Genomic DNA, 55,980 nt, shown 5'->3' with positions numbered 1-55,980 from the left:
GCCGCCACGCCGAACCGTGCGAGGAGCCGGCGTTCGACCGCGGTGAAGGAATGGAAGGCGGCGGGCACCGTGTCCGCTCCTTCGGGGTGGGTGAGCCAGGCGGGGAAGTCCGGTGAGCGGCCGGCCAGTTGTTCCAGGCGCCGGCCGATGGCCCGCCCGGTGCGGAGCAGTTCGGAGCTGGGCACGGCGTCGAGGAGCGCGGTCTTGCTCTCCTCCGTGAAGTCGAAGATGCGGTGCTTCGCGGGCAGCGGCCCCGGCACGGGAGCCGGGTACGGGTGCATCAGACCCCCCAGGAAGACCTCGGCCAGCTGCGCGGCCGGGGCCCGCCAGGGCACGGCGGACTGCACGAGCCGCATGACGGGCACGGACAGCGGGGAGACGGCGGCCAGATGCGCGGCCAGGCGGTACGCCTCCGGGGATGCCGCGTCACGGAAGTGCTGGATGCCGCGGACCTCGCGCCCCGGGGTGATCGGCGCGAGCCGCTGCGGGCGGGCCAGGAGGGGCAGTTCGACGGTGGTGCCCGGCGAGGTGAGCAGCAGCGACCAGTCCCGCAGCGACTCCGCCACCGGTTCGAGCACGGGGATGGGCACGCCGGAGAAGTCGGCGACGCCCACGGGCAGCACCCGGTCGGTGATCTCCCACGACGTGTTGGCGCCGCCGGTCCTGCGGGTGGTGGCCTGCCAGCGGTCGGCCTGGATGCCGGAGCCGTCCCACAGTGCGGGCGGCAGGGTGTGGAGCACCGCCACCGGACCTCTGGTGGCCCACTCCAGCAGAGTGTCGTGCATGGTGCCGCGCCGCCAGGCGCTGCCGAGGCCGTCGCTGACGACGAGGACCAGTGTCTGCCCGGTCGGGTCGAGCAGGGTGCTGGGCGACATGGTGGAGCCGCCGCTGTCGAAGGGCCTGCCGTGCAGTACCGGGGTGTCGGCGCCGCGGGTGTCGAGACCGAGGACCCGGATGGAGCGGAAGGCGGCCAGGCGTTGCAGCGCGGTGCGCAGATCGGCGGCGAGCCGGTGCCACAGGAGCATCGAGAGGCCGCCGTCGACGACAAGGGCCAGATGCAGCCAGCGTTCACGCGCCGGACGCATGACCACATCGGGCAGCCGCGTCTCGGCCAGCGCCGCCGCGGTGGCTGCCTCGTCCAGTTCCTGACGCCACCTGCTGGGCCGCTTGCGCTTCAGCGGGCGCAGCGCGCGTCCGATGAGCAGCTCCTGCCGCAGCGCCTTGTCCTCGGGGACACGCAGGGGAAGGGCGGGCTGTTCCTCGTCCGCCGGCAGGGGCGCGGGGCGGTCGGGAACGAGAGGGGGCAGGGACGCGGCGTGCAGCTCGGGCGTGGTGAGGTCGGGCAGGTCGTCGTCGGGCGTGGCCGGTTCGGGGGGTCCACCGTCGTCCCCGGCCGGTTCGGGCGCCTCGCCGTGCGGGGACGGCTCCGGTCGGCTCCGCGCGCGGCGGCTCGCACGTTCCAGCGGCAGCTCTCCGGGGCCGTCGGTCAGGCGGTGGGCCAGCCACAGCACGTCCAGGACTTCTTGCGCGTCGAGGCTCTGCCCCGCCGCCTTGAGGACCCGCAGGGCGGTGCCCAGGGTGTCGTCCCGGCGGTCCACGGTCAGAGGGTTCCCGTCAGCTGGTGGAGCACGGCGTCCAGCAGCCCTTCGGCGTCCAGGTCCACTCCCCCTGCCCGCAGGAACACCGCGTTGAGCAGCTGGTCGGTGGCGAGTTCGCCGGGTGCCCGGCGGCGCAGGAACGCCTGCAGCAGGTCGTCGACCTCCAGGAGTGCTCCGTCCCCCAGGTGTGCCGAGACGATGGCGCGCAGCCGGTCCTCGTCCGGGATCGGAAGGTCGAGCCGGATGCAGCGGCGCAGGAAAGCGGGCGGGAAGTCGCGCTCGCCGTTGCTGGTGATGACGACGACGGGGAACTCGACGCACTGCACCCGGCCCTGCTCGACGGCGACCGAGCCGTGGTGGTCCGCCGTCAGGACGTCGACGGTCGCCATCTCCTCGGGCAGCCGGGCCAGTTCGGGTATCTCGAAGACGCCCTCCTCGAAGACGGTCAGCAGATCGTTCGGCAGGTCGACGTCGCCCTTGTCCATCTCGTCGACGAGCAGCGCCCGAGGTGTGCCGGTCGGGGCGAGGGCCGTGCCCAGAGCACCGAGCCGGATGAAGTTGCCGATGGAGGGCTCGCGGTCTCCGCGGTCACGGCTGAGGGTGGTCTCCCTCAGGCGTCCGATGGCGTCGTACTGGTAGAGGGCGTCCTGCACGCTGGAGCGGCTGTTGACCGGCCAGCGCAACAGCTCGCCGAGGCTGAGTTCGTGTGCGACGGCCCGCGCGAGCGAGGACTTGCCGGTGCCCGCGGGACCTGTCACCAGGAGCGGCCTGCGCAGATGCAGTGCCGCGTTGACCACGTCCGCGTGCTCCCGGGCGATCAGATAGGGCAGCGGCGCCGCCGATCCGTCCGGTGGGCCGAACCGGCGCCAGGGCGGAGCGGGCGGCATGGTGACGGGGCGCTGCATGCCGTCGCCGCGGAAGATCCGCCAGCTGCCGTTCGAGTCCGTGCTCATGTTCCCTCCTGGGGCTCGGACAGATGCAGTTGCGGAACCGTGCGGTCCGGGTCGGCCCAGGCGAGGACCGGACGTCCGGGAAAGGCGCGGGGCTGGTGCACCGTCTTGGCGCGGTACGACCGCACGCCTTCGGGGAGCTCACGGGTGGTCACGCCGCTCATCCGCTCCACTGCGTGGGACTCGCGCCCGAGGCCCCGGTCCCACACGACCACCGGGATCCCGACCACCAGGCATGCCTGCACGACCTCGTCGCGCAGACGCGGCGGGACGTCCACCGCGACGCGCACGGCGTCCGCGTGGTCCATCAACGCGCCGTAGATCTCGCGCCGTCCCAGCGATTCGTCGGCGAACAACAGGGAGACGCCCGTGTCGAGCTGGCGCCAGCGGCGGCGCCAGTCAGGGAGAAAACGTTCGTTGCGGCGCAGGAGTTCCGGACAGTTGACGACCAGTGGGTACTCCGCGCCGATGACCCCCGGCACCAGATCGTCGGGCCCGAAGCTCTCCCACTCGTCTATCGGCAGGTTCAGCCCCGCCCGGTCGACCAGCGCCTCCACGAGGGGTCTTCGGTCGCTCGGCGAGGCCTGGTGCAGCGACTCCAGGACCCGCAGCAGCTCCCGCGCGGCCAGCGCCGCGCTGAACGTGACATCGCCCTCCGTCGACACCTGACGGGGCCCGGAGCCCTCGTCGCACCAGACGCGCAGCCGGTAGCGGTCCTCACCGCTGCGGCTCACCTGCACCAACACCCGCAGTGGCACGTCCCGTTGACCCTGGGTCCTGGACCAGTCCACCGCGTCGGAACGGCGTTCGGCGAGGGCCGAGCGGGGGATGCCGAGCCGCTTGGCGACGCCGTCCGACCACATCCGCAGCCGTGCGCACTGCGCGGGCAGGCACAGGGCCGCCATGTACTCCATCACCCGCAGCAGGGCCGGAACCCGGAACCCCTCCCCGTCCGTGCGGCTGTCGCCCGGCAGGCATTCGAGGTGATCGAGGTAGGCGTCGGTGGAGTCCTCCCCGGGGAAGGCGGCCGCCAGGGGCAGTGCGGCGCGCACCGCTTCCGGCAGCCGGGCCAGGGTGGCCGCGGGGACCGCCTTCAGCGTCTGGTGGAGTCTGCGGTGCTCGTCGGGCGAGAGCAGCCGGGGCACCGGTGAGAACTGCCCGGCGTTCAACAGCGGGCGGACGGCGGCGGGTTCGGGGCGCCGCAGCACTTCGGTGAGCGCCGCGAGCGCGCGGGGTTCGGTGACCAGGAGCTGGGCGAACTCCGCGGGAGTGGGGGCGGATTCGCCGCCCGGGTGGCCATATCCGCACCGGCGCGCGACGGCTCTCGCGTGGTCCCCGCGCAGCACGGGTGAGGGCATGACGCCCTCGAGGAGTTCGGTGAGCACCGGCAACGCGGGATCGTCCGGGTCGGCCACGGCGACGTCGAGGAGGTCATCGGCGCCGACGGCCCGCAGTTCGGCCTCGATGCGCTGCCAGGGGATGCCCCAGCTGCGGCGCGAGAGGTGCTGGGAGCTGAAGGGCCTGGCCTCCCCGGTGACAGGGTCGGCGGGCGGCATGATGTGGGCGACCACCAGGCCCACGGCGGCATTGTCGGTGACCGACCAGAGCGGGCCGCCGCTGAACGCGGGGCCGATGGCCATCCCGGTGGGCTCTCCGTCCACGTACCCGAGCACGTCGTCACAGGTCTTGACCCGTACGTCGGCGAAGGAACTGCTCATGCCGCTGCCGTGCCAGGCCCGCAGCGACTGCCCCTGCGCCATGGGCTGCCACAACGGCGAGGGGACAGCTTCGTGGGGCATCGAGTCGAGGCGCAGCACCGCGAGGTCGCCGAGCCATTCGTGATCGCTCTTCTCCTGCACCTCCGCCGCGCCGTCGAGACGGCGTGGCGGCACCCAATGGGCCACTCTGGTCTCGTGGTTGACGGAGGCGGTCGGCCCGCGCAGGGTCACGTGCACCGTCTCGCGACCGGGATGCCGGGTCTCGAACGGCCTGCGCCCCAAGGCGTCGTTGACGACATGAGCACAGGTCAGCAGCCGGGTCGGGGTCAACAACACCCCGGCTCCCGCGGTCTTGACGTCACGGGTGCGCAGCACCGAGACGACGCAGTGCCGCGGGTCGGCCGAGGGAGACCCGGCCTCGGTCAGGAACCAGCCCATGTCAGCCGGCCGACGCAGGGCGCTGCCACGTCGCCGAGACGGTGAGGTGGGCCTGCGCGCTGGCGCCGACGATGCCGAGCTTGAGGTCCTGCCCGACCTGCACCCCGAACGTCACGCTCGCCTCCTGCGGGGGCCGTTCGGACCCCATCACCGCGTCATGGACCTCGCGGATGAGGGGGCCCAGCGGGCGCAGGGTGGTGCGCAGCGCCTCGACGGCGAACGCGGCCACCGCGTCGCCGCCCCGTGACACCGGAACGCTGTGGCCCATGCCGTCGGGCAGGTCCCCGTCCGACTCCGGTTCCGGCACGGGCGGCTGCCCCTGGGCGGGGAACACCTCGAAACGGATGGCGGTCCCGTCGGCGAGCTCGAGCTCAGTGAAGTTGGGCACCTTCACATTGTGCCGATCAGCGACGACGGCGTACCGGGTTCGGCGGAAGCAGAGCAGTCGCCGCGGTTCTCGGCTCCCGAGCGGGCGACGACTCGGTGGCTCAGCCCTCCTCGGGCGCCAGCGTCAGTGAGATCGAGTTGATGCAGTACCGCTGGTCCGTCGGTGTCGCGTAGCCCTCGCCCTCGAATACGTGACCGAGGTGCGAGCCGCAGCGCGCGCAGCGCACCTCCGTGCGCACCATGCCGTGCGAGGTGTCCTGGATGAGCTCGACCGCGTCCGTGTCCTTGGGGTCGAAGAAGCTCGGCCAGCCGCAGTGCGACTCGAACTTCTCCTCCGAGGTGAACAGCTCCGCGCCGCACGCACGACAGGAGTAGACGCCCTTGGTCTTGGTGTCGGTGTACTCACCCACGAACGCGGGCTCCGTGCCCGCCTGGCGCAGCACCGCGTACTCCGAGGGGCTCAGCTCCGCGCGCCACTGCTCGTCCGGCTTCTCGACGTCGTACGACATGAGACTGAACCCCTTACTTCGAGAACTTCGAGAACTTCGGCTACTTCGACAGCTCTGACAGGATCTGCGGGCCGAGGTCCGTGACGTCGCCCGCTCCCATGGTGAGAACGAGATCGCCGGGTCGCGTCATTCCCGCCACGACCGCCGCGGCCTCCGTCTTGTCGTGCACGGCGCGCACGTCGGCGCCCGCCGCCACGGCCGCGTCGATGATCAGGGCGCTGGTGATGCCGGGGATCGGGTCCTCGCGTGCGGGGTAGATGTCGAGGACCACGGAGGCGTCCGCGAGGGCCAGGGCCTGGCCCATCTCCTTGCCCAGCTCCTGCGTGCGGGAGAAGAGGTGCGGCTGGAAGAGGACGAGGAGGCGCGAGTCGCCCGCGGAGGAGCGCATCGCCTCCAGGTCCGCGGTCATCTCCGTGGGGTGGTGCGCGTACGAGTCGATGACCTGGACGCCCGCCGCCTCGCCCTTGAGCTGGAGGCGTCGCTTGACGCCGGTGTACGAGCCGATGGCGGAGGCGAGGTTGTGCGCCGGGATACCGAGCGCGATGCCCGCGGCCAGGGCGGCCACCGCGTTGTGGGCGTAGTGGCGGCCGGGGACGGAGACCGTGAAGGTCAGGAACTTGCCGTTCAGGATCACCGTGACCTCGCTGGTCAGGCCGCGCGGGGTGATCTTGTGGATGCGCAGGTCGGAGCCCTCGGACTCGCCGTAGGTCACCACCTTCAGCTCGCCCAGGCCGCGGACCCGCCTCGTCAGCTCCGCCGCGCCGTCCTGGTCCGCGGCGATCACCAGCGTGCCGCCGGGGACGATCTTGCCCGCGAAGGTCTCGAAGGACTCGTAGATCTCGTCCATCGACGCGTAGTTGGCGTGGTGGTCGAGCTCCACGTTCAGGACGATGGCGACCTCGGGCGCGTACTTGTGGAAGCTGCGGTCGCTCTCGTCCGCCTCGGCCACGAAGATGCCGCCCTCGCCGTGCAGGGCGTTCGAGCCCGGCGCGTCCAGGTCGCCGCCGATCGCGTACGAGGGGTCGAGGCCGAGGGTGGAGAGGGTGACGGCGAGCATCGACGTCGTCGTGGTCTTGCCGTGCGTGCCGGCCACCGCGATCGGACGCAGGCCCTCCATGAGGGAGGCGAGCGCGTCCGAGCGGTGGACGACCGGGATGCCGAGCTCGGTGGCGCGGGCCAGCTCGGGGTTGTCGGCGCGGATCGCGGAGGAGACGACCACGCAGGTCGCGTCGGGTGCGAGGTGCGCGGCGTCGTGGCCGATGTGGACCGTGGCGCCCAGGGTCCGCAGGGCCTCGGCGGTGGCGGACTCCCGCGCGTCGCTGCCCGCGACCTTGGCGCCACGCTGGGCCAGGATCTTGGCGATGCCCGACATTCCGGCGCCGCCGATGCCGATGAAGTGCGGTCGGTCCATGGCGGTGGGAAGGCCGGGTGCCATAGGTTTTTCTCCAGGTGTGACGGCGACTGAACGTACCGGGCCGTGCGGCCCGGCGGGGTCCAGCCTAGTAACTGGGCCGGCCCAGCCTAATTCCTAGTCCTCCGTGTGCGAGAACAGCTTCAGGACGGGAACGCCCACCTTGTGCCGGGCACGAGACGCCCAGTCCCGGTGGAAGAACTCCTCCACGTAGTGCGGGTCGGTCAGCACGATGACCTCGTCCGCGTCCGCCTCGTCGACCAGTTCCTTGAGCGCGTCGAGGGGGTGGTCCTCGATCAGCTGGCCGGTCGCCTCGCAGCCCGCCGCGCGCAGTGCCGTCAGCGAGACCGCGAGGGCCTTCTGCGCGGGGGCCGTGGCGTCCTGCCCCTCGGGTACGTCGCCTTCCTTCGCCGCCTCGTCGAGCTCCCCCAGAGCCACGTCGTCGATGGCCCGGAGGAGGCGGTCCGCCTGATCGCCGCGGGGCTGGAGCAGCACCCGGAAGCTGACCGTCTCGTCGCCGTGCAAGGTGGTGACGAACTCCACGTCGGCGGAGGTCAGGGCCTTCTCGATCATCAATACGCTTGTGAACACGACAGGCGCCCTTCTCATCCGTGGGCTGCCGAGAGTCTGTCTCGTCAAGCCCCTGCGGAAACCATCCTGCCCCGTGGCCGCACGGGGTCTGCGACTTTTAGTGTGCCCAACGGAAGCCAAACGGAACGGCTGATTCCGCTGATTGTCAGGTTCGACGGTATCGGGTGAAGAGGAACCCGGCCTCCTCCAGTACGGAAGCCAGCGCGAAGCGCGACGGCACCTCCACCGCGGACCCCCAGGCGATCCGCTGAGCGTCCCCCGCGGTGAGCATCGGGGACACCGTCAGACAGAGCTCGTCCAGGGCCCCCGCAGCCACGAACTGGCCGAGCAGCCGGGGCCCGCCCTCCGTGAGCAGCCGGGTCAGACCGCGCTCGGCCAGGGCGGGCGCGACCCGCTCGGGCTCGACCACCGCGCCCTCCCCCGCGATCACCACCACGGCGCCCGCCTTCTCGGCCGCCGCGACCCGGTCGGTGGGCGCCGCGGCGCCGGTCACCACCAGCGTGGGCACCAGGGGCGAGGTGAAGAGCGGAAGGGTGAAATCCAGGTCGAGGCTCGCGCTGACCACGGCGATCGCGGGCGCCACCGTCTGCCCGGCGGCCTCCCTGCGCTCGGCGAAGGCCTCACGCGCGCGTGCCGGTCTGTAACCCTCCTGGCGTACCGTCTCGGCGCCCACGACCACGGCATCGGCGACTGAGCGCAAGGTGCCGAAGATCCGCATGTCAGTGGCGTTCGAGATGGGGTGCGAACGGCCGTCGTGCTGGGCCGCCCCGTCCAGCGTGGACACCATGTTGGCGCGCAGCCAGGAGGTCTCGCCCGGAGGGTAGGCGTACGCGTCGGCCAGCTCCCCCAGCCCCCACTCTCGTACTGATGTTTCGTCTGTCTGGTCGGTCACAGGGAACAGGCGTCGCATGTCCAGCAGTCTTGCACGGCGCTTAGAGTTAGGGACCGTGTCGTCCTCCACCGCCGCCCCCGGGCAGAGCCCCATAGCCGAAGCGGCTCCCCTGTCGCTGTGCGCCCGCGAGCCCCATGTCCCCGCCGACCGTCTGGTCGCCGAGATGGTGCCGCCGCCGCGCTTCGACTCCGTCCGCTTCGATACGTACATCCCGGACCCGAACCAGCCGAGCCAGACCGAGGCCGTGCGGGTCCTGAGCGGCTTCGCGGCCGGGCTCGGCGGGGCGCACGCGTCCGGTGCGGGCAAGCGCCGCTGGTTCCAGAAGAAGCCCGCCGCCCCCACCGGACCCCGCGGTGTCTACCTCGACGGCGGCTACGGCGTGGGCAAGACCCACCTCCTCGCCTCCCTCTGGCACGCGACGCCCGCCGCGCCCGAGCAGAAGGCGTTCGGCACCTTCGTCGAGCTGACGAACCTGGTCGGGGCGCTCGGCTTCCAGCAGACCGTGCGCACCCTCAGCGGTCACCGGCTGCTCTGCATCGACGAGTTCGAGCTCGACGACCCGGGCGACACGGTGCTCGTCTCCTCGCTGCTCGCGCGGCTCGTCGAGGAGGGCGTCGCGCTCGCCGCGACCTCGAACACGCTGCCGGGCAAGCTCGGCGAGGGCCGGTTCGCCTCCGCCGACTTCCTGCGCGAGATCCAGGGTCTGGCCACCCACTTCAGGTCGCTGCGCATCGACGGCGATGACTACCGCCACCGGGGGCTTCCCCAGGCGCCCGCTCCGTACTCGGACGAGCAGGTCACCAAGGCCGCGTACGCGACCGACGGCGCGAGCCTCGACGACTTCCCGCAGCTGCTCGACCACCTCGCGCGCGTCCACCCCAGCCGGTACGGGGCGCTCACCGACGACCTCCGGGCCGTCTGCCTCACCGACGTCACGCCCGTACCCGACCAGTCGACCGCCCTGCGCCTCGTCGTGCTCGCCGACCGCCTGTACGACCGCGAGGTCCCCGTACTCGCCTCGGGTGTCCCCTTCGACCAGCTGTTCAGCGAGGACATGCTGAACGGCGGCTACCGGAAGAAGTACTTCCGGGCGATCTCGCGACTCACGGCGCTCGCGCGGGACGCGAAGGGACTCGTGCGTTCGTAGCGACTCACCTCTACGCGCGTGGTTCCCGCACGCCCGGGCGCGTGGTACACACATCCGGTCATGTTCCTGTCCGCCAGCAGGAGGTCGACCTTTTTATGTCCACGACACGACGTCAGGTGCTAGCCCGTACCGGTGCGGTGGGTGCGGGAATCGCCTTCACCGGCGCGCTCACGGAGCTGTTCGCCGGGAGCGCCGCCGCGCAGGGCAAGGCCGGGTACGGGCCGCTGGTGCCCGACCCCGCCGGTCTTCTCGATCTGCCGAAAGGTTTCCGCTACAAGGTGCTCTCGCGGGAGGGCGGCGCTCTGCCGTCCGGTGAGGGCAAGGTGCCGAGCAACTTCGACGGCATGGACGCGTTCCGCGGCAAGCGCGGCGGCGTCCACCTCGTCCGCAACCACGAGAACCGCCACAACGGAAGAACCCCCGTGCCCACGGTCAAGGGCCTCACCTACGACCCGATGGCCAAGGGCGGCTGTACGACGCTCGCGCTCGACCGCCACAACAACGTCCTGGGTGAGCGCGTCGCGATCGCCGGGACCGCGGTCAACTGCGCGGGCGGGCCCACCCCTTGGGGCACCTGGCTGACCTGCGAGGAGAACGAGGACAAGGCCGGCACGAACGGCTACACCAAGGACCACGGCTTCATCTTCGAGGTCGACCCCGTCGACCCGCACCGCACCGGAGCCGTGCCGCTCACCGCGATGGGCCGCTTCCAGCACGAGGCGATCGCCGTCGATCCACGACGTGGCGTCGTCTACGAGACCGAGGACGCCTTCCAGAAGCCCTTCGGCCTCTTCTACCGCTTCCTGCCCAAGAAGCCCGAGGGCGGCCGCGGTTCGCTCCGCGCGGGCGGCAAGCTGCAGGCCATGCGGGTGCCTGGTGTGCCCGACCTGTCCGCGATCCAGGAGACGGGCGCGTGCTTCGAGGGCATCGAATGGGCCGACGTACCGGACCCGCTCGCCGCCCAGACCCCCATCCGCCTCCAGGACTTCGGCCCCAAGGGCATCACGCACGCGCAGAAACTGGAGGGCTGCTACTGGGGCGGGAGCTCCGTCTACTTCGTGTCGTCCTTCGCGCACAGCGCGGAGGGCTCGGCGGCCGACCACTTCGGGCAGGTCTGGCGCTACGAACCGTCGAAGCGCCGCCTCACCCTGGTGATCGTCTTCGGCCCCAGCACCGACATCCAGCTGCCCGGCGAGTCCCCCGACAACATCTGCCTCGCGCCGAGCGGCGGCCTGATGGTGGCCGAGGACGGAGGAGGCGCCCAGCATGTGTACGGCCTGACGCGCCGGGGTGAGGTCTACGAGATGGCCCGCAACCGGCAGAACATCGGCACCCCCGAGGAGCCCGAGTGGGGCGAGTTCGCGGGCGTCTCGTTCTCACCGGACCGCGACACGATGTACGTCAACTGCTACACCCCCGGCACGACGTTCGCCGTGACGGGGCCCTGGCACCGGACCTGACCGGATGGGGTGCGCGGCTGCCCGCCGCGCACCCCGTGGGGCTAGGAGCCGATCACCGGATAGTGGTCGGACAGATTGGTGTATGTGTACTGCTTGCCCCAGCTGGAGACCGTCCAGGGCGCGCTCTGCTCCTTGACCACCTCGTTGCGCCAGGTGGCGGGGCGGGCGTGGCCCTTGCGGTGCAGGACGTAGTCGAGGTCCTCGCGGGGGTCGTCCGGGTAGCGCTCGGACGCGATGGAGTTGTCCTGGGTGTCGAAGGAGTACGGGTGGCCGCTGCGGCCGTCGGCGGGGGCGAAGCCTCCGTCGGCGAGCATCGAGGCGTACTCACCGCTGTGGGAGTCGACGTTGAAGTCGCCCGCCACGACGACCTGTTCGCCCGCCGGGATGTCCTTGGCGTCGAGGAAGGCGTCCATCTCCTTGAACTGCAGGGCGCGCGTCGCGGCCGCCTCGCCGGAGCCGCAGCCCGGGTCGGTGGACTGGGCGTGGGTGCCGACGACGTGCACCTTCGTGCCGTTGACGTTCAACTGGGCATAGACGAAGCCCTTGTTGGAGTACGAGTCGGCGCCACAGGCGTCCTTGTAGACGTACTGCTCCTTGCGCAGGATCGGCCACTTGCTCAGGACGGTCACTCCCCCGTCCTCCGGGGTCACCGACGAGTACGCGCCGCCGGTGGCGTCCCAGCCGTCCTTGCTCCGGCCCATGACGGGGGTCTGGTGCGGGTAGCGGTCCGCGGCGTTGGCCTTCAGCGCGTCGGACGAGGAGTTGTCGAAGGCCTCCTGGAGGACGACCACGTCCTTGCCCTGGAAGAAGTCCGCGGCCGGTATGGCCTTGGCGCGATGGTCCTGGCCCCAGTTCGGGTAGAGGTTCTTGCTGAACAGAAACGCGTTGTACGAGAGCACTTTGAGTGCGGGAGTGTCGACAGAGGCGGCAGGCGCGTCGGCGGCGGTCGCGGACGGGGCGACGGCGGCGAGCGTGGCCGCGGCGAGCACCGTGGTGATCGCGGCGGCGTGGGTCCTGCGCAGCGCTGGGTGCGGCACTGAGTCTCCTGAGAGTGGGGGGGTGGGCGTCGCATATCCAATCAGCCGCGATTACTTCTGGGGATACTTCACGTGAACAAAGATCCGCGACGGGGACGCGCCGATTTTGTGTGACCCGCCAGGACTCAAGTGGGCTGCGCTCAGGTGGCGTTGGGAGGCCGGGCGGTCACAGGTCGGCGAGCGCGCTCTCCACCGTGCCGAGCAGCGCCTGCCGGTCGTCCTGGACGCGGGCGAGGACGCGCAGGCCGTAGTACGTGCTCTGCACCCGGCGGGCGACGGTCCGCGCGTCGGCCGTGGAGCGGAGCTCGCCCGTGCGCCTGCCGTCCGTCACGACCGCGCGCAGTTCCTCCTCCACGCGGTCGAAGTTGCGCCGCACCGCGTCCTTGACCTCAGGGTCGAGCCCGGCGATCTCGACGGCCGCGTTGATCGCGAAGCAGCCGCGCCCGTCCGCCTCGTCGAGATCGGCGTCCACGGCATGGACCATCATGGCCCGCAGCCGCTCCTTCGCCGTGCCCTCTCCCCGCAGGATCTCGACCTGCTCGGCGGTGCTCGTCTCGTAGTAGCGCCGCAGTGCGCGCAGATACAGCTGACGCTTGCCGCCGAAGGTGTTGTAGAGGCTGGAGGGCCCGAGGCCGGTGCTGTCGCACAGCGCGCGCGTCGACGTGCCCTCGTAGCCGTGACGCCAGAAGGTGTCCATGGCCGCGCTGATGACGCGGTCCTCGTCGAACTCTCGTGGCCTGGCCATGGACCCCACAGTACGGGTTTTGGAATATACGTACAAAACACCGATGGTGCGTGACGCCGATGGTGCGTGGGCCTGTTCATGCGGCCACATGCGTACGTTCAAGGGGTTCCGTCACGACGTCCCGTTCCGCCCGCTGGAGCCGTGCCGCCCAGAGCACGGCCACCGCTCCGGCGGCGGCGAGTGCGGCGCCGACCCAGGCCACGGAGGCGTAGCCGAGTCCGGCGTCGATGGTCAGGCCGCCGAGGAGCGGGGCCAGGGTGTTGCCGACGTTGAACGCGGCCGTATTGGTGGCGCCGGCCAGCGTCGGGGCGGCCGGGGCGAGGGTGAACACCCGTGACTGGAGTGCGGGATTGGTGACGTACCCGACCAGCCCCAGGAGGAACACCAGCGCGATCACGACGCCCGTGGAACCTGCCGTCAGGGCGAGCAGCGCGGAGAAGAGCGCGAGCGCCCCGAGCCCAAGGCCGAGGGTCCGCAGGGGGTGCGTCTCGGCCGTGCGCCCGCCGATGAACAGGCCCACCATCCCGCCGACTCCGAACAGGGCCAGGACCGCCGGCACCCACCCCTCGGACACTCCGCTCACGTCGGTCAGGAGCGGCGCGAGATAGCTGAAGGTCACGATGACCGCGCCGAAGGTGAAGGCCGTGACGGCGTACGAGAGCCAGAGCTGAGGCCTCGCCATACCGCGCAGCTCCGCCTTCACCGACGTACGCCCGGCTTCGGACCGGCCGCCGGGGACGACGAGCAGCGTGCACAGGAGGCTGACCAGGGTGGCGGCGGCCACCGCCCAGAACGCGGCGCGCCAGCTGGAGTACTGGCTCAGCAGGGTGCCTGCCGGTACGCCGACGACCGTGGCCAGCGTCAGACCGCCCGCGACCACGGCGACCGCCTTCCCCTTGGCCGCGGGCGGCACGAGGGCGACCGCGGTGGCCACGGCCACGCCCCAGTACCCCGCGTACGCGAGGGCGCTGACCACGCGCGTGACGAAGAGGACCCCGTAGCCCGGCGCGAGCGCACCGATCACGTGGGCGACGACGAAGGCCGCCTGGAGGGAGACGAGGGCGGTCCGCCGGGGCCAGCTCAGGGTGGCCACCGCGAGCAGCGGGGCGCCGACGACCATGCCGATCGCGAAGGCCGAGATCAGCAGCCCCGCGTCCGGGATCGACACCCCCAGGTCGGCGGCCATGCCCGGCAGGAGGCCGGAGAGCATGAACTCCGAGGTCCCTTGGGTGAAGATGCCGAGCCCAACTATGTACACCGCAGGCGGCATTGATGCTCCTCCTGATCACTCGACCATATTTTGGAGCGAGCGCTCCAAAATCGACGATCAGGACGCTAGCACATTATGAATCGATCGCTTCAAAATGGGTGTGGCCAGTCGCTCCGATCAGTGCGGGGCGTGATCACAGCTCAGTGCGCGGCACGGTCACAAGGGCCCGCTTCGCCCGCCTCACGCTCGGCCGCACTGCGCAGCACGCAGAACTCGTTGCCCTCGGGGTCTCCCAACACTCCGTTCTAGCGGTTCTGGGGTGTGGCCATGGTGGCATCGGTGCTGGTCAAGGGCGAGACGAGCGGGAACGCGCTGGTCCCTACAGCGGACATGACGACTACCCGCAACCCCCTAGCCGGGACGGTGTACCAGACCGAGACCCTTCGGGGTGTGCGGTGTGTCCGGCTCTCCGTACTCACCGACGAGACCACCAGCCCCGAGCGGCAGCGCGAAGCCGATGACGCGATAGCCGCGGAACTCAACATCAGCTTTGGCGAGGGTGACGGGCTCCGCGAAGCCGTGGACCTTGATGTGTCCGCGAGCAAGGTTGCCCCGTTCGACTGTCCCGCGCTCGGCGGGTGGCTCTCCCGTCCGGACGAGTACGACGCCCTTGTGTGGTGGCGCTTTGACCGTGCCATCCGGTCCATGAGCGACATGCACGACCTTGCCAAGTGGGCTAAGGCGCACCGGAAGATGTTGGTTTTTGCCGAGGGCATCGGCGGGGGCAAGCTCGTCTTTGACTTCCGGAACCCCATGGACCCCATGGCGGAATTCCAAATGATGATGCTCGCCTTTGCCGCACAGGTGGAAGCGCAGAGCATCAAAGACCGCGTAACCGGCGCCATGGCAGCCATGCGCCGTATGCCGCTTCGGTGGCGGGGTGGTGGCCGTCCTCCGTACGGCTACATGCCCGCCCCCATGCCTAAAGAGCACGGCGGTATCGGCTGGACGCTCGTCCCGGACCCGGAAGCCGTGACGGTCATTGAGCGCATCGTCCGTGAGCTGTTGGAAGGCAAGACCGTTTCGGCAATCGCCGTGGGGCTCAACGCGGACAACATCCCGAGCCCGCGTGATCACTGGGCAGTGAAGATGCAGCGCGAAAAGGGCGGCAAGACCGGCGGGGCAAAGGGCTCACACACGGTGCGTGCTGTCTTCAAGTGGACCCCCGCCGTTATTACGCGGATGCTCCGCAACGAAACTTTGCTCGGCTGGAAGATGCACCGGGGCAAGCCCGTACGTGACCCCGAGGGCGACCCGGTCATGCAGACCGAACAGCCGATCATGACCCGTGAAGAGTTCGACCGGGTGGGGGCCGTGCTGGACTCCCGCAGCATCAATAACCGGGAACGGTCGGACACTGACGCACTGCTGTTGCGCGTGATCCACTGCGACTCTTGCGGGGGCCGCATGTACCTGTCCAAGCCGACCCGCAAGGGTGCGAGCGTCAGTGACTTCTACAAGTGCAACAGCCATGCGCGCGGAGACCTGTGCACGCTGCCCGCAAACATCAAGGCTGAGTGGGCGGACGAGCATGTGACCGCCGAGTTTCTGCGGGTGGTCGGCTCCGTCCAGACGACACACGTAGTCGAGATCCCCGGTTACGACCCGGAGCCCGAACTACTGGCCACGCTTGCCGAGTTCAACGACCACCAGGAACAGAAGGGGCGTCAGAAGTCCCGGCACGCTGCCGCTGCGTGGCAGGAACGGGCGGACGCGTTGGACGCGCGCATTGCCATGTTGGAGAACAGCGAGAAGCGCGAAGCACAGCGCATCGTGACCCCCACGGGGCGCACGTTCACGGACGAGTGGGCAGCCGCAGACACCGCGGGCCGACGAACCATGCTCATTGAAGCCGGGGTTCGGCTGGACGTACGACGCGGCACCCGTGGCGGGTGGCGGAAGCTCGACACGTCCCGCGTGGACTTCCACATGCGCGGAGAGCTGGACCCCGCCGCCGAAGCGGCTACGGCCAACGCTGCGGAGCAGGAAGCCGAGACCCGCAACGACGCACCCCCGGCACCGGGCAGCACGGTTCGGCTCGCCGAGCCCGCCCCCGAGCTGGTCCCCGTTGCCGAGCCCGTCCGCGAACTGGTGGCCGCGTAGCCCAGTACAGTTCGGCGCGCGGCTAGGTCATCCGTTATATGCGGTTGCAGTACAACTAGCCGCAAGAGCCCCGGTCGGTCCTCGGACTGGTCGGGGCTTTTTTGCGTTCTGGTGGCCGTGTGCCAAGTAGTCCCGCAAAGCTGATGCCTTTCCAGGTCAGCGCACAACGTAACTGTACAATTACGGAACGTCACTCACGCAGGGTGGCTGAGGCACCAGGAGGCACGTCGTGAGCGAAACTCAGTCCGACCGTAGCGCCGACGAGAGGCAGCACCTGCTCGACCTCTTCAAGCACATGGATGACGGGAGCGGCGTCGGCGAGAAAGATGTCGTGGAGCTGCTGAGAGGTGCGGGGCGAACCTCCTTCGCAGCGAATAGGGTGGTGATCCGGGCACCGAAGGGCGAGAACGGCAACTTCTCGCTTGAGAGCTTCACCCAAATGCTCGACGGCAAATACGACGCCTAAGAATCGCCCCGACCTAGCCCCGGTAGTCCACGTGACCGCCGGGGCCCTGCTGTGCCCACAGGCAGACGCACAGGCTCGCCGAGCGACAGCCGGGCCAGCGGGCGGAGCCATGGCGGTATGACGGTTAGAGGGGTTCTTTTGATTACGTCTAAAAAATAGAGAGAAAACCAAACAGCGCGTCCAACCATCACCCCGCCATGGTCGACCCCCCTCGGGAATCTGCTGGTCCCCACAACACAGTGAGAGCGGGATTACCGCGCACCCCACCAGCCCGGAAACGGCGGTCCGAGTGCCTGACTCTCACGAACAGCTCTGCCCGTGCAGCACGCACCCCGAGGGGTGGCCGCAGTGGTCGTGAGGCAGAGCGCGGGGAGATCACACCGCCCACCAGTAACCACCCCTTGGCCGGGGGTGCCGAACGGGGTTGCAAGCTCGTGTGATCTCCCCACAGTGTCCGGACCGGCCGAGCCGGCGAGGACGACCACCAGCCCACATGACCCAATGGCAGAGGTGCGCGGTACCGGCCCCCTCGGGGGGACCCGTACACAATCCGCAGAGTTCCCGGTTCGACTCCGGGTGTGGGCACGTCTCAGAGCTTGTCGTCGCGCTCGTATTCCATGTTTGCGTTGTCCGAGTCGTCTGTGTTGCTGTCCTTATCGTTCTGCTGCTCGTCCCGGTCCTCGCCGGTCACAACCTTCTTGGCCTGGTCGGCGGCCTCACCAATTCCGTCTTCGATGCCCATGGGGTTCTCCTCTGCTGGGACGTAAGCGTTCCCTTCCAAGCTGGTGCAGCCAACTGACGCACGCACGAGCACAGCACAGCGCTTAGCCCAAACGGGAGAACCGGCGCGGGCACTGTGCCTTTGACCAGCACATATGCCGTTCGCTCCGAGGGTGACAACGAGCACCAGGACGACGAGCTACAGGGGGTGCGGAACCGTGCGCTGTATCGACTGCACCGAGCCGGCGACGCACAGCGGACGCTGCGAGGAACACCACCAGGACTACGGCAAGCGGGCTTCGGTCCGTGCTCGGCGTGCTCGCCGTGCCGTGCTTGTTGCGGTGCACTCGGGGGCCGCTCGTCTCCGTGCTCTAGTCGGTGCCCATGGTGGTGCCCGCTGTGCACGGTGCGGGTTGCTCGTCCTCGCGGACGTGGTGGACGTGGACCACATGCAGCCGCTTGCACTCGGGGGCGAGGACACGGACGGCAACGTTCAACCGCTGTGTCGGGAGTGCCACCAGCTCAAGACCCGTACAGAGTTCGGCCCGTAAGGGCTGACTCAAGGGGCCAGACAGCCCGTTGCGGGGATCTCGGTGGGCACTCCCATGTTGGCGGGGTCAACGAGCGACGTGACGTCCTGGACAGCACAGTCCACGGTGGCTACGGGGTCGGGAACGGCACTGGCGGGAGACGCGAGGACTCCGAGGAGTGCGGTTCCGAGAGAGACAGCGGCAGCTACACGCTTGGTGTTGTTCATGCCCTGCCAACGATCTTGAACCTGTCGGGTTACGCCCCCGCACAGACACCGCCCTAGACCAGCCTTAACCCGGCTCGTCCTGGTGCGGAAGGGGTGTGGTGTAGGCGTGCACTCTGCCCCGAGTAAGCGCGGGTGGTTCCCGTGCTGAAACCGGGCGGTAGAGACGGTTCGATTCCGTCCACCCCGCGAACATGGCTCCGCCCCGGTGCAGAGTCGGCGCGCTGTACCGGGGCGGATTGGCCGTGAACGACTACTCGGCTTCCTTGTCAAACCCCGAGTTATGAGTACCTGGAAGGACCAGGCCGGGGAGAGCGCGACCGGCAGCCTTTGCGTCCTTGGTTGGCTTTGTGTCTTCAGGTTCCTCTGCGCCCTCGGGTTCCTCTGCACCCTCGGGTGACTTCAGAGCGTCTGACATGGCTCTCTCCAATCCTTCCGCCGGTTCGGTCCCTGTGATCATCCCATGACGGTCAGTCAATCTTCTACGCCCTTGACAGGAGGCGCCCCCCATGCCGCGCAAGCCCCGCCCCCCCGTGCTCTGTCCCCGGCTGCCCCGAACTCACCACGGGCGGACGCTGCCCGGCACATGCAAGGGGAGCCGAGCAACAGCGAGGGACGACCACGGCCAAGGGGTACGGCGTCCGATGGGAGCGCATCCGTAAGCGCTACCTGTATGCGCATCCGTGGTGCGTGCTCTGCTCTCGCACTGCGACGGTTGCCGACCACTTCCCCGAGTCACGGCGTGCGCTGGTCGCTCGGGGTGTCAGTGATCCGGACGCATGGTCTCGTCTGCGTCCGCTGTGCACGAAGTGCCATAACCGCGAGACCGCGAAACACCAGCCCGGCGGATGGGCAGCCGAGCGCGTCAAGCCTCGCCGCTCATGACGCCGACCAGGGGGTGACCCCCGCTCCCTCCCGCAAAAGAACGGCAGGGAGGCAAAAAACTCGCGTGGTTCATTTGAGCGTTTCTGTGAAAGGAGAGCGGCCGTGGCAGTGCCCGGACAGAAGCCGAAACCTCATATCCAAGCGGTCCGAGAGGGCACATTCCGCCAAGACCGCAATGCCGAGGGGGCCCGATGCAACCCCGCCGAGCCAATCGAACCCGGCTGGTCCGAGTTGCTTCCGGGCGACTCGTCCGAGGACGTGCGCGGTAAGACTGCCGATGTTTGGCGAGGACGATACCCGCCCTGGTGGTGGCAGCCGGACTATCCGACTCGCAGCGGGAAACGGCCATTGAGTATTGCCTGACTGTCGCTCGTCTGTGGCAGGCAGAGCGGGAGCTATCTCGTAACGGATTGGTAGTCGAGACGGAGCGCGGGAACGTCAAGAGTCCGTGGGTGACGATTGCCCACCAGTACCGGAGTCACTTCCGCTCGCTGGTGGGTGAGTTGGGGCTTAGCCCTGCATCGGCAACCCGGATCACCCCGCCCGACTTTGGTGGGGATGATGACGGAGACGTTCGCCCGTCCCGCTGGACGCACTGCGGGAACTCGGGCTCACCACGGACGAGATAGCCGAAGCGTGCCGCTCGCGCCCCATGGTGACTGCTACGCGAGTCTCACAGGCTCCATTCGCCTACTTCGACGCAGTGGCAGGCCACCCTTTGTGCGGGAATCCAGGGCCCCAAGAATAACCGGCGCTCATCCGATTCCGAATTTTGAAACCCCTAGTGAAGGACAACTATGGCACTCACCCTTGCCGAATCGGCAAAGCTCACCCTTGACCAGTTGCAGCGCGGGGTGGTTGAGACTTTCGTTCAGGAGTCCCCGATCCTTGACCGCCTGCCGTTGATTCAAGTTGAAGGGAGCGCATACAAGTACAACGAGGAATCCACCCTGCCCGGCGTCGCGTTCCGCGCCGTAAACGAGGCGGACCCGGAGAGTGTGGGTGCACTCAATCAGCGCGTTGAAACACTCGCCATCCTTGGCGGGGACGCGGACTTGGACAAGTTCATCATCCAGACACGCGGCAACCTGAACGACCAACGAGCCGTTCAGACTCACATGAAGATCAAGGCTGCATCGATTCACTTCTCCGACCAGTTCTTCAACGGCGATGTGACCGTGAATCCGAAGGGCTTCGACGGTCTACGCAAGAGGCTCATGGGAAACCAGGTGATCGACGCGAAGGGCGTGGGGCCCGTCGCCAGCGGCTACGACTTCTTCGACACCTTGGACGCTCTCACCGCGCAGGTGAGGGGGATCAGCGGATCGAACGGCGCGCTCTACATGAACGGCGCACTCCGGGCCAAGATAGTTTCCGGGTTCCGTCGGCTCGGTGGTGGTGAACTCCTGGTCAATGAGATAGCCGGGAAGCGCGCCACCATGTGGAACGGGGTCCCTCTGCTGGATGCGGGACAGCGACTCGACGGCACGGACGTGCTGCCGCTCACAACGGAAACGGGTGGCAAGGTGACCGGTGATATTTACGCCGTGCGTTTCGGCTCCTCCGAGGCGGATGCCGGGGTGTCCGGGTTGACCAATGGTGGAGTGCAGGCAACCGATTTGGGTGAGGCCCACGACAAGCCCGTCTACCGGACTCGTATCGACTTCTACTGCGGTCTCGCACTGTTCGGCGGTAAGGCCGCCGCACGGCTGACAAGCGTTATGAACGGCTGACAGAGCTGACAGTAAGGCCCCGTACTCATCTCCCTGTCCGGGGAGTTGGGTGCGGGGCTCTTCCCGATTCTGGCGGCGCATCTGATGATCTGGCGAGCGGTCCCGCTTGACTGATCAGAGTTGCCTGACTACGGCGGGGGCATACGCTTGACGTGAGGTGAGTGCCGATGTCCACAGGGTTGGCAGACAACGTCAGGAAGTTCCGCCGTACGACCGGACTGAGCCAAGAGGGCTTGGCTGAAGCGGCGGATCTCTCGCTGAGCACCGTGCGCAAGGCAGAGCAGGGCGGGCACCTCAGCATGGGCACGCTTGCTGCCCTTGCCCGCGCGCTGGGGGTCTCGACATCCGCCCTGTTCGCCACGGAAGCACCGAAGTCAGTACTTGGCACGGAGGATGAGGCGAACCGACGCTACCTGGCGGAGCTGAGGCGGGCTCTCATGCCTCCTGTCGGGCTCTCAGTGCCGCTGTCTGAACCCGGTGGCGCTGGGGAAGTGTCCGCCATCCGGCAAGGCGTGCAGGACGGTCACGCCCTCTACCAGGCCGACAGGTATACGTCTGTCGCACGGAAGTTGCCCGACCTGCTGCGGTCCTCCGAAGCCGCCGTTACCGCCCTCGAAGGCGAGGAGCAGCAGCACGCCACGATCGCGCGGGCTCATGCACTGTTGCTCACGGGTAAGTACCTGACTCAGGTTCGCCAGTACGACATGGCCTATTTCGCGCTCGCTGAAGCCATCCGCCTCGCCCGCGAAACTGGCCAGACTCAGCTGGCGGCAACGGGAGTTGTGGGGCTCTGCTGGCTCTTGCTGCGGCAGGACCGGTTCGAGGAGTCCGAACAGCTTGCGGCGCAGACAGCACAGGAGATCGAACCGCGCATGTCCGGAGCGACGCCCGCGAGCCTCGCGGTGTGGGGGGAACTGTGGCTGAGGGTCGCGGCGGCATCGGTACGCAACAACCGGCCGGACGTAGCGCAGGAAGCCCGCAGGAGGGCACGGACCGCCGGGGGCGCGCTGGACGGTGAACACGTCGACTTCCCCGCGCACTGGAGCGCGTTCGGTCCCGTGACCGCTGAGGCGAAAGCCGTTGAGGACCTGTCGCTGATCGGTGATGCGCGAGGCGTGCTCCGTCGGGCCGACGACGGACCCCTGAGCGCCAAAGCAGTGCGGAATTACGGGACATTGAGCACCAACAACTGGGGCCGTCACCGGCTGGACGTCGCCCGTGCCCATGTCGTGCTCGGGTCGCACCAGGACGCCATGGACGAGCTGACCCGCATCCGCCGTACGTCCAGCGAGTGGATGACCCATCAGCCCATGGCTCGGCGCGTGATGGCGGACATCCTCAAGACCCGTAAGCGGATCCTGACGGAAGACATGCGCAGCATGGCGGCACATCTTCGGGTTGCCGGGTAGGCGCTGCGGAGCGTGGTAGTTCGCTTGGGCAAGGAGATGAACTACTGCTGTGGGCGCGTGGATTGAGCTTCTGCGCGCCCGTAGGTTCCCTCTGCCGAGTAGCCACCAGAGGGGGCCCAAGCGATGCAGAGAACGGATAGCGACCGGCAGCGGCGGCGCGACCTTGCCGATGTGTCCACGGGGCGCCGTCCCCGGTTACTGCCCTGGACGACGGAGGACGGCAAGAGGTGCTTACTGAGCACCGACGACGAAGACGGGTTCATGTCCCGCCTTGCCGACAACTTCGAAGCCGTGCAGCTCGCCATGGGCGCGGACACGCTTACGGAAGCGTCCAAGGTGCTGGACGATCCCATGTCCACTCATGCCGAGGTGCGGTACACACTGCTGCGTCTGACGGAGTGCCTGACTGACGCACTGCGGATCGCAGAGAGCCGAGGACTTCGCCTGTCCGTGCCCGAGAGCGAGGTGGGTGAAGAAGATGACGAAGCCGCCGACAGCCCCGAACAACCTGCTGAGGCGTCCCCATGAGTCGTGCCGTTCTACGCTACGTCCCCCACACGATCTGCCATGAACCAGAAGGCGGAGTCACCTTCGAAGCCTTCTGCGTGACCCCCGGCTGTGAGGAAAACTCCGGGGCTCAGGAAGAGCAGGAAATGGCGCAGGACTGGTGTCTGCGCCACACCGGCCGCACTGGTCATGACCTCTTCCGTCGCGTCGTGACCGATCACGCCCGCGTGACCCGGGACGAGTAGAGACCCCGGGCCGCTGGACCGCGAGCACCATCCAGCGGCCCGGCACCGCCCCGTTCATACCCCTCCCCCCGTGGCGCGTGGGCGGGGCTTGCGCATTGTCTTGGTGTCAGCTCTCGTCAGCTAGGTGCCGATCCTCACCGACGACCAGGCCGCGGACATCGTGACCGCCGTTAAGTCGTCGTTCTGCCGCTGACCAGCAACAAAGAGGCCCCCTCCCAAAGTTGGGGCGGGGCGTTCTGCTGTTCTGTGGCGGGCGGGCCGGTATCGTAGAACTGGTAGTTAGAGGTGTTGGGGTCGGTGAAGACCACCCAGCCGGTGCCGTCGGCATTGCGGCGGTCCGCCACCACCGCCGCGCCCAGCGCCAGGAGCCGTTCCACTTCCGCGTCGCGGGTGCTCTCGGGCTGGAGACAGACATGGACGCGGTTCTTCTGGGTCTTGGGCTCGGAGACCTCGGCGAAGTAGAGGTGGATTCCGGTGGGCAGGGCGATGGCCGCGGTCGATTCGCCGGGGAGGTCGTCGTCGTTGAGCGGGTGGCCCACCACCTTGCTCCAGAACTGGGCCAGTTCGTACGCGTCGGCGCAGTCGAAGGCGACGTTGAAGAGGGTCGAGCGCATGGGTGGGCCCTTCGTCCGTGACGGTGCCGTCGTTGTCAGTGGCGGATGCCATTGTGATCACCATGAGCCCCCAGAGCAGCCCAATTGGCCCGCCGAGCCCGCTGAGCCCGCTGAGCCCGCTGAGCCCGCCCGAAGCCAACCCGCTGGCCTTGACCGGCATCGATGCCGCGCTGCGTACCGCGTGGTCCGCCGACACCTGCTCGCCCGACGACGCGGCCCGCGCTCCGTGGACCGCCGACAACCCGGCCTGGGGTCACTGCGACATCACCGCGATCGTGGTGCACGACATATTCGGCGGCGAGTTGCTGGTCGGCGAGGTGCGGTCGGCCGACGGCGAGCAGCAGGGCTTCCACTGGTGGAACCGCCTGGCGAGCGGCGTCGAACTGGACCTGACGCGCGAGCAGTTCCTGCTGGGCCAGCGGATCACGGCGCCGCGAGCCGTGGAGCGGCCGCCAGGTCGGCTGCCGCGCCGTCAGGAGGAGTACGAACTGCTGCGGCAGCGGTTCACCGAGGCGATACCCCTGGCACCGGCCGCACCCGGTGGCTGGACTCCCTGACCTCGATGTGCGCCGTCGACCGCCCGTGCACCGCGGGCGGCGTCGCCGGCTCGCGGATGAGGCGGTCGACGAGGGCGGCCACCTCGGCGGGCGGGGGGAGTTCGATGCGTACGCTCGTCAGCCTCGGCCGCAGCAGCCTGCCGAGCAGCAGATCGTCCGCGCCGACGACGGCGACCTCTCCGGGGACGTCGATGCCGGCGTCCTGCAAGGCTCGCATCAGGAGCATCGCGTACTCGTCGTTGTAGGCGACCACCGCGTCCAGGCCCAAGTCCCGCCAGCTGGCGGCCAGTTCGGCCGCCGATTCCTCGGTGTAAGCCAGCTCGACCGGCTGCACGCGCGCTTCGGGATACGCGGCGGCAGCGGACCGGACGCCTTCGAGGCGCGGCGTGCTGAACATGCCGAGGCCGTGCTCGACCGGGACGACGACGCCGATACGCCGATGCCCGCCCGCCAGGAGATGCGCACCGGCCACGGCGCCGACCTCCGCCTGGTCCATGGCGATGCCGTGCGCGCCGGGCGCGGGCGGCGGCCCGTAGGAGACGACCGCTGAAGTGCCCGAGCGCTTCAGCGTCGCGACGGACGCCTCGTCGAGCGGTGCGCCGATCGTGGCGATGACGGCGGCGGGCCGCAGCTCGGCCCAGGCGCGGGCGGCGTCCTTCGGGGTGTCCCCCGCACTGGCGCCGTGCAGGACACCGGTGTGCCCGTACGCCTGCAACTCCGTCTGGAACGCGGCGACGAAGCCCGTGAAGAGCGCCCCGAACACGGGCACCGCATCGGCGGGCACAGCGATCAGGACGAGTCCGCTGCTGCCGGAGCGCAAGGAGCGGGCGGCGGCGTGCGGAACGTATCCGAGCTCCTCGGCGGACGCTCGGACCTTCTCCTGCGTGGCGTCGCTGACGCGCCCCGCGGCCAAGCCGTTCAGGACGTAGCTGACGGTCGCACGTGAGACACCGGCGTGCCGGGCGACGGAAGTGCTGGTGGGGGGCGAGGCGCTGCCCCGCTGGGGGCCCGAGCTTTCGGTCATCCTGCTGCGCATCCTTTCACGGCGGCTTTTCCGGCCGCTTTTTCCCGGTTGCCTTCCGGGCTGCTTTGCCAGCTGCTTTCCCGGCTGCTTCCCGGCTGCTTTTCCGGCTCAGGCTCTGGTGCGGGCGCGGGGTGAGTGCTAGGAATGCACTTACACGTGTCAAGTTACACGTGTCACCACCCCTTCGGTCATCACGACCGACCTTCTGAGGAGGAGGGCAACGTGGCCCTTTCCGCTCACCAGGATCAGACTCCCCCGGCTGCCACGCCCCGGGCCCCGCACCCCGGCGAGGGCGAGGGCGAGGGCGAGGGCGACGGCGGAGGCGGAGGCGACAGCGACGGCCGGTCCGGCACCCCGCGCGGCCTCATGCCCCTCCTGACCTTGGCCAACACCGCGATGTACGCGCTCTACGTGGGTGTCGGAAGCGTGCTGCTACCGCTCCAGATCGAGCACATCGACAAGGCGGACAAGGTCGCCGTACTGGGCCTCGTCAGCGGGGTCAGTGCCGTCTTCGCCACCGTCTTCAACCCCGTGGCGGGCGCACTCTCCGACCGCAGCGGGCGCCGCAATCCCTGGATCCTCGGGGGCGGCGTCGCGGCCGTCGGCGCGATGGCCCTGCTCGGCGGAGTCCAGACGGTGCTGCTCGTGACGATCGCCTGGTGTCTCGGCCAGGCCGTGATGAACGTCTTCCAGGCCGCGCTCACCTCGGTCGTCCCCGACCGCGTGCCGCTCGCCGCCCGCGGCAGGGCGTCCGCGGCCGTCGGCATCGGACTGCCGATCGGCTCGACCCTCGGCGCGCTCATCGGCTCGGCCTTCGCCGACCACCTCAGCACCGGATATCTGGTGCTCGGCCTGTTCGTGGCGCTCTCGGCGGCCTTGTTCACCGTCTTCGCGCGCGAGAAGCCGAAGTCGCCCGCGCGGCAGTCGGACGCGCACGCGCCGGTCCCGGTCAAGAACGCGCCGGTCCCGGTCAAGAAGCAGTTCGCGGCGTTCCTCGGCGCCCTGCGCCACCGCGACTTCCGCTGGGCGTTCATCGGGCGCGCACTGCTCGTGCTCGGCTACTTCTGCGTCTTCGGCTACCAGCTCTACATCCTGCAGGACCACATCGACCTGCCGTCCGGCATGGAGCCCGAGGACGCCGTCGCCGTCCTCGCGCCCGTCAGCGCGGTCGCGATGGCCGTGTCCACCGTCGTCGGCGGTGTGCTCTCGGACCGGATGGACCGGCGCAAGCTGTTCGTCGCCGCCTCCGCGACGATCTCCGCGGTCGCCCTCGTCATCCCCGCCGTCTCGCCGACCTGGACCGCGATGATCGTCTACGCCGCTCTCAACGGCCTCGGCTTCGGCTGTTTCATGGCCGTCGACAACGCGCTGGTGTCCATGATCCTGCCGAGCGCCGATGACGCGGCCCGCGATCTCGGCGTCCTGAACATGGCGCAGGCGGGCCCACAGATCCTGGCCCCGTTCGTCGCCTCCGTCATCGTCTCGCTCTGCGGAGGCGGTCAAGGCGGCGGCTACACGGCCCTGTTCGTCGCGGGCGCCGTCCTGTCCGTCCTCGGCGCGCTCGCGGTCCGCCCCATACGCGGCGTTCGCTGAGGAATTGGCCGGTCGGAGCCGCAGTTCGCGTACGAGAAGCAAGCAAGAACGCGCAACGCGGGAACGCAAGCACGCTAGATAGCCAGATGGCTAGATAGCTAGACCGCTAGACCGCTAGAAAGCAGGTATCACCATGAAGTTGAACACCCGCGAATGGGGCACCGGCGACCGCGTCGCCGTCCTGGTCCACGGCATCATGTCGGACCACCGCACCTGGCGCCGCCTGGGCCCCGCCCTCGCCGACAAGGGCTACCGGGTGATCGGCGTCGACCTGCGCGGGCACGGGGCGAGCGGGCGGGGCGCGTACAGCCCGGAGATCTTCGCGGACGACCTGATCGACACGGTGCCGAGCGGGGTTGAGCTCGCGGTCGGGCACTCGCTGGGCGGGATGGCGCTGGCCCTCGCGGTGGAGCGGCTCGCACCGGCACGGGCCGTCTACTCCGACCCGGCGTGGGCACTCGGCGCGGCGGGCGTGGACCCTGCCGTGTTCGTCGAGTTCCGGAACGCGACCCGGAGGACGATCGCGAACCTGAATCCGCGCTGGGAGGAGGCCGACATCGACATCGAGGTCGCCACGCTGGCCGCCTGGGACCCGGACACCGCGCTCGCCCTCTCCGGACCGAACGCCGTCGACCGCACGCCCGCCGCGCCGGTGGTCCCGTCGCTGGTGCAGGTCGCGGACCCCAGTTTCCTCGTGTCCGACGAGCTGAAGGGGGAGTTGGAGCGGCGCGGGTTCGAGGTACGGACGGTCAAGGGCGCAGGACACACCATCCACCGCGACAACTTCGACGCGTACATGGGGTCGCTGGACGGCTGGGTCTAGGAGGCCGCGTGGCTTTTCCTCCTCCGAGAGGCCGCGCCACAGAGGCACCCATCCGTCACGTGAGGGACTTCCGGGCCCGCGCCCGGTACTCGTCCAGAAACCCCACCGCGAGGGCCGACAGCGCCGCTGCCAGGGCGAAGGCGGCGGCCAGTACGTTCAGCGGGCCGTAGGGGCCGTCGGCCTCGACGACGCGGCCGCCGTCCAGCAGACAGTCGAAGCCCAGCGGGAAGTAGGACGGTTCGTGCCCGGCGAGTTGGTCGAGCGTGCCGGGCGGAAGTGACCGGCAGGGAGCCGCCGGGGAGGACCCCGCGCCCGACTCGGCCTCGCTCGCGTCCCACTGGACCAAGCCGAGCCCGATCGTGTACGCGATGACGGCTGCGGCAGCCGCCATGCCCGCGCTCCAGAGGAGCAGGTCCCTGGGGCAGTCCGGTCGGCGCCCCGGGAGGACGACCGATATCAGCTTCACCACGACCGCGATGACCCAGAGCGGTACGGCGAGCATGGCGCCGTACATCAGCAGGACGAACATGTTGCGGCTGCCTTTCGGGCGTTTCCCGACTCTTTCCGTCCGGTGGTTCGTCCGTCCGGGGCAGCGCGGGGCAGCGCGGCCCGCACCTCACCATTTCATCCTTTTTATGCCGATACGTTCGCCAGATGATCGCCCCGACACGGACACTGACCGCGCAGAGACCGGCCACGAAGAGACCTGCTACGAAGAGACCGAGGGCCCGGAGGCTGACCGCCGCCGGCGCCCTGACCGCCCTCACCCTCACCGCACTCGCCGCCTGCGGCACGGACCCCGAGCCGGGCGGCCGCGACCAGCCATCGCGACCCAAGGCAAGCGCCCCGCCCCGCCCCGCGACCCTCGCCCCCGGCCCCGCGGGCCTCACCCCCGTCTTCAAGAACGCCCCCCGCACCCCGGCATCCGCCACCCCCACCGTCGCCCTCACCTTCGACGCAGACATGACCGCCGACCAGGGGCCGCGCGCCGCGGCGGGTGAGCGGTTCGACAATCCGGCGCTGGTGTCGACGCTGCGTCGGCTGAAGGTGCCCGCGACGTTCTTCATGACGGGGCGGTGGGCCGAGGAGTACCCGGCGCAGGCCAAGGACATCGGCCGGGACCCGCTCTTCGAGGTCGCCAACCACTCGTACAGCCACTACGCCTTCACCGACCGCTGCTACGGCCTGCCGACCGTCCCCGCGTCCCGCATGCGCGCCGACGTGGAGCGCGCCTTCGCCGCCTTCCGCAAGGCGGGCGTCGAGCGCCAGGTCCCGTACTTCCGCTTCCCTGGCGGCTGTTACGACAAAAAGGCGCTGCGCGCGCTCGCTCCTGGCGGTGTCACGGCCGTGCAGTGGGACGTGGTGAGCGGCGACGCCTTCGCGACGGACGCCGACGCGGTGGCCCGGCAGGTGCTCGACGGGGTGCGGCCCGGCTCGGTGGTCGTCATGCACTGCACGCGCAGCGCGGCTCCCACGACGGAGCGTGCCCTGCGGACCATCGTCCCCAAACTGCGCGAGCGCGGCTTCCGGTTCGTCCGGGTGTCGGAGCAGATCCGGGCGGCGGGGGCCTCTCACTCGCGCGGCTAGGCTGCCCGCATGGACGACGCCGCCACCGAGGGAACCGCCGACACCGACCCGGGCACGTTCGCCGAGTGTGTGCTGTGCCGCGAGCCCACCGAGTACCCGGAGTCGCACAAGGGAGTGACGCTGTGCCCCGTGTGCGAGTGGCACGAGGCGCAGCGCACGGCCTGCTCGGGCTGAGCCGCGGGACACCGGGCTCCGGGCTCCGGGACAGCGGGCTCCGGGCTCCGGGCACCGGGACGCCGGTGTGCTCACCCTCTCCGCGCGGCCAGCCCGCAAGCCACCCCCACCGCTGCCACCGCGATCACCGCGGCTCCCGCGACGGGCAGCAACGGCACCGGCACCACCCCGTCCCGCGACCCCGAGACGAGCCCGGTCATGGCCGCCTTCGCGGGGGAGCCCGTGGTCACCAGGGAGAGCAGCGCGGCGAGCAGCATCACCGGGATCGCCCGGCCCGGCGAGCGCATCAGCGGCCAACTCGTGACGGCGCCGATGGCGGTGCCCACGAGCGCGCTCACCAGCATCGCGAGCAGCCCCGCTCCGCCCGCCGCGAGCCGGTTCACGGCCGTCCGGTGATCGGTGCTCGCCGCGTCACTGATCACCGCCACGACGAGGGTGGCGACGGCGCCGAGCAGGGCCGTGGCGAGGAACGCGGAGAGCAGGCAGGCCAGTTGAGCCCGCCAGGGGCCGGCCGCCGCTGCCGAGCAACTGCGGGCGGCGGGCGGCTCGTTGGTGGCGCAGATCCGCACCAGCCAGGCGGCGACGGGCAGCAGCGCGGCGGCCGCGTACGCGAGGGAGTCGAGGACCGGCTGCCCGCTCTGTACGCCGACGGCGAGGAACGCGGCGTACAGGATGACGGGGGCGAGCCAGCGCTGGGAGCGCAGGAGGAGGGCGGACTGGTAGCTGAGCAGGGCGTTCATCGGTCGCGCACCTCGCCGGTCATGGGGGCGGCGGAGGGCGCTGCCGGAAGGGACTCCGATGCTGGTTCCGGGGGCGGGGGCGGGGGCGGGGACGAAGGCGGGGGCGGGGACGGGGACGGTTCTGGGACCGCCGCCGATGCCGGTTCCGGGGGCGGGGACGGGGCCAGGGACGGGGCCGGTTCCGGGGCCGACGCCGACGCCGATCCCGCGGCCGACGCCGATCCCGGTTCCGACGCTGGAGCCGACGCCAGACCCGACACCCACCCCGGAGCCCACGCCAATCCCGGAGCCGACACCCTCACTGACTCGGTCACCCACTCGGTCACCGACACCACGTGCCACGGCGGGCGTGCCGTCAGCAGTGCGCGCAGCGCGACGTCCGAGTGTGTCGCCGCCACCGTCAGCCGCAGCGCGCCCTCCGGGGAGTGCCCTGTTACGGCGCCCGGTACAGGGGGCGGCGCGGCACCCGGCGGCCCCTGCGCCTCGATCACGACCGAAGGGCCTTCCGATGCCGCGGCTTCCGGTGAAGTGCCGTCCGGGGTACGGAGGTTCACGGCCGAGCCGACCACCGCGTACGTCACGTCGACCGTCCCCGAGAGCCGCCGCGGGTCGTGGTCCACGAAGACGACGGCACCGCCATCGGCGACTCGCTCGGCGACGGCCCGGTCGAGTTCGTCGCGAGCCGCGGCGTCCAGGCCTGTCCACGCCTCGTCGAGGACCAGGAGTTCGGGCGCCGCGAGGAGCGCCTGTGCCACGGCGACCTTCTGGCTGCTGCCCTTGGACAGTTCCGACAGGGGCGTACGGGAGTAACTCCCCGCCCCGAAGCGCTCCAGCCACTCCTCCGCGCCCCGCGCGGCCGCGCCCTTCGCCAGGCCGTGGATGCGGCCCAGGTGCGTGAGATACCCGGCGGCCGTGAACGGCAGCGCCGCGGGGAAGCGTTCGGGGACGTACGCCGTGCGCGGCCGGCCTGCGACGCGGCCCTCGGTCGGGGCGTCGATCCCGGCGAGCAGCCGCAGCAGGGTCGACTTGCCGGTGCCGTTCGCGCCCTCGATCCGCACCAGCGTGCCCGCGCGTATGCCGAGTCCGACGCCGCGAAGGACCCACGGTCCGCCCATGGCATAGCGCCGCCCCACCCCGTCGAGCCGCAGCGCGGCCCCCGCAAGATCACTGTCCATGCCGCCATCCTCGCGCAAGGGTCCGGCGGCGGGGCAAGGGACGGAGTCGTCGTCGGGCAAAGCCACAGAGTCATCGGGCAAAGCCCCTGACGGGCCCGATCTTCCGCCTGGCAGACTGGACGCGTGAGCAGCGACCAGGCCGCCGGGACCTCCCAGCCGCAGGACACCCCAGACCCCCAGGACAGCCCCTTCCGCGTGGAGCAGACGACACGCGACGAGGCACCGCAGTACGTGCTGCCGCTGGTGGCCCGCATCGAGCGCGCCGAGCCTCCGCACCGTACGGACGCCCTGGAGACCGCGGCCCGCGCGGTGCTCGTCATGCTCGGCGACGAGCGGTCCGTCGGCGACGGGGAGTGGGCGCAGGCCATGCGGGACTGGCAGGACGCCAGGATCCGCAAGGTGGTGCGGCGGGCCCGCGGCGCCGAGTGGCGGCGGGCCGAGGCGCTCCCGGGCATCACGGTCACGGGCAAGTCGGCGGAGGTCCGCGTCTTCCCGCCGGTGCCGCTGGACGGCTGGCCCAAGGACCTGGCTCGGCTCCAGGTCTCGGGCACGGACCTGGACGACCCGGAGGCGGTGCCGCCTGCGGACGCGACCGCGCCGGTCCTGTGGATGAGCCCCGATGTCGACATGTCGGCGGGCAAGGCGATGGCGCAGGCGGGGCACGGTGCCCAACTGGCGTGGTGGGAGCTGGCGGACGAGGAGCGCGCGGCGTGGCGGGACGCCGGTTTCCCGCTCTCCGTCCGCACCCCGGACGCCGCGCTCTGGCGCGAACTCGTGGCGAGCGGCCTGCCGGTGGTGCGGGACGCAGGCTTCACGGAGATCGCCCCCGGCTCCTGCACCGTGGTCGCCGACCACCCTGCTCTGCGTTGAGGAGACCGAAATGGCGAGCGAGCTCGGCGTGAGCGAGGGCGCGAGGGCGGGGACAGGGGTGAGTGGAGGCGCAGGCTCTGACTCGGCCTCAGGCACCAGCTGGGGCTCTCGCTTGGGCTCGGGCTCGGGCTCCGGCTCTCGCTCGGGTTCGGGTTCAGGCTCCGGCTCTCGCTCAGGTACAGGCTCCGGCTCTCGCTCGGGCTCGGGCTCGGGTTCGGGTTCGGGCTCAGGCTCCGGCTCTCGCTCAGGTACAGGCTCCGGCTCTGACTCCCGCTCCGGCTCGGGCTCTGACTCGGGCTCGCACTCGGGTTCGGGCTCCGACTCTCGCTCAGGTACAGGCTCCGGCTCTCGCTCGGGCTCGGTTTCAGGCTCTCGCTCGGGCTCAGGCTCCGGCTCAGGTACAGGCGGGGGCTCCAGCTCCGGCTCCGGCTCGGGCTCCAGCCCCAGCGGAACCAAGCTCGACGGGCGCGTCGAGCGTGGTAACCAGACCCGGCGTCTCGTCCTGCGCCGCACGGTTGACATCGCCTCGGTCGAGGGTCTGGACGCGCTTTCCGTCGGGCGGATCGCCACCGAGCTGAAGCTCAGCAAGAGCGGGGTCTTCGCGCTCTTCGGCTCCAAGGAGGAGCTGCAGCTCGCGACCATCCGCGCGGCCGGCCGCATCTTCCTCGACGCGGTGGTGGAACCGGCCACGCAGTCCCCGCCCGGCCTCGGCCGCGTCTGGCAGCTGTGCGCGCGCTGGCTCGACTACTCGGAACAGCGCGTCTTTCCCGGCGGCTGCTTCTTCTACGGGGTGATCGCCGAGTTCGACGCCCGCGAGGGCGCGGTGCACGACGCGCTGGTCCGCGCCGACCGTGACTGGACCGGCCAGGTGGAGCGCTGCGTCGCCGAGGCCCGCGACACCGGCGAACTGCACCCGGATACCGACGTACCCCAGGTCGCCTTCGAACTCATCGCGCTGATGGAGACGGCGAACGCGCACTCGGTGCTGCACGACGAGCCGGCCATCTACCGCAGGGCGGGCGTCGCCATCACGGCACGACTGCGCGCGGCGGCGACGGACCCGTCGCTGGTGCCTCAGCTCAACTCCTCCCTGAGCGCCAGCGCCTCACCGGGGCTGCCCTAAGCAAACCGCCCCCTCAGCAACCCGCCCCCTCAGCACCCGCAGATCGGGGCCCGACGACCGACTCCGCGAAACAAGTAGCACGACCGTTCGTTTAGATTTAAGCTCATCGCATGCCTTCACTGATCCCGCGACTGATCCTGCGATCGGTCCCGCGACCGATCACGCGTACGCCCTGGCAAGCCGGCCCCGAGGCGCATGCGCCAGGTCAACTCCTCGTGAGCCTCATGGAGTTCACCGCCCACCGCCACACCCAGACCGTGCCGATCACCCTGTCAGGACTTCGGCTGCGCCGGAGCTGGCCGAAGACGCCCGGCGCCGTCGGCATGTGGCTCTGGATCGACCCGTGGCGTAAGCGCTCGGGATCCGTCTCGGTCTGGACCGGCGAGAGGCCTCTGCACGCGTTTGTCGGCCGCCCCGACCACCTACGGACCGTCCGCGCGCACCGGGACCGGGGCGCGATGCGCGCCACCACCTGGACGACGGGGCCATTCGATCCCCACGCCGCCTGGGCGGCTGCGAGCGCGTTGCTCACCGGCTCAAGTCCCTGGCCGAGCCCAGCTGTTCACTCCGCGGAAGGACCCTGAGACCTCATGCCCGACCTCACCAACGCACCCGACCTCACCACCGCACCCGACCTCACCGACCTCACCGCCCCCGACCTCATCGCCCTCGACCGCACCGCCGTCCACGAATCCCTCCGCGTCCTGCGCGCGGCCCGCGGCACCGACTGGGAGCGCCCCTCCCCCTGCGCCGGCTGGACGCTGCGCGACCTGGTGGCGCACATGACCGCGCAGCACCACGGGTTCGCGGCGGCGGCTCGGGGCTCGGGTGCCGACCGTACGTACTGGATCGCGCCGGAGCTCGGCCGCGACCCGTTCAAGGTCTACGACGAGTCGGTGCGTCACGTGCTGGCCGCGTTCGCCGAAGAGGGCGTCGTGGAGCGGGGGTTCACGCTTCCCGAGATCGGCGGGACGTTCACGGGACGGATCGCGGTCGGCTTCCACTTCCTGGACTACGTGGTGCACTCCTGGGACGTGGCGACCACCGTCGGAGTCGGCCTCGACCTCCCCCGGCCGGTCGTCGACGCCGCGCTCGACATCGCCCGCCGGGTGCCGAAGGATCCCGAACGCCGCGGCCCCGGCGCCGCGTTCGCGCCCGTACTGCCCACACCGGAGGACGCGTCACCGCTGGAGGAGGTGCTGGCTCTCCTGGGGCGGACACCGGAGCCCCACATCGACCACGCAAAGCGTTGAACATCACGCACGCCTCTTCCGTATCTCCCGGTACCAGGAAGTAGCTTGCCTCACGGCAGGTTGACGGGCAGGTTGACGGGCAGGGAGGCACAGCACATTGCGGCGCATCAACGGCACGGCTCTGATCATCGCGGCACTCGTGGCCACACTGGGCGCGCTCGCGTTCCCCATGTGGTCCTACGCCGACCGTTCGGGCACGGGGCCCGCCAATCTGGCCGCCGGGTCGGTGGCCACCCAGTGGGGTCCGCTCTCGGCAGCCGACCGCGATCTGCTCGTGAAGGTGCGCCTCGCCGGGCTGTGGGAGCTGCCCGCGGGCCAGCAAGCCGTCGAGCGCGCACCGACCGAGGCGATCAAGGAGGCGGGTGACCATCTGATCGTCGGCCACACGGACCTCGACAAGCGGGCCCGCGCGGTCGCGGCGCAGCTCGGCGTGGAGCTGCCGAACCAGCCCACCGCCCAGCAGCAGGGCTGGCTCCAGGAGTTGACCGAGGCCGAAGGCATGGAGTACCAGCGGAAGTTCGCGAATCTGCTGCGGGTCGCGCACGGCAAGGTGTTCAGCGTGATCGCACAGGTGCGGGACAGCACCCGCAACACGCTGATACGGCAGCTGGCCAGCGACTCCAACCAGACGGTCCTCGACCACATCACGATGCTGGAGGCCACCGGCCTCGTCGACTTCGACGACATCGCGAACGGCGGCGCCGCCACCGCCACGGCCAGCCCCACCGGGCCTCCGCCGCCCTCAGGCGTCGCTCCCCCGGAGCCCCCGCCGGCCGGCCCGACCGGTGATGTGTCCACGACGTCGCGGCCCTCGCCCGCACCTCCGGGGGAGGTCAACACGGACCGGCCGGAACCTCAAATGTAGCTCTGAACGTCCCTCCTCAGGGGTTCGGCCGCGTCTGTCGGGGCCATGACCCCTGCACACGTTCACAAGACACGAGCACGACGCGGGGTCTTGGCGGAGGAGGGGGAACATGAAGCACCTGGGGACCGGAATCGGGTGGCGTCCGGAGATCGCGAACGCCGTGGAACGGATGCCCGGCATCGACTGGGTCGAGGCTGTCGCGGAGAACCTGTGCCCCGGGCACATCCCCGACTCCCTCCTCCGGCTGCGCGAGCGGGGCGTCACGGTGGTGCCGCACGGCGTCTCGCTCGGCCTCGGCGGAGCCGACCGCCCCGACGAGACGCGCATCGCCGCGCTCGCCGAGCGCGCGCAGGCACTCGGCTCGCCGCTGGTCACCGAGCACATCGCGTTCGTACGCGCCGGGGGCCCGCTGACGGCTTCGCAGCCGCTGGAGGCGGGCCACCTGCTTCCGGTGCCGCGCACCCGCGACGCCCTCGACGTGCTGTGCGAGAACGTGCGCATCGCGCAGGACGCGCTGCCGGTGCCGCTCGCCGTGGAGAACATCGCGGCGCTGATCTCCTGGCCCGGCGAGGAGATGACGGAGGGGCAGTTCCTCTACGAGCTCGTCGAGCGCACGGGCGTACGCCTCCTCATCGATGTCGCCAACCTCCACACGAACCACGTCAACCGCGGCGAGGACCCGTCGAAGGCCCTGGACGAGCTGCCGGTCGAGGCCATCGCGTACGTCCATGTCGCGGGCGGCTTCGAGCGGGACGGCGTCTGGCACGACAGCCACGCCCACCCGGTCCCGGAGCCGGTCCTCGCGATCCTTTCGGACCTGGCCGCGCGGGTGAGCCCGCCGGGCGTCCTGCTGGAACGGGATGAGAACTTCCCGGCGCCCCAGGAGCTCGAGCGCGAGCTGGACGCGATACGGGAGACCGTGCGGACGAAGGCGCCCGCCTCCGGTGAGTGCGCCACCGGGACCGCACGGGCCGCCGCGGCCCCCGCCGCCGTGCCGGACGCCACCCGTCAGCGCCTCGCCCTCTCGCAGACCGCGCTCCTCTCCGCCCTGGTGGCCGGGACGCCCGCGCCCGAAGGGTTCGACCGGGCCCGGCTGACCGTGCAGAGCAGGGCGTTGACCGGCAAGCGGGCGGACGTCGTGGCGAAGGTGGCGCCCGAGCTGCCGGAGATCCTCGGCGACAGCTATCGCCCGGAGTTCATCGCGTACGCGCAGTCGCGGCCGATGTCCGGCGGATACCGGCGTGACGCGCTGGACTTCGCCGAGCGGCTGCTGCTCGCCGGGCGGCCCGAGGACGCGGAGGCGCGCGGCGAGCTGACCCGGTGGTGGCTCGAACGGTCCGGGCCCGCGCCGCTGGACGCGCGGCCGGTCACACGGTGGCTGCGGGCGGCGCGGTTCGCGCTGCGACGGGGATAGGGGGCGGCAGCCGTGGAGATCCTGTCCGTCTGTTTCGCCTTTCTCCTCGCGGCCTCGACGGCCGGTCTCCTCGTCGGCGTCTCCCGCATACGGCAGGCCGCGCCTCCGCAGCCCGACGCACAGCACGGAGCCGTGTTCGACCCCCTGGAGGCCGCCTTCCTCGCCGGCGGCCCCGGCCGAGTCGCCGACGCCGCGATCGCGGCCCTGCACGAGGACGGGCGCCTGGTGGTCGCTTTCCCCGGCATCGTCGCGATCCAGTCGCCCGAGGCCCGCAACCCCGTCGAGGGCGCGGTGCTCCAGGCCCACGCCGCCGCGCCGAGCGGCGCCCTGCACTGGCTGCGCACCGGCGTGATGCGCAGCCCCGCCGTACAGGCGATCGGTGACGCGCTGGCCCGGCGCGGCCTGATGGTGCGCCCCGAGGCCCTGGACCGCCTGCGGCGCCGGAAGATCCGGCACAACGCCCTTAGCTTCACCGGGTTCTTCCTCGTCATCGGCGTCATCGCCGTCGAGGACGGCGACGGCCCCTCCTGGGACCCCGTGAGCACGTCGACCATCCTGTTGATCGTGGCCTGGGTGCTCGGCGCCCTGATCGGCCAGCTCTGCAGCCGCGCCACCCGCACCCGGGTGACCCCCACGGGCCGGACCGCTCTCGCGGAGTACCGCGCCGCGGGCGCGCACGTGTCCGGCGCGGCGCACCGCGTGGCGGTGGAGGGCCTGGTCGGCGTCCTCGACCCCGAACTGCGCGCACAGTTGCAGGCCGCGCACCGCATCCGGCCGGGACGTACGGCGGCGACGTCCTCGTCGTACGCGAGCTCCAGCACTGGCACCATCGCGTGGTGCGGAGGCAGCGGGGGCAGCTCCGCGTGCGGCGGCTCCAGCTGCGGGAGTTCCGGCGGCGGGGGCTCTTCGTCCTCCTGCGGTGGAGGCGGTGGCGGAGGCGGTGGCGGCTGCGGAGGAGGGGGCGGGGGCAGCTCCTAGGCCTCCCCGGCCCCTCGGCGTGCGAACGGCACCCGGCCCGCACCCCCGCGCGAACAGCGCCCGCCCCGCATCCCATGCCCCTTACCCGTACGGCAGTTGACGTACTCCGGGCGGTAACCGGCAGGCGTCTCCCCGTGGCGCACTAACGTGCGGTGCCGCAACAGGAGGCGCCATGCGATCCATCAACGGCACCGGCCTCATCGTCGCTGGGCTCGTCGCGACACTGGCCGCGCTGCTCTTTCCCGTCTGGTCGTACGAGGACAGGTCGGGAACCGGCGTGGACAGACTCGACGCGGAGACCGTGTCGACGGAGTTCGGCCCGCTCTCCGCGCTCGACCGGGACTTCATCACCAAGGTGCGGCTGGCGGGCCTCTGGGAACTCCCCGCCGGACAGCAGGCCGAGGCGCGCGGCACCACCAAGGCGGTCCAGACGGCGGGCGAGCATCTCGTCGAGGGGCATACGTTCCTGGACGCGCGGGTGCGCGAGGTGGCGACACAGCTCAACCTGGAACTGCCCAATCAGCCGACCGCCCAACAGCGGGGCTGGCTCGACGAGATGAGCGACGCGCACGGCGACGCGTACGACGAGAAGTTCGCCAACATCCTGCGCGCCGCCCACGGCAAGGTCTTCTCGGTGGTCGCCGAGGTCCGCGCGACCACCCGCAACTCGCTGGTGCGCACGCTCGCGGACGACGCGAACACGACGGTCCTCGACCACATCACGGTCCTCGAAGGCACGGGCCTCGTCGACTTCGACGATCTGGCGCGCGACGCGGCGTCGGCGGGCCCCGTCCCGGTGACCCGCTCCCCCGCCCCACCGGGCCCGACCCGCTCGCCGTCCCCGGCAACCCCGGTCTCCCCCTCCCCCACCTTCTCGCTGCCCCCGCCGGCCTCCCGCCCCAAGCCCACGGACGAGGAGAGGGATAAGGAGAAGGACAGGGGCAGGGGCAAGGAAAAGCCCCGCGGCAAAGCGGAACGTTACGTACCCGCGATCCCGCGTCCGCATGCTGAATAGCCCGTGGCGCAGCCCCCGCCCCCTCGCATACAACACCGGCATGTTCTGGCTTCCGCTCCTTCTCGTGGGCTGGGTCGTGACGGGCCTGTCCTGTGCCCGGCTCTGCCTCACCGCGTACCGCGCCGCCCCGCACGGCGCGGCCCCGGGGCACCGCCATGAACTGACGCTCTACGAAGCCGCGTTCCTCTCCGGCGGTCCCGCGCGCGTCGCCGACCTCACCCTGGTGTCGATGGCCCGCGCCCGGCGCCTGCTGCTCGCGCACACCGGCTGGGCGACGGTCGTCGACCCGGTGGGCGGCGACGACATGGAGCGCTCCGTGATCGGCGCGATAGGGCCCGGCGGACAGTCGCCGATAGCGCCGGTGCGCCGGGCGGCGGCCGGTACCGACGCGATGCGGGCCCTCGCCGACCGTCTCGTCGCGGCGGGGCTCGCCCTGCCGGAAGGCAGCTGGTCGGGGGTCGCGGGAGCGGTCCGGCAGGTGCGGGCCGCCGCGGCCGCGGTGGTCGCCCTCGGGGCCGTCGCACTCCTGATGCCCGCCCAGGAGCCGCCGGGACAGGTGCCCGTGGCGCTCTGGTTCGCGCTGCCCCTCGTCCTGAACGCGAGCTGCCTGGCCGTGGCCCGCTTCGAGATCCACCCCTACCCCCGCTGGGCCTCGCCCGCGGGCCAGCTCCTCCTGAGCGCACTCCCCGCGCGCGGGGGCTCCGACCTCACCGCCGTGGCCGTACGCGGCGCCCGTGCCCTCGCCGATCCGGAGCTGCGGGCGGCTTTCGCGCACCGGGACACGGCGCATCGGGGTCATTGAGCCCGACACGCCGGACACCGGCGGGGCGGTGCTTTACTTCGCCTATTACCAAACGAATCATCCCTTTTGTTCGAGCAACGCACGGCCGAATGAAGGGATGAAGAGCGATGAGAGCAGCAGCCGCCCTCTACGGAACCGCCGGATCCTTGGTCCTGACCGCACTCGTCGCCGCCCCCACGGGAAGCGCGTCCGCGGCCGACACCTACCCCTACCCCTCCCTCTACGCGGAAGCGGAAGCCCACGGCACCCAGGTCGCGGCCCAGCGCGCGCAGGCGGCCGGTATCCGCTTCGGCGCCTGCCCCAAGGTGGAGAGCCTGCCCCCCTCGATCAAGTGCGGCACGGTCTCGGTGCCGCTCGACTACGCGCACCCGGACGGCAAGCAGATCAGACTGACCGTCAGCCGCACCAAGGCCACGGAGCGGGCCGAACCGCGGCGCGGCAAGGCCGTCAAGCGGCAGGGCGCCCTCGTGTTCAACCCCGGCGGTCCCGGCGGGTCCGGCATGTACTTCCCGATGGCCGGCATGATCCCCGAGTGGAAGCGCATCGCGGCGGCGTACGACCTCGTGGGCTACGCACCGCGCGGTGTCGGCCGCTCGGCGCCGATCTCCTGCCAGGACCCCAAGGAGTTCGCCAAGGCCCCGACGCAGGCGCCGACCCACCCCGACACCGCGTACAAGCTGAAGCGCGTCGCGCAGGCGAAGGCGTACGCGGAGGGCTGCGTCAAGCGCTCCGGGAAGGCCGTGCGGCACTACACGAGCCTGAACAACGCCCGTGACCTGGATGTGCTGCGGGCCGCGCTCGGCGAGAAGAAGCTGACCTTCATGGGCGCCTCGTACGGCACGTACTTCGGCGCCGTGTACGCCTCGCTCTTCCCCTCGCACGTGCGCCGCATGGTCTTCGACTCGGCGGTCAACCCCGACCCCGCGCAGATCTGGTACCGCAACAACCTCGACCAGTCCGCGGCCTTCGAGCGGCGCTGGAGCGACTTCCGCACGTGGGTGGCCAAGCACGACAAGACGTACCACCTGGGCAAGACGCCAGAGGCGGTGCGGCGCAGCTACGAGAAGGTGCGCGACGAGCTGGCGGCCAAGCCCGCGGGCGGCAAGGTCGGCCCCGGCCAGCTGCAGTCGGCGTACCTCCAGGCCGGGTACTACGACGACTACTGGCCGGCGCGCGCGTCGGCGCTCTCGGCGTACGTGAAGGGCAATCCGAAGCCGCTGATCGAGCAGGCGGCGCCCGAGCCGAAGGCGGCCAAGGAGCAGGAGAACGGCAACGCGGTCTACACCGCGGTCGAGTGCAATGACGCGCCCTGGCCGACGGACTTCAAGACCTGGAACCGCGACAACTCACTCCTCGCGCGCACCGCACCCTTCGAGACCTGGGACAACGCCTGGATGAACCTGCCGTGCGCCTACTGGCCCGAGGCCCGGCAGCAGCCCCTGGACGTCCGCACCGATGAGGGCGAGCTCGCCCCGACGCTGATCCTGGCCGCCGAGCGGGACGCGGCGACCCCGTACGCGGGCGCCAAGGAGCTGAACCGCAGGCTGGCGGGTTCGGTCCTGGTGACCGAGCGGGACGCTGGCACCCACGGCATCGGGGCAGGACCCAACAAGTGCGTCAACGGCCACATGGAGGCGTACCTCCTTGAGGGCAGGCTCCCCGTGCGGCGCGCGGCGTGCGCACCGCACAAGGAGCCCGAGCCGCTGTCCGGCGCGCGGGCGGCGGCTCTTCCCAAGAAGCACTAGCCGGTCACAGCGCGCCGAGCCGTTCCAGCGGGAACGGCGGCTGTGCCAGCGGGCGCACCGCGAGCCGGGTCAGCGGCAGGGCGTTGTCGTCGCCCGCCGTGCGGTTGGCATGCAGGACGCCGCAGTGGGTGCAGCGGTGGACGAGGACCCACTCGCCGTCTCCGCGTACGGAGATGGCGAGGGGTTCCATCCGGGCTCCGCAGTCCGCGTCCCGGTCGCCGGGGGTGTCGTCGAGGTGACGGCTCCACAGGCAGTTGGGGCAGTGGTTGCGGTGGTCGGTGCCGGGGGCGGTCATCGATACGTCGAGACCGCACTGCAGGCAGCGGAAGGACTGGGCGCGCGCCTCAGTGCGGGCCCGCCGAGAGGTGTTGCGGGACATGGTGGGGTGGACTCCAGTGCGTCGCGGAATGGGCTGGCTTCGAGCTGATCCGCGGGGCCCTGGGCATACACGCACCATCTTTCGTTCTCGGCTACGCCTTCTCTGCTACGACCTCTCGATGAAACGCGCACCCGGCGGGCGCGGCAACCGAATTAACTAGGCGAGGCCCGCCACGAGCTCGGCCACCGACTTGCGGCGGCCGGTGTAGAACGGCACCTCTTCACGGACGTGCATGCGGGCCTCGGAGGCGCGCAGGTGCCGCATGAGGTCGACGATGCGGTACAGCTCGTCCGCCTCGAAGGCGAGCATCCACTCGTAGTCGCCGAGGGAGAACGAGGCGACCGTGTTGGCGCGCACGTCGGGGTAGCCGCGGGCCATCATGCCGTGGTCCTTGAGCATGCGGCGGCGGTCCTCGTCGGGCAGCAGGTACCAGTCGTAGGAGCGCACGAAGGGGTAGACGCTGACGTAGTTGCGCGGCGTCTCGTCGGCCAGGAAGGCCGGGATGTGCGACTTGTTGAACTCGGCGGGGCGGTGCAGCGCCATGTTCGACCAGACCGGTTCGAGCGCGCGGCCCAGCTTGGTGCGGCGGAAGAGGTTGTAGGCCTCCTGCAGCTCGTCGGAGGTCTCGGCGTGCCACCAGATCATGACGTCGGCGTCGGCGCGGAGCCCCGACACGTCGTACGTGCCGCGGACGGTGATGTCCTTGGCGGCGAGCTGGTCGAACAGCTCCTGGACCTCGTCGGCGTAACCGGCGCGGTCCTCCGGAAGCAGCTCGCGCAGCTTGAAGACGGACCACAGGGTGTAGCGGATGACCTCGTTGAGGTCCTTGGCCTTCTTGCCCGCGTTCGGGCTCTTGGCGGGGGCGTCGTCACTCATGCCCCTATTCTCCTCCGCCGCCGTGCAGACTCTGCACCGGGTTGGCGGTGAGCTCCTGCACACCGGCGAGGTCACCGCCGAGCTGGTCGACGGCGGCGTAGGCGCTCGCGATGCACGCGGGGATGCCCACTCCGTCGTACGCCGCTCCGCACACGGCGAGGCCGGGCAGCTTGCTCACGTGCTCGCGGACGCGGGCCACGCGCGCGTGGTGGCCGACGGGGTACTGCGGGAGGCCGTCGTGCCAGCGGGTGACGCGGGTGGCGACGGGTTCGGCGTCGAGGCCGGTGGCCGCGCGCAGGTCGCGCCGGGAGAGTTCGATGAGGTCGGCGTCGTCACGCTCCAGGATCTCCGTCTCGCCGTACCGCCCCACTGACGTACGCAGAACCAGCAGGTCAGGGTCCTCCTCGGCGATCCAGCCCCACTTGCGCGACGCGAAGGTGGACGCCTTGATGGTGTGCCCGTCGACGGGCGGCACGAGAAAACCGCTGCCTTCGGGGAGGTCGGTCTCGCTGCGGCGGTAGGCGAGGGTCATCAGGGCCATGGAGGCGTACTCCACGCCTGCGAGCTCGGCCGCGGCGGCGGGCGCCTCGGCCTTGAGGAGCCAGGAAGTCTCGCGGGCGGGGGTTGCCAGGACTACGGCGTCGGCCTCCAGGAAGTAGTCGTCGACGCGTACTTCCCAGCCGTCGGGCGTGTGGCGCAGGCCGTGCACAGGACTCTTGAGCACGATCTCACCGCCCCGCGCGCGTACCGAATCCGCGACCGCGAGCGGCAGTTGCCCGACGCCGCCCTCGATGCCCATGAAGACGGGACCGGTCTGCTGGTTCTTGGCGGCGCGGGCCTGGATGGCGCGGACGCCCTCGGTGAGCGAGGCGTGCGTGCGGGCGGCCTCGAAGAGCTGCGGGACGGCCGAGCGCATCGAGATGCGGTACGCGTCGCCCGCGTACACCCCGCCGAGCAGCGGCTCCACGAGACGGTCGACGACCTCGCGGCCGAGGCGCGCGGCCACGTACTCACCGACCGCGACGTCGTCCCCGACCTCGGTGGGCGGCAGCTCACGGTCCCGCTCGATGCGCCTCAGCCCGTCGTCGGAGAGCACTCCCGCCAGGGCCGAAGCGTCACCGGGTACGCCCATGACGTGGCCCTTGGGCATCGGACGCAGGGCCCCGCGGGTCCAGATCGCGGCGGTCGCCGTGGCGGGGGGCTGCAGCCGGCCGGCGAGGCCCACCTCGCGGGCGAGTGCGACGGCCTCCGGGCGGCGGGCCAGCATCGACTCGGCGCCGAGGTCGACGCGGACGCCCTCGATCTCGCCGGGGAGCAGCTTGCCGCCGAGCCGGTCGGAGGCTTCCAGGACGGTCACGCGGGCCCCGGTGGTGAGCAATCGGTGGGCGGCGGCCAGTCCGGCGATCCCGCCACCGATGACAACGACATGGCCCGTACGTGTGTCCGTTTCGCGCATGCCTCCACTCTACGAGCCGTCACTTCACGAGCCGCGCGAGTCCCGACCGTGACCCCATCGGGACCGGTCAGCAACCATCGTTCCGCACCTCCCCGGCGTCATAGGAGCATCAGTCACCACGACCCTCGGGGGTACGTCGAGATGCACGCGTCCAGCAAGAGCACGTCAAGGCACCGCACCGTCCAGGCACTCCCGGCCGTCCTGCTCGCGGTCGCCCTCGCGCTCACCGGGTGCAGCGCGGGCGGCGGCAGCGACAGCGGCGGCGACAGCGACAAGGCGGCGGGCGCCGCGCGCGAGGACGCGTACGCGTCCGGCAACAAGGACGACAAGGGGGTGGGCGGCGGCCAGGCGGACAAGTCCGGCCGGAAGAAGCCGCCCAAGCTCGCCGACACACACATCATCCGTACCGCCACCCTGACCGTCCGCGTCAAGGACGTACCGAAGGCCCTGGACGAGGCGCGCGCGGTGGCCACGGACGCGGGCGGCGTCGTCGGCGACGAGACCACGGACCGCGACGGCCGCGGCCACGACCGCTCCCGCATCGTGCTGCGCGTCCCGCAGGACCGGTACGAGGAGGTCCTCACATCGCTCGAAGGAACCGGCAAGTTGATCGAGCGCAAGGCCAAGGCGCAGGACGTCACCGAGCAGGTCGTCGACGTCGAGAGCCGCATCAAGTCGCAGCGGGCGAGCGTGGCGCGGGTGCGGGAGCTGATGGACAAGGCGACGAAGCTGAGTGATGTCGTCACCCTGGAAGGGGAGTTGAGCACCCGTCAGTCCGAACTGGAGGCGCTGCTCGCTCAGCAGTCCTCGCTCAAGGACCGTACGAGCATGTCCACCATCACTCTCTCGCTCAGCGAGACGGCCGTGAAGAAGGCGGACGCGGACGACGACGACCCGACGTTCGTGGACGCGCTGTCCGGCGGCTGGAGCGCTTTCGTGACGATGCTGCGGTGGCTCGCGGTCGCCCTCGGCGCGATCCTGCCGTTCGCGGCGGTGGCGGCGCTGCTGTTCCTGCTGTGGCAGCGCCTGGTGCGGCCCCGGCTGCCGCGGCGGCCTGCTGTGGCGGCGGCGCGCGAGGGCGACGACGACTAGACGACGACTGGACATGGCTAGAGGGCCGTCAACTGCCGCCGCGTCGTAGCGTGTCCGTATGAGGATCGCGAAGGAACGACTGGTGGTCATCGGGGGCGACGCGGCGGGCATGTCCGCCGCGTCGCAGGCACGCAGGCTCAAGGGCCCTGGGGAACTGGAGATCGTCGCGTTCGAGCGCAGCCACTTCACCTCGTACTCGGCCTGCGGCATCCCCTACTGGGTCGGCGGCGACGTCCCTTCACGGGACGAGCTGATCGCGCGTACGCCCGAGGAGCACCGGGCCCGCGACATCGACCTGCGGATGCGTACGGAGGTCATGGAGATCGACGTCGAGGGCGGCCGGGTCCGCACCCGGGACCTGGAGTCCGGCGCGGAGGACTGGACGGCGTACGACAAGCTCGTGATCGGCACCGGTGCCCGTCCGGTCCGTCCCGCCCTGCCCGGCATCGACGCCCCCGGCGTGCACGGCGTGCAGACCCTGGACGACGGCCAGGCGCTCCTGGACACGCTGGCCCGCACGCCGGGCCGCAGGGCGGTCGTCATCGGCGCCGGTTACATCGGCGTCGAGATGGCCGAGGCCCTGATCCAGCGCCGCTACGAGGTCACGGTCGTCAACCGCGGCTCGGAGCCGATGTCGACGCTCGACCCGGACATGGGCCGCCTCGTCCATGACGCGATGTCCGGCATGGGCATCGAGATGGTGAACGGCGCCGAGGTCACCAAGATCCTCACCGGTGACGACGGCCGGGTCAGGGCGGTGGCCACCGAGGACGCGGAGTATCCGGCGGACGTGGTGGTGCTCGGCATCGGCGTGCGCCCCGAGACGGAGCTCGCCCGTGCGGCGGGTCTTCCGCTCGGCGAGCACGGCGGGCTGCTCACGGATCTCGCGATGCGGGTGCGGGGCCACGAGAACATCTGGGCGGGCGGCGACTGCGTCGAGGTCCTCGACCTGGTCTCGGGCCGCGAGCGCCACATCGCGCTCGGCACCCACGCCAACAAGCACGGCCAGGTCATCGGCTCGAACGTGGGCGGGAGTTACGCGACCTTCCCCGGTGTCGTCGGCACGGCCGTCAGCAAGGTCTGCGACCTGGAGATCGCCCGCACGGGCCTGCGCGAGAAGGAGGCGCGGGCGGCAGGACTGCAGTTCGTCTCGGTGACCATCGAGTCGACGAGCCGCGCCGGCTACTACCCCGGCGCGGCCGTGATGACCGTGAAGATGCTCGCCGAGCGCCTCACGGGACGGCTGCTCGGCGTCCAGATCGTCGGCCGCGAGGGCGCGGGCAAGCGCGTCGACATCGCCGCCGTGGCCCTGACGGCCCGGATGACGGTGGACCAGATGACGGCGCTCGACCTCGGCTACGCACCGCCGTTCTCGCCGGTGTGGGACCCGGTCCTGGTGGCGGCGCGCAAGGCGGTGGCGGCGGTGCGGGCACCCGGCTAGGCCCCCGCCCCTCCTCGCCCATCACATTCAGGCGAGATTTTCAGCCAACTACGAACCGGTCCCGACCGGCTCCGGCCGGCTCCGGTCGGCTCCGGTCGGCTCCGACCCGTCCGTCAGCGCGCGGTCCGCGTGTGGACGTGCTCCACGAGGCGCGTCAGAGCGTCGGGGTCCGTGGACGGCAGGACGCCGTGGCCGAGGTTGAAGATGTGGCCGTCGAGCCCGGCCGCGGCGTCCAGGACCTCGTCCGTCTTGGCCTCGATCGCCTCGCGCGTGGAGAAGAGGACCGCCGGGTCGAGGTTCCCCTGCAGCGCCTTGCCGGGACCGACCCGGCGTACCGCCTCGTCCATCGGGACGCGCCAGTCGACGCCCATCACGTCGGCGCCCGCCTCGCCCATCAGACCGAGCAGCTCGCCCGTGCCGACGCCGAAGTGGATGCGCGGAACGCCGTACGAGGACACGGCGTCGAAGACCTTCTGCGACGCGGGCATCACGGAGCGCCGGTAGTCGGCGGGGGCCAGCGCGCCCACCCACGAGTCGAAGAGCTGCACGGCGCTCGCGCCCGCCTCGATCTGCACCTTGAGGAAGGCGCCGGTGATCTCCGCGAGCCGGTCGAGCAGATCCGCCCACAGCTGCGGGTCGCCGTACATGAGCGCCTTGGTGTGCTCGTGGTTACGGCTCGGGCCGCCCTCGACCAGGTAACTCGCGAGGGTGAAAGGTGCGCCGGCGAATCCGATGAGGGGGGTCGACCCCAGCTCGGCCGTCAGCATGCCGATCGCCTGCGTCACGTAACCCACGTCGTCCGGCGTCAGATCCCGCAGCTGGGCGAGGTCGGCGCGCGAGCGGATGGGGTTGGCGACGACCGGGCCGATGCCCGGCTTGATGTCGAGGTCGATGCCGATGGCCTTGAGGGGGACGACGATGTCGCTGAAGTAGATCGCGGCGTCGACCTTGTGGCGGCGCACCGGCTGCAGCGTGATCTCCGTGACCAGCTCCGGCATCATGCACGACTCCAGCATGGCCGTGCCCTCACGCACCTTGCGGTACTCGGGGAGTGAGCGCCCGGCCTGCCGCATGAACCAGACCGGCGTGTGCGGCACGGGCTCGCGCCTGCACGCCTTCATGAAAGCGGAGTCGTACGTCGCTGCGTTCTGCCGGCCCGCGGGGCTCTGGCTGTTGTTGGCACTCACGCGGGAAAGTCTCGCACGCGCCCGCCCGGCCCCCGCCCGACCCCCGCCCAGAGGGACACGCTGCCTTGACCGGGGCCCCTCTCACGGGTGTCTCTCCCTGCGCGAAGCCGCCGTTCCCCTTAATCTTCCCCGCATGGCTGCGGCTCAAGGACAACGGTCGGACGGCGCTGGCGAGATGGAAAGTACGGAGGGGAAGGTGGCGGATTCGACTCCGTTGCCCTTTCGCGCGGCGGTCGAGGCGCTGCGCGGGGCACGGCTTCGGCCTGAGATCGAGATCGACCCGACGCGGCCGCCACAGCGCCTGGCCCCGCACGCGTACGCCCTGGAGGCAGCGGTGGTCGAAGGCGACGAGGACCTCGCGGACGGACGGCTCGTCCTGCTGCACGATCCGGCGGGGCACGACGCCTGGCAGGGCACCTTCCGCCTGGTCACGCTCGTACGGGCGGAGCTGGAGCCGGAGATGGCCGCGGACCCACTGCTGCCCGAGGTCTGCTGGTCCTGGCTGACGGGCGCGCTGCAGGCGCGCGGCCTGGCCTGCGGGGAGCCGAGCGGCACCGTCACGCGCGCCGGCTCGCACTACTTCGGCGGGCTCGCCGAGCGGCCGCCCGCGTCGCAGATCGAGATCCGGGCGTCGTGGACACCGCGCGAGGGGCCCGGCGGGGCGCCGGACACGGCGGCGCATCTCGCGTCGTGGTGCGATCTGCTCTGCCAGGTGGCGGGGCTGCCACCGGCGAACCAGGGGCACGGCGGCGACGGGTCCGTGGTGTCGCTGCCGCAGCGGCGGGGGCCGCAGACGCCGTGACGGACGGCGGGGGCGGGAGGCAGGGGCGGGAGGCGGGGCTGAAACGGGGCGGCGGGTCCGCTGGACCGAACGATCACGCGGATGAGCGATTCTGAACGACTGCGATTCGGGTTGATCTTCGGATGATCGATCGCATGTCCGAATCGCCCGAATTGTTACTCACCAAATCGTGATCATTCTCTAAAGGCGGGCGGGTTTGGTGCCGAAGAGGTTGGTGACCTTGAAAGCACGGTTCGCTCCGGCTTCATCCCCGAGCCGGTTCAGTCCCGCACCCCAGGAGGCCTGGTGTCCGTTCTCCTCGAGCAGCCCGCAAGCCTGGTCGCCTACCGCCCGAACAAGCCGACCGCCATGGTCGTCGTGGCCGACCCACGCGTCCGCTCCACCGTCACCCGCCACCTGTGGGCCCTCGGTGTACGCGACGTGATCGAGGCCTCTTCGATCGCGGAGGCTCGTCCCCGCATCGGCAACCCCCGTGACATCTGCGTCGCAGACGTCCACCTCCCCGACGGCTCCGGCCTGACGCTCCTCTCAGAAACCCGCGCGGCGGGCTGGCCGAACGGCCTCGCCCTCTCCGCCGCCGATGACATCGGTGCCGTACGCAACGCCCTCGCGGGCGGCGTCAAGGGCTACGTCGTCACCGGCACCCGCAACAACGTCGGTCTCCCCACCCGCCCCGGCGCCGCGCCCATCGGCTCGGCCGCCGCCCGAATGCACCGCCGCCCGCCGGGCGCGCCCAGCCACCCCGGTGGCTACCGCGAGCTGTCCGGCCGCGAGGTGGAGGTTCTCCGCCTCGTCGCGGAGGGTCAGTCGAACAAGGCCATCGGTGTCTCGATGGGGCTCTCCGCCCTGACCGTGAAGAGCCACCTCGCCCGCATCGCACGCAAGCTCGGCACGGGTGACCGCGCCGGGATGGTGGCGGTGGCCCTGCGCACCGGAATCATCCACTGACTCATTTGCACCCCTCGCGCGCCCGTCGACGGAACGTTCCGTCGACGGGCGCTGTGCATACACAGATACCCTTGACAGGTGACCGACGCCCAAGAGACCGCAGCAGACAGCTCACTGCGAACCACCGGAGGCGGCCCTCCGGACGACGTCGAAACGGCGCCGATCCCTTTGGACGAGCCGCGTGATGGCATCCCCCCGGTGGTCGCCGACGAGACCGCCCTCGCCGAGGTGACCGCCGCGTTCGCGGCAGGCAGTGGCCCCGTGGCCGTGGACGCCGAGCGTGCGTCCGGCTATCGGTACGGCCAGCGTGCCTACCTCGTACAGCTGCGCCGCGAAGGCGCGGGCAGCACCCTCATCGACCCCGTCGCCTGCCCCGACCTGTCCGGGCTCGGCGAGGCGATCTCCGGAGCGGAGTGGGTCCTCCACGCAGCCACGCAGGACCTCCCCTGCCTCCGCGAAATAGGCATGATCCCCACCAGCATCTTCGACACGGAGCTCGCGGGGCGCCTCGCGGGTTTCCCCCGCGTCGGCCTCGGCGCGATGGTCGAGGGCGTGCTCGGCTTCGTCCTGGAGAAGGGCCACTCGGCGGTCGACTGGTCGACGCGCCCGCTGCCCGACCCCTGGCTGCGGTACGCGGCGCTCGACGTCGAGCTGCTCGTGGACCTGCGGGACGCGCTTGAGAAGGAGCTCGACCGGCAGGGCAAACTGGAGTGGGCCCGCGAGGAGTTCGACGCGATCTCCTCCGCACCGCCTCCGCCGCCCCGCGTGGACCCCTGGCGGCGCACGTCCGGCATGCACAAGGTGCGGCGCCGCCGTCAGATGGCGGTCGTACGCGAGCTGTGGACCGCGCGTGACCGCGTCGCGCAACGGCGTGACGTGTCGCCCGGCAAGGTGCTCAGTGACAGCGCGATCGTCGAGGCGGCGCTGGGACTACCCCCGAACGTGCACGCTCTGGCCGCCCTCCCCGGCTTCGGGCACCGCATGGGGCGACGCCAACTCGAGCAGTGGCAGGCCGCGGTGGACAGGGCCAAGGCCCTGCCCGACTCCGAGCTCCCGCAGCCGGGCCAGGCCGTTTCCGGCCCGCCGCCGCCCCGCTCCTGGGCAGACCGCGACCCGGCAGCGGCGGCGCGCCTCTCCGCAGCGCGGGCGGCGGTCTCGGCACTGGCCGAGGAGCTGAACATGCCGCAGGAGAACCTGATCACTCCGGACACGGTACGAAGGGTCTGCTGGGAGCCGCCGGCTCAGGTGGACGCGGATTCCGTAACGGCCGCGCTCGCCTCGCACGGGGCAAGGCGGTGGCAGATCTCGCAGGTCACTCCGGCGCTGGTTACGGCACTTACGGTTAGCTGATCGGCGGGGTGGGTGCCGAGAAGGGGAGCCCTGCTGGGCCGGGGGTGGTGTACGTACCGGGGCCGCCCGGTCACCATCAACGCCCCCGGCCCAGCAAAGCCCCCGCCCCACGCGGCCACCCCACCCCCAAGTGTGACCTTCGCCTCCCCGAGCCGGGACTGGGCAGCCCTTGGCCGCATAGTTACCGGCAAGTAGCATGGGGACCGGAAGCGCGCCGCAGGCGCACCCGCACCCTGGAGGAGAGCCATCGTGCCTCGTACCGTCAGGGACGTCGTCTTCGTTGATGGCGTCCGCACCCCGTTCGGCAAGGCGGGCCCGAAGGGCATCTACCACGAGACCCGTGCCGATGACCTCATCGTGAAGGCCATCCGGGAGCTCCTTCGCCGCAACCCGGCCCTCGACCCCGCCAAGATCGATGAGGTCGCCATCGCCGCGACCACGCAGATCGGCGACCAGGGGCTGACGCTGGGCCGTACCGCCGGCATCCTGGCGGGGCTTCCGCAGTCCGTGCCCGGATACTCCATCGACCGCATGTGTGCGGGCGCGCTGACCGCCGTCACCGCCACCGCCGGCTCCATCGCGTTCGGCGCGTACGACGCCGTCATCGCCGGTGGCGTCGAGCACATGGGCCGCCACCCCATGGGCGAGGGCGTCGACCCGAACCCGCGGTTCGTGAGCGAGAAGCTCGTGGACGAGTCGGCCCTCTTCATGGGTATGACTGCCGAGAACCTGCACGACCGGTATCCCACGATCACCAAGCAGCGTGCCGATGAGTACGCCGTGCGCTCGCAGGAGAAGGCCGCCAAGGCGTACGCCAACGGCAAGATCCAGCAGGACCTGGTGCCCGTCTCCGTACGGCGGACCAACGAGGAGGCGGGCGAGACCGGTTGGGGGCTTGCCACCGCCGATGAGCCGATGCGGCCGGGGACGACGCTGGAGAACCTCGCCGGGCTGAAGACGCCGTTCCGTACGCACGGTCGCGTCACCGCCGGCAACGCCGCGGGCCTCAACGACGGCGCCACGGCGTCGATCATCGCCTCCGAGGACTTCGCCCGCGAGAACAACCTGCCCGTCAAGATGCGGCTCGTCTCGTACTCCTTCGCCGGTGTTGAGCCCGAGGTCATGGGCTATGGCCCGATCCCGGCCACGGAGAAGGCCCTCGCTCAGGCGGGGCTCTCCATCTCCGACATCGGTCTCTTCGAGATCAATGAGGCCTTCGCGGTGCAGGTGCTCGCCTTCCTCGAGCACTACGGCATCGCCGACGACGACACGCGCGTGAACCAGTACGGCGGCGCCATCGCGTACGGCCACCCCCTCGCCTCCTCCGGCGTGCGTCTGATGACGCAGCTGGCGCGGCAGTTCGAGGAGCAGCCGGACGTCCGCTACGGCCTGACGACGATGTGCGTCGGCTTCGGCATGGGTGCCACGGTCATCTGGGAGAACCCGAACCACAAGGACGCCGGAGGCGACAAGTGAGCAGCTCCACCAGCTCCACCACGGAGCTTCTGAAGGGCGCGGCCGAGCTGTTCCCGGACGAGGTCGTCACGCAGGCGCACGTACGCCACCTCGACCTGCCGGCCGGCGCCGGGCGCTTCGCGCTCATCACGCTCGACAACGGCTTCGACCACACCAAGCCGACCACCTTCGGTCCCGGCTCGCTCGCGAACCTGAACGCCGCGATCGACCAGGTCGAGAAGGAGGCGGCCGAGGGCACGATCGTCGGTGTCGGTGTCACCGGCAAGCCGTTCATCTTCGCCGTCGGCGCCGACCTCAAGGGCGTCGAGATCCTGAAGCGTCATGAGGATGCCCTCGCCATCGGTAAGGGTGGGCATGAGGTCTTCAAGCGGCTCTCCGGCCTCGCTGTTCCCTCCTTCGCGTACTACAACGGTGCCGCGATGGGCGGCGGCGTCGAGGTCGGTCTGCACTGCTCGTACCGCACCGTCTCCAAGGCGCTTCCGGCCTTCTCGCTGCCCGAGGTCTTCCTCGGTCTCGTACCGGGCTGGGGCGGCTGCGCGCTGCTGCCGAACCTGATCGGCGCGGACCGCGCGGTCTCGGTCATCATCGAGAACTCGCTGAACCAGAACCGCCAGCTCAAGGGCAAGCAGGTCTTCGAGCTCGGCATCGCCGACGCGCTCTTCGAGGGTGCCGACTTCCTTGAGCAGTCGCTGATCTGGACCGCCTCCGTCCTCAACGGCTCGGTCGAGGTCGTCCGTCCCGAGATCGACCGTGGCGAGGCCTGGGACGCCGCCGTCGCGCGTGGCCGTGGCATCGCGGACTCCAAGGTGCACGGCGCCGCCCCGGCCGCCTACCGCGCCCTGGAGATCATCGCGGCCGCCAAGGACGGCGACCTGCAGAAGGGCTTCGACGCGGAGGACGTCGCGCTCGCCGACCTCATCATGGGTGGCGAACTGCGCAGTGGCATCTACGCGTTCAACCTCGTCCAGAAGCGCGCCAAGCGCCCGGCGGGTGCCCCGGACAAGAACCTGGCGCGCCCGGTCACGAAGGTCGGCGTCGTCGGTGCCGGTCTGATGGCCTCGCAGCTCGCGCTGCTCTTCCTGCGCCGTCTTGAGGTGCCGGTCGTCCTGACCGACATCGACCAGGCGCGCGTCGACAAGGGTGTCGGTTACGTCCACGAGGAGATCGACAAGCTCCTCCTCAAGGGCCGCGTCAACCAGGACAAGGCGAACCGTCTGAAGGGGCTCGTCTCCGGCGTGCTCGACAAGGCCGAGGGCTTCTCCGACGCCGACTTCATCATCGAGGCCGTCTTCGAGGAGATCGGCGTCAAGCAGCAGGTGTTCGCCGAGGTGGAAGCCGTCGCTCCGGCGCACGCCATCCTCGCCACCAACACCTCCTCGCTCTCGGTCTCCGAGATGGCGTCGAAGCTGAAGCACCCCGAGCGGGTCGTCGGCTTCCACTTCTTCAACCCCGTCGCGATCCTGCCGCTCCTGGAGATCGTGCGCGGCGAGCAGACGGACGATGCCTCGCTGGCCACGGCCTTCGGTGTCGCCAAGAAGCTGAAGAAGACCGCGGTCCTGGTCAAGGACGCCCCGGCGTTCGTCGTGAACCGCATCCTCACCCGCTTCATGGGCGAGATCCAGAACGTCATCGACGAGGGCACCCCGGTCGAGGTGGCCGAGAAGGCCGTCGAGCCGCTGGGGCTGCCGATGTCGCCGCTGGTGCTCCTTGAGCTGGTCGGTCCCGCCATCGGTCTGCACGTGTCGGAGACCCTGAACCGCGCCTTCCCGGAGCGCTTCACGGTCTCGCCGAACCTCGCGGCGGTCGTCAAGGCCGGCAAGCGCGGCTTCTACGTCTACGACTCCGGCGAGCCGGAGCTGGACCCCGAGGTCGCCGCTCTCCTCAAGCAGGGCGACACCGTCCTGACCGAGGAGCAGACCCGCGACCGCGTGCTCGACGCCGTGGCGCAGGAGATCGGTCTGATGCTCGACGAGGGTGTCGTCGCCGAGGCGCAGGACATCGACCTGTGCCTGATCACCGGCGCGGGCTGGCCCTTCCACCTGGGCGGCGTCACGCCGTACCTGGACCGGGCCGGTGTCAGCGAGCGGGTCAACGGCAAGCGGTTCCTGGCGCAGGGCGTGGCCAGCGTTCCCGCATAGCACCTCCGCATACGGGTGATGCCCGGCCGGCCGAGAGGCCGGCCGGGCATCGGCCGTTCTCAGCCCTTCAGACCCGCGTCCAGGCCTCCAGCGCGAGGCCCGACTCCGCCTTCTGGCGCGCGAGCCGCAGTGTGCCGTCGAGGCCGATGGCCGCCATGACCACGCGGCCTTGCGCGTCCAGCGCCAACGCGGGGGAACCCAGGCAGGGTTCGCCGGTGGCGGCCCACCAGACTCCCGCCTTCTCGTCCTCCGTCGGGTAGGCCGCTATGACGGGGCGGCCGTCCTGGCCCCGGTGGGCGAGGACCGTGCAGTCGTGGCCCTCGATCGTCGCGCGGATGGCTGCCGTGTGGCCGGTGCCGGGGGCTCCGCCCAGGGGCCGTGTGTCCTCGTCGCCGTCGTCGCCGTCGTCGCCGTCGTCGCCGGAGCGGTGGGCGAGTACGCCTCTGCCGCGGGCGTCGGTGGCGTAGTACGTGAGGCGGTCCGGGGCGGTCTCCAGGGCCGTGCCCGAGCCGGGGGACGGGGGCAGCGGGATGTCGCCCGTGCGCTGGAACTCGGCGCCCTGCTTCTCCTGGGTCCAGTGCAGCGTCTTGTTCTCCGCCGGGCCGAAGACCTCCACCCGGCCGGTGGAGGTGGCGATCGCCGTGATGCCGTCGAGGACCTCGCGGACCTTGAAGTCCTTCCACCCCTCCCACTTGCCGCCCTTGCCCTCGCGCCGCAGCCGGACGCTGTTCACCGCGTCGCGCACGAAGACGTGGACCGTGCCCGCGGCGTCCACGGCGGCGGTCGGGGCGCCGAGGTGCGGGGCGCGCTCGACCATCTTGGTGTGCGGGTTGCCGAGTGAGCGCCAGTCCATGAGCGGGCGGCCGGACTGGTACTGGATGCTGTGCACCACGTCGACCTCCGAGCCGCGCGTGCGCAGGCCGATGAAGTGGACGTATCCGTCGACACCCTGGGCCAGGGTGAGGTGCGTCAGGTCCGGTGCCTCGAAGAACTCCTGGTCTGTCCATTCCGGGCCGCCGGGACGGGTTTCCGTCCAGCGCAGCAGTCCCTCGCGGGCGCGGGCGTACGCGGTGAGCCTGCCGTCCCTGCCCCGCAGCAGCCAGCGCGCTGTCGCAAGGGTGCCTGTCGCGGCGTGGCGGGAGGACTCTCCCTCGGGCCTGGGGGCGGACGTCTGCGGCATGAGTCGGCGCCGCCCTTCTTGCAAGTGGTCGTCTGCTCGTCTACTGGGGCATAAGTCTACGTTTGACGCAGTCGACTTCCGGCCGGGGCCCGGCCGCCGGTGTGCCAGGGTGACGCCATGAGAACTCTCCTTGTCGTGGACGCCGCCAACGTCGTCGGCTCGGTGCCCGACGGCTGGTGGCGGGACCGGCACGGGGCCGCCGAGCGGCTGCGGGACCGGCTCGTCGCGTACGCCGCCGAGGGCATCGCCGGGCACCCAGGGCCGCTGGAGGTCGTACTGGTCGTCGAGGGCGCGGCGCGGGCCGTCGAGTCCATCGAGGGCGTACGGG

General features: G+C 70.6%; 54 protein-coding genes, 1 tRNA gene and 1 pseudogene (2 of these 56 only partly in view). 34 read left to right on the top strand and 22 right to left on the bottom strand.

The genetic code is table 11. From position 1 onward, the window contains the following. The 8 genes from E5671_RS34660 to E5671_RS34625 all read right to left on the bottom strand — a co-directional run. Window positions 1-1,598, bottom strand: the 5' end (the start) of a protein-coding gene (locus tag E5671_RS34660) for an SAV_2336 N-terminal domain-related protein (RefSeq protein WP_160507796.1). The gene continues 1,792 nt to the left of window position 1, outside the view; 1,598 of the gene's 3,390 nt are visible here — the first part of the coding sequence; the start codon lies at window positions 1,596-1,598; its stop codon lies off the left edge, out of view. Between the two features lie 2 nt (window positions 1,599-1,600). Then, window positions 1,601-2,551, bottom strand: coding sequence for an AAA family ATPase (locus E5671_RS34655; RefSeq protein ID WP_160507795.1), 951 nt, complete (start codon window positions 2,549-2,551; stop codon window positions 1,601-1,603). After that, entirely contained in the window at window positions 2,548-4,704 is a 2,157-nt protein-coding gene (locus tag E5671_RS34650; RefSeq protein WP_160507794.1) for a VMAP-C domain-containing protein, read from the bottom strand. The genes E5671_RS34655 and E5671_RS34650 overlap by 4 nt, the downstream gene beginning before the upstream one ends. A gap of 1 nt (window position 4,705) precedes the next feature. Further along, on the bottom strand, window positions 4,706-5,092 hold the full coding sequence (locus tag E5671_RS47125) for a CU044_2847 family protein (RefSeq protein ID WP_160507793.1): 387 nt from the start codon (window positions 5,090-5,092) through the stop codon (window positions 4,706-4,708). 100 nt (window positions 5,093-5,192) lie between these two features. Next, window positions 5,193-5,600: a peptide-methionine (R)-S-oxide reductase MsrB gene (msrB, locus tag E5671_RS34640; protein ID WP_160507792.1), complete on the bottom strand. Its 408-nt coding sequence runs from the start codon at window positions 5,598-5,600 to the stop codon at window positions 5,193-5,195. 40 nt (window positions 5,601-5,640) lie between these two features. Further along, entirely contained in the window at window positions 5,641-7,035 is a 1,395-nt protein-coding gene (gene murC, locus E5671_RS34635; protein WP_160507791.1) for a UDP-N-acetylmuramate--L-alanine ligase, read from the bottom strand. A 93-nt stretch (window positions 7,036-7,128) separates the two neighbouring features. Continuing rightward, window positions 7,129-7,602: an indole-3-glycerol phosphate synthase gene (locus E5671_RS34630; protein ID WP_160507790.1), complete on the bottom strand. Its 474-nt coding sequence runs from the start codon at window positions 7,600-7,602 to the stop codon at window positions 7,129-7,131. Between the two features lie 145 nt (window positions 7,603-7,747). Beyond that, window positions 7,748-8,512 carry a pyrimidine reductase family protein gene (locus E5671_RS34625; RefSeq protein ID WP_237330296.1) on the bottom strand — a complete coding sequence of 255 codons (765 nt, stop codon included), beginning with the start codon at window positions 8,510-8,512 and terminating at the stop codon, window positions 7,748-7,750. A 37-nt stretch (window positions 8,513-8,549) separates the two neighbouring features. Here E5671_RS34625 and zapE point away from each other — a divergent pair, with 37 nt between their 5' ends. Then, a complete protein-coding gene (zapE, locus tag E5671_RS34620; RefSeq protein ID WP_160507788.1) occupies window positions 8,550-9,641 on the top strand; it encodes a cell division protein ZapE in 1,092 nt (363 codons plus the stop codon). Window positions 9,642-9,736: 95 nt separating this feature from the next. Further along, window positions 9,737-11,101, top strand: coding sequence for an alkaline phosphatase PhoX (locus E5671_RS34615; RefSeq protein WP_160507787.1), 1,365 nt, complete (start codon window positions 9,737-9,739; stop codon window positions 11,099-11,101). A gap of 41 nt (window positions 11,102-11,142) precedes the next feature. Here E5671_RS34615 and sph read toward each other — a convergent pair whose 3' ends face one another. The 3 genes from sph to E5671_RS34600 all read right to left on the bottom strand — a co-directional run bounded on the left by sph (window position 11,143) and on the right by E5671_RS34600 (window position 14,153). After that, the gene (gene sph / locus E5671_RS34610) at window positions 11,143-12,138 is read right to left on the bottom strand and encodes a sphingomyelin phosphodiesterase (protein ID WP_160507786.1); all 996 of its coding nucleotides are present in this window, start codon (window positions 12,136-12,138) and stop codon (window positions 11,143-11,145) included. 166 nt (window positions 12,139-12,304) lie between these two features. Beyond that, window positions 12,305-12,883 (bottom strand): TetR/AcrR family transcriptional regulator, encoded by a 579-nt coding sequence (locus E5671_RS34605; RefSeq protein WP_160507785.1) that lies wholly within the window; start codon window positions 12,881-12,883, stop codon window positions 12,305-12,307. A 76-nt stretch (window positions 12,884-12,959) separates the two neighbouring features. Beyond that, a complete protein-coding gene (locus tag E5671_RS34600) occupies window positions 12,960-14,153 on the bottom strand; it encodes a Cmx/CmrA family chloramphenicol efflux MFS transporter (RefSeq protein WP_160507784.1) in 1,194 nt (397 codons plus the stop codon). Window positions 14,154-14,483: 330 nt separating this feature from the next. On the opposite strand from E5671_RS34600, the gene E5671_RS34595 reads away from it, so the two are divergent. The 3 genes from E5671_RS34595 (at window position 14,484) to E5671_RS34585 (ending at window position 17,307) form a co-directional block, all read left to right on the top strand. Then, window positions 14,484-16,256 carry a recombinase family protein gene (locus E5671_RS34595; RefSeq protein ID WP_160510591.1) on the top strand — a complete coding sequence of 591 codons (1,773 nt, stop codon included), beginning with the start codon at window positions 14,484-14,486 and terminating at the stop codon, window positions 16,254-16,256. A 229-nt stretch (window positions 16,257-16,485) separates the two neighbouring features. Continuing rightward, entirely contained in the window at window positions 16,486-16,722 is a 237-nt protein-coding gene (locus E5671_RS34590; RefSeq protein WP_160507783.1) for a hypothetical protein, read from the top strand. Window positions 16,723-17,209: 487 nt separating this feature from the next. Beyond that, window positions 17,210-17,307 (top strand) — tRNA-OTHER (locus tag E5671_RS34585). Between the two features lie 4 nt (window positions 17,308-17,311). Here E5671_RS34585 and E5671_RS34580 read toward each other — a convergent pair. Beyond that, window positions 17,312-17,464 (bottom strand): hypothetical protein, encoded by a 153-nt coding sequence (locus E5671_RS34580; protein WP_160507782.1) that lies wholly within the window; start codon window positions 17,462-17,464, stop codon window positions 17,312-17,314. Window positions 17,465-17,597: 133 nt separating this feature from the next. Between E5671_RS34580 and E5671_RS47480 the strand changes: the two genes are divergently transcribed. The 6 genes from E5671_RS47480 to E5671_RS34550 all read left to right on the top strand — a co-directional run bounded on the left by E5671_RS47480 (window position 17,598) and on the right by E5671_RS34550 (window position 22,975). Continuing rightward, on the top strand, window positions 17,598-17,993 hold the full coding sequence (locus tag E5671_RS47480; RefSeq protein ID WP_202121375.1) for an HNH endonuclease: 396 nt from the start codon (window positions 17,598-17,600) through the stop codon (window positions 17,991-17,993). Between the two features lie 1,369 nt (window positions 17,994-19,362). Next, a complete protein-coding gene (locus tag E5671_RS47825; RefSeq protein WP_443032737.1) occupies window positions 19,363-19,710 on the top strand; it encodes a P27 family phage terminase small subunit in 348 nt (115 codons plus the stop codon). 168 nt (window positions 19,711-19,878) lie between these two features. Continuing rightward, on the top strand, window positions 19,879-20,814 hold the full coding sequence (locus E5671_RS34565; protein WP_160507779.1) for a major capsid protein: 936 nt from the start codon (window positions 19,879-19,881) through the stop codon (window positions 20,812-20,814). Window positions 20,815-20,981: 167 nt separating this feature from the next. Then, complete coding sequence (locus tag E5671_RS34560) at window positions 20,982-22,223, top strand: helix-turn-helix domain-containing protein (protein ID WP_160507778.1); 1,242 nt, start codon at window positions 20,982-20,984, stop codon at window positions 22,221-22,223. 123 nt (window positions 22,224-22,346) lie between these two features. Continuing rightward, entirely contained in the window at window positions 22,347-22,751 is a 405-nt protein-coding gene (locus E5671_RS34555) for a hypothetical protein (protein ID WP_237330294.1), read from the top strand. Continuing rightward, window positions 22,748-22,975: a DUF7848 domain-containing protein gene (locus E5671_RS34550; protein ID WP_160507777.1), complete on the top strand. Its 228-nt coding sequence runs from the start codon at window positions 22,748-22,750 to the stop codon at window positions 22,973-22,975. Before E5671_RS34555 ends, E5671_RS34550 begins: the two co-directional genes overlap by 4 nt. Before the next feature lie 170 nt (window positions 22,976-23,145). Here the strand turns inward: E5671_RS34550 and E5671_RS34545 are convergent, their stop codons facing one another. Beyond that, a complete protein-coding gene (locus tag E5671_RS34545) occupies window positions 23,146-23,589 on the bottom strand; it encodes a VOC family protein (RefSeq protein WP_160507776.1) in 444 nt (147 codons plus the stop codon). A gap of 62 nt (window positions 23,590-23,651) precedes the next feature. Here E5671_RS34545 and E5671_RS34540 point away from each other — a divergent pair, with 62 nt between their 5' ends. Continuing rightward, the gene (locus E5671_RS34540; RefSeq protein WP_237330293.1) at window positions 23,652-24,146 is read left to right on the top strand and encodes a YunG family protein; all 495 of its coding nucleotides are present in this window, start codon (window positions 23,652-23,654) and stop codon (window positions 24,144-24,146) included. On the opposite strand, the gene E5671_RS34535 is transcribed toward E5671_RS34540, so the two are convergent. Then, window positions 24,094-25,170 carry a LacI family DNA-binding transcriptional regulator gene (locus E5671_RS34535; RefSeq protein WP_160507775.1) on the bottom strand — a complete coding sequence of 359 codons (1,077 nt, stop codon included), beginning with the start codon at window positions 25,168-25,170 and terminating at the stop codon, window positions 24,094-24,096. The two genes, E5671_RS34540 and E5671_RS34535, sit on opposite strands and share 53 nt — an antisense overlap. Window positions 25,171-25,392: 222 nt before the next feature. Here E5671_RS34535 and E5671_RS34530 point away from each other — a divergent pair, with 222 nt between their 5' ends. Further along, window positions 25,393-26,763 (top strand): MFS transporter, encoded by a 1,371-nt coding sequence (locus E5671_RS34530; protein WP_336605925.1) that lies wholly within the window; start codon window positions 25,393-25,395, stop codon window positions 26,761-26,763. A 133-nt stretch (window positions 26,764-26,896) separates the two neighbouring features. After that, window positions 26,897-27,586, top strand: a complete 690-nt coding sequence (locus E5671_RS34525; RefSeq protein ID WP_160507774.1) for an alpha/beta fold hydrolase — start codon at window positions 26,897-26,899, stop codon at window positions 27,584-27,586. 55 nt (window positions 27,587-27,641) lie between these two features. On the opposite strand, the gene E5671_RS34520 is transcribed toward E5671_RS34525, so the two are convergent. After that, window positions 27,642-28,115 (bottom strand): hypothetical protein, encoded by a 474-nt coding sequence (locus tag E5671_RS34520; RefSeq protein ID WP_160507773.1) that lies wholly within the window; start codon window positions 28,113-28,115, stop codon window positions 27,642-27,644. A 125-nt stretch (window positions 28,116-28,240) separates the two neighbouring features. On the opposite strand from E5671_RS34520, the gene E5671_RS34515 reads away from it, so the two are divergent. Together E5671_RS34515 and E5671_RS45560 are read left to right on the top strand one after the other, a co-directional pair. After that, window positions 28,241-29,173: a polysaccharide deacetylase family protein gene (locus E5671_RS34515; RefSeq protein WP_160507772.1), complete on the top strand. Its 933-nt coding sequence runs from the start codon at window positions 28,241-28,243 to the stop codon at window positions 29,171-29,173. A 9-nt stretch (window positions 29,174-29,182) separates the two neighbouring features. Beyond that, window positions 29,183-29,347 (top strand): hypothetical protein, encoded by a 165-nt coding sequence (locus E5671_RS45560; protein ID WP_202121374.1) that lies wholly within the window; start codon window positions 29,183-29,185, stop codon window positions 29,345-29,347. 71 nt (window positions 29,348-29,418) lie between these two features. On the opposite strand, the gene E5671_RS34510 is transcribed toward E5671_RS45560, so the two are convergent. Together E5671_RS34510 and E5671_RS34505 are read right to left on the bottom strand one after the other, a co-directional pair. Further along, window positions 29,419-30,087 (bottom strand): ABC transporter, encoded by a 669-nt coding sequence (locus E5671_RS34510; RefSeq protein ID WP_160507771.1) that lies wholly within the window; start codon window positions 30,085-30,087, stop codon window positions 29,419-29,421. A gap of 323 nt (window positions 30,088-30,410) precedes the next feature. Further along, a pseudogene (locus E5671_RS34505) lies at window positions 30,411-31,262 on the bottom strand (ABC transporter ATP-binding protein); the annotation flags it as partial. A 123-nt stretch (window positions 31,263-31,385) separates the two neighbouring features. On the opposite strand from E5671_RS34505, the gene E5671_RS34500 reads away from it, so the two are divergent. The 10 genes from E5671_RS34500 (at window position 31,386) to E5671_RS34455 (ending at window position 41,327) form a co-directional block, all read left to right on the top strand. Next, complete coding sequence (locus E5671_RS34500) at window positions 31,386-32,132, top strand: peptidyl-tRNA hydrolase (protein ID WP_160507769.1); 747 nt, start codon at window positions 31,386-31,388, stop codon at window positions 32,130-32,132. Window positions 32,133-32,634: 502 nt separating this feature from the next. After that, window positions 32,635-33,255: a TetR/AcrR family transcriptional regulator gene (locus E5671_RS46560; RefSeq protein ID WP_237330827.1), complete on the top strand. Its 621-nt coding sequence runs from the start codon at window positions 32,635-32,637 to the stop codon at window positions 33,253-33,255. A 110-nt stretch (window positions 33,256-33,365) separates the two neighbouring features. Next, on the top strand, window positions 33,366-33,839 hold the full coding sequence (locus E5671_RS34490) for a hypothetical protein (RefSeq protein ID WP_160507767.1): 474 nt from the start codon (window positions 33,366-33,368) through the stop codon (window positions 33,837-33,839). Window positions 33,840-33,845: 6 nt separating this feature from the next. Then, complete coding sequence (locus tag E5671_RS34485; RefSeq protein WP_160507766.1) at window positions 33,846-34,508, top strand: TIGR03086 family metal-binding protein; 663 nt, start codon at window positions 33,846-33,848, stop codon at window positions 34,506-34,508. Window positions 34,509-34,605: 97 nt separating this feature from the next. After that, window positions 34,606-35,373, top strand: a complete 768-nt coding sequence (locus tag E5671_RS34480; protein ID WP_160507765.1) for a DUF4142 domain-containing protein — start codon at window positions 34,606-34,608, stop codon at window positions 35,371-35,373. Window positions 35,374-35,482: 109 nt separating this feature from the next. Then, complete coding sequence (locus E5671_RS34475) at window positions 35,483-36,787, top strand: DUF692 domain-containing protein (RefSeq protein WP_160507764.1); 1,305 nt, start codon at window positions 35,483-35,485, stop codon at window positions 36,785-36,787. Window positions 36,788-36,799: 12 nt separating this feature from the next. Then, complete coding sequence (locus E5671_RS34470) at window positions 36,800-37,765, top strand: TIGR04222 domain-containing membrane protein (protein ID WP_336605924.1); 966 nt, start codon at window positions 36,800-36,802, stop codon at window positions 37,763-37,765. Window positions 37,766-37,937: 172 nt separating this feature from the next. Beyond that, entirely contained in the window at window positions 37,938-38,780 is an 843-nt protein-coding gene (locus tag E5671_RS34465; protein WP_160507763.1) for a DUF4142 domain-containing protein, read from the top strand. 40 nt (window positions 38,781-38,820) lie between these two features. Further along, the gene (locus E5671_RS34460; RefSeq protein WP_160507762.1) at window positions 38,821-39,582 is read left to right on the top strand and encodes a TIGR04222 domain-containing membrane protein; all 762 of its coding nucleotides are present in this window, start codon (window positions 38,821-38,823) and stop codon (window positions 39,580-39,582) included. Between the two features lie 107 nt (window positions 39,583-39,689). Then, the gene (locus E5671_RS34455) at window positions 39,690-41,327 is read left to right on the top strand and encodes an alpha/beta hydrolase (RefSeq protein WP_160507761.1); all 1,638 of its coding nucleotides are present in this window, start codon (window positions 39,690-39,692) and stop codon (window positions 41,325-41,327) included. A gap of 4 nt (window positions 41,328-41,331) precedes the next feature. Here E5671_RS34455 and E5671_RS34450 read toward each other — a convergent pair whose 3' ends face one another. From E5671_RS34450 to hemG, 3 genes are all read right to left on the bottom strand, one after another. After that, entirely contained in the window at window positions 41,332-41,706 is a 375-nt protein-coding gene (locus E5671_RS34450) for an RNHCP domain-containing protein (RefSeq protein WP_150215590.1), read from the bottom strand. Between the two features lie 156 nt (window positions 41,707-41,862). Further along, window positions 41,863-42,582 (bottom strand): hydrogen peroxide-dependent heme synthase, encoded by a 720-nt coding sequence (hemQ, locus tag E5671_RS34445; protein WP_160507760.1) that lies wholly within the window; start codon window positions 42,580-42,582, stop codon window positions 41,863-41,865. A 4-nt stretch (window positions 42,583-42,586) separates the two neighbouring features. After that, window positions 42,587-44,038: a protoporphyrinogen oxidase gene (gene hemG, locus E5671_RS34440; RefSeq protein WP_160507759.1), complete on the bottom strand. Its 1,452-nt coding sequence runs from the start codon at window positions 44,036-44,038 to the stop codon at window positions 42,587-42,589. A 141-nt stretch (window positions 44,039-44,179) separates the two neighbouring features. Here hemG and E5671_RS34435 point away from each other — a divergent pair, with 141 nt between their 5' ends. Together E5671_RS34435 and E5671_RS34430 are read left to right on the top strand one after the other, a co-directional pair. Next, on the top strand, window positions 44,180-45,130 hold the full coding sequence (locus E5671_RS34435; protein ID WP_160507758.1) for a DUF4349 domain-containing protein: 951 nt from the start codon (window positions 44,180-44,182) through the stop codon (window positions 45,128-45,130). A 58-nt stretch (window positions 45,131-45,188) separates the two neighbouring features. Continuing rightward, on the top strand, window positions 45,189-46,571 hold the full coding sequence (locus tag E5671_RS34430; protein WP_160507757.1) for an FAD-dependent oxidoreductase: 1,383 nt from the start codon (window positions 45,189-45,191) through the stop codon (window positions 46,569-46,571). 113 nt (window positions 46,572-46,684) lie between these two features. On the opposite strand, the gene hemE is transcribed toward E5671_RS34430, so the two are convergent. Beyond that, complete coding sequence (gene hemE, locus E5671_RS34425; RefSeq protein ID WP_160507756.1) at window positions 46,685-47,758, bottom strand: uroporphyrinogen decarboxylase; 1,074 nt, start codon at window positions 47,756-47,758, stop codon at window positions 46,685-46,687. Window positions 47,759-47,891: 133 nt separating this feature from the next. Between hemE and E5671_RS34420 the strand changes: the two genes are divergently transcribed. The 5 genes from E5671_RS34420 (at window position 47,892) to E5671_RS34400 (ending at window position 54,472) form a co-directional block, all read left to right on the top strand. Next, window positions 47,892-48,560: a DUF3000 domain-containing protein gene (locus tag E5671_RS34420; protein WP_160507755.1), complete on the top strand. Its 669-nt coding sequence runs from the start codon at window positions 47,892-47,894 to the stop codon at window positions 48,558-48,560. A 285-nt stretch (window positions 48,561-48,845) separates the two neighbouring features. Then, a complete protein-coding gene (locus E5671_RS34415) occupies window positions 48,846-49,508 on the top strand; it encodes a response regulator transcription factor (RefSeq protein WP_160507754.1) in 663 nt (220 codons plus the stop codon). A gap of 78 nt (window positions 49,509-49,586) precedes the next feature. Further along, a complete protein-coding gene (locus E5671_RS34410; RefSeq protein ID WP_160507753.1) occupies window positions 49,587-50,858 on the top strand; it encodes an HRDC domain-containing protein in 1,272 nt (423 codons plus the stop codon). A 249-nt stretch (window positions 50,859-51,107) separates the two neighbouring features. After that, the gene (locus E5671_RS34405) at window positions 51,108-52,334 is read left to right on the top strand and encodes an acetyl-CoA C-acyltransferase (protein ID WP_160507752.1); all 1,227 of its coding nucleotides are present in this window, start codon (window positions 51,108-51,110) and stop codon (window positions 52,332-52,334) included. Further along, complete coding sequence (locus E5671_RS34400) at window positions 52,331-54,472, top strand: 3-hydroxyacyl-CoA dehydrogenase NAD-binding domain-containing protein (protein ID WP_160507751.1); 2,142 nt, start codon at window positions 52,331-52,333, stop codon at window positions 54,470-54,472. Before E5671_RS34405 ends, E5671_RS34400 begins: the two co-directional genes overlap by 4 nt. Before the next feature lie 67 nt (window positions 54,473-54,539). Here E5671_RS34400 and E5671_RS34395 read toward each other — a convergent pair whose 3' ends face one another. Then, a complete protein-coding gene (locus E5671_RS34395; RefSeq protein ID WP_237330292.1) occupies window positions 54,540-55,652 on the bottom strand; it encodes a hypothetical protein in 1,113 nt (370 codons plus the stop codon). Window positions 55,653-55,769: 117 nt separating this feature from the next. Between E5671_RS34395 and E5671_RS34390 the strand changes: the two genes are divergently transcribed. Continuing rightward, window positions 55,770-55,980 carry the 5' portion of an NTP pyrophosphohydrolase gene (locus E5671_RS34390; protein WP_160507750.1) on the top strand. 164 nt of this gene lie beyond the right edge of the window, so the window shows 211 of its 375 coding nt (coding positions 1-211); the start codon lies at window positions 55,770-55,772; the stop codon falls past the right edge of the window.

This window comes from Streptomyces sp. BA2 (genome assembly GCF_009769735.1).
Lineage (GTDB): Bacteria > Actinomycetota > Actinomycetes > Streptomycetales > Streptomycetaceae > Streptomyces.
Note: the sequence above shows the minus strand (reverse complement) of the source record. Positions and strands in the feature narration are given on the sequence as shown.

What these genes read in the sequence shown, in the direction of transcription:
- E5671_RS34625 (WP_237330296.1), bottom strand. Translation starts at nt 8,512, where the DNA reads ATGCGACGCCTGTTCCCTGTGACCGACCAGACAGACGAAACATCAGTA.
- E5671_RS34460 (WP_160507762.1), top strand. Translation starts at nt 38,821, where the DNA reads ATGTTCTGGCTTCCGCTCCTTCTCGTGGGCTGGGTCGTGACGGGCCTG.
- E5671_RS34555 (WP_237330294.1), top strand. Translation starts at nt 22,347, where the DNA reads ATGCAGAGAACGGATAGCGACCGGCAGCGGCGGCGCGACCTTGCCGAT.
- E5671_RS47480 (WP_202121375.1), top strand. Translation starts at nt 17,598, where the DNA reads ATGCCGTTCGCTCCGAGGGTGACAACGAGCACCAGGACGACGAGCTAC.
- E5671_RS34545 (WP_160507776.1), bottom strand. Translation starts at nt 23,589, where the DNA reads ATGCGCTCGACCCTCTTCAACGTCGCCTTCGACTGCGCCGACGCGTAC.
- hemG (WP_160507759.1), bottom strand. Translation starts at nt 44,038, where the DNA reads ATGCGCGAAACGGACACACGTACGGGCCATGTCGTTGTCATCGGTGGC.
- E5671_RS34550 (WP_160507777.1), top strand. Translation starts at nt 22,748, where the DNA reads ATGAGTCGTGCCGTTCTACGCTACGTCCCCCACACGATCTGCCATGAA.
- E5671_RS34540 (WP_237330293.1), top strand. Translation starts at nt 23,652, where the DNA reads ATGAGCCCCCAGAGCAGCCCAATTGGCCCGCCGAGCCCGCTGAGCCCG.
- E5671_RS45560 (WP_202121374.1), top strand. Translation starts at nt 29,183, where the DNA reads ATGGACGACGCCGCCACCGAGGGAACCGCCGACACCGACCCGGGCACG.
- E5671_RS34420 (WP_160507755.1), top strand. Translation starts at nt 47,892, where the DNA reads ATGGCTGCGGCTCAAGGACAACGGTCGGACGGCGCTGGCGAGATGGAA.
- E5671_RS34395 (WP_237330292.1), bottom strand. Translation starts at nt 55,652, where the DNA reads ATGCCGCAGACGTCCGCCCCCAGGCCCGAGGGAGAGTCCTCCCGCCAC.
- E5671_RS34455 (WP_160507761.1), top strand. Translation starts at nt 39,690, where the DNA reads ATGAGAGCAGCAGCCGCCCTCTACGGAACCGCCGGATCCTTGGTCCTG.
- E5671_RS34520 (WP_160507773.1), bottom strand. Translation starts at nt 28,115, where the DNA reads ATGTTCGTCCTGCTGATGTACGGCGCCATGCTCGCCGTACCGCTCTGG.
- E5671_RS34465 (WP_160507763.1), top strand. Translation starts at nt 37,938, where the DNA reads ATGCGATCCATCAACGGCACCGGCCTCATCGTCGCTGGGCTCGTCGCG.
- E5671_RS34615 (WP_160507787.1), top strand. Translation starts at nt 9,737, where the DNA reads ATGTCCACGACACGACGTCAGGTGCTAGCCCGTACCGGTGCGGTGGGT.
- E5671_RS34490 (WP_160507767.1), top strand. Translation starts at nt 33,366, where the DNA reads ATGCCTTCACTGATCCCGCGACTGATCCTGCGATCGGTCCCGCGACCG.
- E5671_RS34515 (WP_160507772.1), top strand. Translation starts at nt 28,241, where the DNA reads ATGATCGCCCCGACACGGACACTGACCGCGCAGAGACCGGCCACGAAG.
- E5671_RS34430 (WP_160507757.1), top strand. Translation starts at nt 45,189, where the DNA reads ATGAGGATCGCGAAGGAACGACTGGTGGTCATCGGGGGCGACGCGGCG.
- E5671_RS34510 (WP_160507771.1), bottom strand. Translation starts at nt 30,087, where the DNA reads ATGAACGCCCTGCTCAGCTACCAGTCCGCCCTCCTCCTGCGCTCCCAG.
- E5671_RS34605 (WP_160507785.1), bottom strand. Translation starts at nt 12,883, where the DNA reads ATGGCCAGGCCACGAGAGTTCGACGAGGACCGCGTCATCAGCGCGGCC.
- E5671_RS34655 (WP_160507795.1), bottom strand. Translation starts at nt 2,551, where the DNA reads ATGAGCACGGACTCGAACGGCAGCTGGCGGATCTTCCGCGGCGACGGC.
- E5671_RS34475 (WP_160507764.1), top strand. Translation starts at nt 35,483, where the DNA reads ATGAAGCACCTGGGGACCGGAATCGGGTGGCGTCCGGAGATCGCGAAC.
- E5671_RS34565 (WP_160507779.1), top strand. Translation starts at nt 19,879, where the DNA reads ATGGCACTCACCCTTGCCGAATCGGCAAAGCTCACCCTTGACCAGTTG.
- E5671_RS34485 (WP_160507766.1), top strand. Translation starts at nt 33,846, where the DNA reads ATGCCCGACCTCACCAACGCACCCGACCTCACCACCGCACCCGACCTC.
- E5671_RS34560 (WP_160507778.1), top strand. Translation starts at nt 20,982, where the DNA reads ATGTCCACAGGGTTGGCAGACAACGTCAGGAAGTTCCGCCGTACGACC.
- hemQ (WP_160507760.1), bottom strand. Translation starts at nt 42,582, where the DNA reads ATGAGTGACGACGCCCCCGCCAAGAGCCCGAACGCGGGCAAGAAGGCC.
- E5671_RS34450 (WP_150215590.1), bottom strand. Translation starts at nt 41,706, where the DNA reads ATGTCCCGCAACACCTCTCGGCGGGCCCGCACTGAGGCGCGCGCCCAG.
- E5671_RS34435 (WP_160507758.1), top strand. Translation starts at nt 44,180, where the DNA reads ATGCACGCGTCCAGCAAGAGCACGTCAAGGCACCGCACCGTCCAGGCA.
- E5671_RS34525 (WP_160507774.1), top strand. Translation starts at nt 26,897, where the DNA reads ATGAAGTTGAACACCCGCGAATGGGGCACCGGCGACCGCGTCGCCGTC.
- E5671_RS34650 (WP_160507794.1), bottom strand. Translation starts at nt 4,704, where the DNA reads ATGGGCTGGTTCCTGACCGAGGCCGGGTCTCCCTCGGCCGACCCGCGG.
- E5671_RS34600 (WP_160507784.1), bottom strand. Translation starts at nt 14,153, where the DNA reads ATGCCGCCTGCGGTGTACATAGTTGGGCTCGGCATCTTCACCCAAGGG.
- msrB (WP_160507792.1), bottom strand. Translation starts at nt 5,600, where the DNA reads ATGTCGTACGACGTCGAGAAGCCGGACGAGCAGTGGCGCGCGGAGCTG.
- E5671_RS34595 (WP_160510591.1), top strand. Translation starts at nt 14,484, where the DNA reads ATGACGACTACCCGCAACCCCCTAGCCGGGACGGTGTACCAGACCGAG.
- murC (WP_160507791.1), bottom strand. Translation starts at nt 7,035, where the DNA reads ATGGCACCCGGCCTTCCCACCGCCATGGACCGACCGCACTTCATCGGC.
- E5671_RS34535 (WP_160507775.1), bottom strand. Translation starts at nt 25,170, where the DNA reads ATGACCGAAAGCTCGGGCCCCCAGCGGGGCAGCGCCTCGCCCCCCACC.
- E5671_RS34580 (WP_160507782.1), bottom strand. Translation starts at nt 17,464, where the DNA reads ATGGGCATCGAAGACGGAATTGGTGAGGCCGCCGACCAGGCCAAGAAG.